The sequence below is a fragment of the Bradyrhizobium sp. USDA 4516 genome, from assembly GCF_054055915.1.
This window is the reverse complement of record NZ_JBSRXT010000001.1, coordinates 5,469,266-5,526,936: the sequence shown is the minus strand read 5'-3', so window position 1 is coordinate 5,526,936 and position 57,671 is coordinate 5,469,266. Positions and strand designations below refer to the sequence as shown.

Annotated in this window: 36 protein-coding genes and 1 riboswitch (1 of these 37 cut by a window edge); of the genes, 21 read left to right on the top strand and 15 right to left on the bottom strand. The window is 58.5% G+C overall.

All coding sequences use genetic code 11. The features are described from left to right. The 5 genes from ACVI1L_RS25270 to ACVI1L_RS25250 form a co-directional block, all read left to right on the top strand. A protein-coding gene (locus tag ACVI1L_RS25270) for a universal stress protein (RefSeq protein ID WP_253640551.1) crosses the window boundary here: on the top strand, positions 1–615 show its 3' portion. It extends 216 nt beyond the left edge of the window; only the last 615 of its 831 coding nucleotides appear in the window; the start codon falls outside the window, past its left edge; it ends in the stop codon at positions 613–615. Positions 616–1,266: 651 nt separating this feature from the next. After that, positions 1,267–1,950 carry a helix-turn-helix domain-containing protein gene (locus ACVI1L_RS25265; protein WP_253640552.1) on the top strand — a complete coding sequence of 228 codons (684 nt, stop codon included), beginning with the start codon at positions 1,267–1,269 and terminating at the stop codon, positions 1,948–1,950. Between the two features lie 106 nt (positions 1,951–2,056). Further along, positions 2,057–2,686 (top strand): hemerythrin domain-containing protein, encoded by a 630-nt coding sequence (locus ACVI1L_RS25260; protein ID WP_456784133.1) that lies wholly within the window; start codon positions 2,057–2,059, stop codon positions 2,684–2,686. A 524-nt stretch (positions 2,687–3,210) separates the two neighbouring features. Continuing rightward, positions 3,211–4,563, top strand: a complete 1,353-nt coding sequence (hemN, locus tag ACVI1L_RS25255) for an oxygen-independent coproporphyrinogen III oxidase (protein ID WP_456784132.1) — start codon at positions 3,211–3,213, stop codon at positions 4,561–4,563. A gap of 163 nt (positions 4,564–4,726) precedes the next feature. Then, positions 4,727–5,038 carry a BrnA antitoxin family protein gene (locus ACVI1L_RS25250; protein ID WP_456784131.1) on the top strand — a complete coding sequence of 104 codons (312 nt, stop codon included), beginning with the start codon at positions 4,727–4,729 and terminating at the stop codon, positions 5,036–5,038. 845 nt (positions 5,039–5,883) lie between these two features. Here the strand turns inward: ACVI1L_RS25250 and metE are convergent. Continuing rightward, positions 5,884–8,229 carry a 5-methyltetrahydropteroyltriglutamate--homocysteine S-methyltransferase gene (gene metE / locus ACVI1L_RS25245; protein ID WP_456785609.1) on the bottom strand — a complete coding sequence of 782 codons (2,346 nt, stop codon included), beginning with the start codon at positions 8,227–8,229 and terminating at the stop codon, positions 5,884–5,886. Positions 8,230–8,327: 98 nt separating this feature from the next. Further along, positions 8,328–8,529, bottom strand: a riboswitch (cobalamin riboswitch). 1,232 nt (positions 8,530–9,761) lie between these two features. Here metE and ACVI1L_RS25240 point away from each other — a divergent pair. The 3 genes from ACVI1L_RS25240 to ACVI1L_RS25230 all read left to right on the top strand — a co-directional run bounded on the left by ACVI1L_RS25240 (position 9,762) and on the right by ACVI1L_RS25230 (position 12,767). Continuing rightward, a complete protein-coding gene (locus ACVI1L_RS25240) occupies positions 9,762–10,601 on the top strand; it encodes a nodulate formation efficiency C protein (protein ID WP_456784130.1) in 840 nt (279 codons plus the stop codon). A 685-nt stretch (positions 10,602–11,286) separates the two neighbouring features. Next, positions 11,287–12,012, top strand: coding sequence for a thermonuclease family protein (locus tag ACVI1L_RS25235; protein ID WP_253640557.1), 726 nt, complete (start codon positions 11,287–11,289; stop codon positions 12,010–12,012). A gap of 11 nt (positions 12,013–12,023) precedes the next feature. Then, a complete protein-coding gene (locus tag ACVI1L_RS25230; protein ID WP_456784129.1) occupies positions 12,024–12,767 on the top strand; it encodes a carbonic anhydrase in 744 nt (247 codons plus the stop codon). A gap of 1,823 nt (positions 12,768–14,590) precedes the next feature. On the opposite strand, the gene ACVI1L_RS25225 is transcribed toward ACVI1L_RS25230, so the two are convergent. Next, on the bottom strand, positions 14,591–15,733 hold the full coding sequence (locus ACVI1L_RS25225) for an 8-amino-7-oxononanoate synthase (RefSeq protein WP_253640559.1): 1,143 nt from the start codon (positions 15,731–15,733) through the stop codon (positions 14,591–14,593). 705 nt (positions 15,734–16,438) lie between these two features. Here ACVI1L_RS25225 and ACVI1L_RS25220 point away from each other — a divergent pair. Further along, positions 16,439–16,654, top strand: coding sequence for a hypothetical protein (locus tag ACVI1L_RS25220; protein WP_456784128.1), 216 nt, complete (start codon positions 16,439–16,441; stop codon positions 16,652–16,654). A 719-nt stretch (positions 16,655–17,373) separates the two neighbouring features. Here the strand turns inward: ACVI1L_RS25220 and ACVI1L_RS25215 are convergent. Next, positions 17,374–18,117, bottom strand: a complete 744-nt coding sequence (locus ACVI1L_RS25215) for a Crp/Fnr family transcriptional regulator (RefSeq protein ID WP_253640561.1) — start codon at positions 18,115–18,117, stop codon at positions 17,374–17,376. A 1,672-nt stretch (positions 18,118–19,789) separates the two neighbouring features. Between ACVI1L_RS25215 and ACVI1L_RS25210 the strand changes: the two genes are divergently transcribed. Further along, on the top strand, positions 19,790–20,938 hold the full coding sequence (locus tag ACVI1L_RS25210; protein WP_456784127.1) for an acyl-CoA dehydrogenase family protein: 1,149 nt from the start codon (positions 19,790–19,792) through the stop codon (positions 20,936–20,938). Positions 20,939–21,141: 203 nt separating this feature from the next. On the opposite strand, the gene ACVI1L_RS25205 is transcribed toward ACVI1L_RS25210, so the two are convergent. Further along, positions 21,142–22,401 (bottom strand): Glu/Leu/Phe/Val family dehydrogenase, encoded by a 1,260-nt coding sequence (locus tag ACVI1L_RS25205; protein ID WP_253640563.1) that lies wholly within the window; start codon positions 22,399–22,401, stop codon positions 21,142–21,144. A gap of 679 nt (positions 22,402–23,080) precedes the next feature. Here ACVI1L_RS25205 and ACVI1L_RS25200 point away from each other — a divergent pair. Both ACVI1L_RS25200 and ACVI1L_RS25195 read left to right on the top strand, forming a co-directional pair. Then, complete coding sequence (locus tag ACVI1L_RS25200; protein WP_456784126.1) at positions 23,081–24,793, top strand: MFS transporter; 1,713 nt, start codon at positions 23,081–23,083, stop codon at positions 24,791–24,793. A 1,247-nt stretch (positions 24,794–26,040) separates the two neighbouring features. After that, positions 26,041–27,159 carry a branched-chain amino acid ABC transporter substrate-binding protein gene (locus ACVI1L_RS25195; protein ID WP_456784125.1) on the top strand — a complete coding sequence of 373 codons (1,119 nt, stop codon included), beginning with the start codon at positions 26,041–26,043 and terminating at the stop codon, positions 27,157–27,159. Between the two features lie 649 nt (positions 27,160–27,808). Here the strand turns inward: ACVI1L_RS25195 and ACVI1L_RS25190 are convergent. Then, positions 27,809–27,982, bottom strand: coding sequence for a hypothetical protein (locus ACVI1L_RS25190; RefSeq protein WP_253640566.1), 174 nt, complete (start codon positions 27,980–27,982; stop codon positions 27,809–27,811). A gap of 1,624 nt (positions 27,983–29,606) precedes the next feature. Between ACVI1L_RS25190 and ACVI1L_RS25185 the strand changes: the two genes are divergently transcribed. From ACVI1L_RS25185 to ACVI1L_RS25165, 5 genes are read left to right on the top strand one after another with little or no spacing between them, the layout of a single operon-like run. Then, positions 29,607–31,121 carry an FAD-dependent oxidoreductase gene (locus ACVI1L_RS25185; protein ID WP_456784124.1) on the top strand — a complete coding sequence of 505 codons (1,515 nt, stop codon included), beginning with the start codon at positions 29,607–29,609 and terminating at the stop codon, positions 31,119–31,121. A gap of 21 nt (positions 31,122–31,142) precedes the next feature. Beyond that, positions 31,143–32,450, top strand: a complete 1,308-nt coding sequence (locus tag ACVI1L_RS25180) for an aminotransferase class III-fold pyridoxal phosphate-dependent enzyme (RefSeq protein ID WP_456784123.1) — start codon at positions 31,143–31,145, stop codon at positions 32,448–32,450. A 31-nt stretch (positions 32,451–32,481) separates the two neighbouring features. Then, a complete protein-coding gene (locus ACVI1L_RS25175; RefSeq protein WP_456784122.1) occupies positions 32,482–33,423 on the top strand; it encodes a sulfotransferase family protein in 942 nt (313 codons plus the stop codon). Further along, positions 33,420–34,667 (top strand): MFS transporter, encoded by a 1,248-nt coding sequence (locus ACVI1L_RS25170; RefSeq protein ID WP_456784121.1) that lies wholly within the window; start codon positions 33,420–33,422, stop codon positions 34,665–34,667. Before ACVI1L_RS25175 ends, ACVI1L_RS25170 begins: the two co-directional genes overlap by 4 nt. 18 nt (positions 34,668–34,685) lie before the next feature. Beyond that, on the top strand, positions 34,686–36,044 hold the full coding sequence (locus ACVI1L_RS25165) for a condensation domain-containing protein (protein ID WP_456784120.1): 1,359 nt from the start codon (positions 34,686–34,688) through the stop codon (positions 36,042–36,044). A 706-nt stretch (positions 36,045–36,750) separates the two neighbouring features. On the opposite strand, the gene ACVI1L_RS25160 is transcribed toward ACVI1L_RS25165, so the two are convergent. Then, entirely contained in the window at positions 36,751–37,398 is a 648-nt protein-coding gene (locus tag ACVI1L_RS25160; protein ID WP_309143789.1) for an FkbM family methyltransferase, read from the bottom strand. A gap of 1,073 nt (positions 37,399–38,471) precedes the next feature. Between ACVI1L_RS25160 and ACVI1L_RS25155 the strand changes: the two genes are divergently transcribed. From ACVI1L_RS25155 to ACVI1L_RS25145, 3 genes are all read left to right on the top strand, one after another. Further along, positions 38,472–38,786: a co-chaperone GroES gene (locus ACVI1L_RS25155; RefSeq protein WP_253640574.1), complete on the top strand. Its 315-nt coding sequence runs from the start codon at positions 38,472–38,474 to the stop codon at positions 38,784–38,786. Between the two features lie 81 nt (positions 38,787–38,867). After that, positions 38,868–40,508 carry a chaperonin GroEL gene (groL, locus tag ACVI1L_RS25150; protein WP_456784119.1) on the top strand — a complete coding sequence of 547 codons (1,641 nt, stop codon included), beginning with the start codon at positions 38,868–38,870 and terminating at the stop codon, positions 40,506–40,508. A 2,914-nt stretch (positions 40,509–43,422) separates the two neighbouring features. Next, positions 43,423–44,973 (top strand): acyl-CoA dehydrogenase family protein, encoded by a 1,551-nt coding sequence (locus ACVI1L_RS25145; protein ID WP_456784118.1) that lies wholly within the window; start codon positions 43,423–43,425, stop codon positions 44,971–44,973. A 467-nt stretch (positions 44,974–45,440) separates the two neighbouring features. Here the strand turns inward: ACVI1L_RS25145 and ACVI1L_RS25140 are convergent, their stop codons facing one another. From ACVI1L_RS25140 to ACVI1L_RS25110, 7 genes are read right to left on the bottom strand one after another with little or no spacing between them, the layout of a single operon-like run. Next, positions 45,441–46,151: a hypothetical protein gene (locus ACVI1L_RS25140; RefSeq protein WP_456784117.1), complete on the bottom strand. Its 711-nt coding sequence runs from the start codon at positions 46,149–46,151 to the stop codon at positions 45,441–45,443. Beyond that, complete coding sequence (gene alr, locus ACVI1L_RS25135) at positions 46,148–47,323, bottom strand: alanine racemase (RefSeq protein ID WP_456784116.1); 1,176 nt, start codon at positions 47,321–47,323, stop codon at positions 46,148–46,150. Before alr ends, ACVI1L_RS25140 begins: the two co-directional genes overlap by 4 nt. A 9-nt stretch (positions 47,324–47,332) precedes the next feature. Further along, positions 47,333–48,421 carry an NAD(P)/FAD-dependent oxidoreductase gene (locus ACVI1L_RS25130; protein ID WP_456784115.1) on the bottom strand — a complete coding sequence of 363 codons (1,089 nt, stop codon included), beginning with the start codon at positions 48,419–48,421 and terminating at the stop codon, positions 47,333–47,335. After that, on the bottom strand, positions 48,421–48,759 hold the full coding sequence (locus tag ACVI1L_RS25125; protein WP_456784114.1) for a cupin domain-containing protein: 339 nt from the start codon (positions 48,757–48,759) through the stop codon (positions 48,421–48,423). The genes ACVI1L_RS25130 and ACVI1L_RS25125 overlap by 1 nt, the downstream gene beginning before the upstream one ends. A gap of 52 nt (positions 48,760–48,811) precedes the next feature. Next, positions 48,812–50,122, bottom strand: a complete 1,311-nt coding sequence (locus ACVI1L_RS25120; protein WP_456784113.1) for a lysine N(6)-hydroxylase/L-ornithine N(5)-oxygenase family protein — start codon at positions 50,120–50,122, stop codon at positions 48,812–48,814. 24 nt (positions 50,123–50,146) lie between these two features. After that, the gene (locus ACVI1L_RS25115) at positions 50,147–51,364 is read right to left on the bottom strand and encodes an MFS transporter (RefSeq protein WP_456784112.1); all 1,218 of its coding nucleotides are present in this window, start codon (positions 51,362–51,364) and stop codon (positions 50,147–50,149) included. Then, positions 51,361–53,046: a class I tRNA ligase family protein gene (locus ACVI1L_RS25110; protein ID WP_253640583.1), complete on the bottom strand. Its 1,686-nt coding sequence runs from the start codon at positions 53,044–53,046 to the stop codon at positions 51,361–51,363. Before ACVI1L_RS25110 ends, ACVI1L_RS25115 begins: the two co-directional genes overlap by 4 nt. Before the next feature lie 269 nt (positions 53,047–53,315). On the opposite strand from ACVI1L_RS25110, the gene ACVI1L_RS25105 reads away from it, so the two are divergent. Next, positions 53,316–53,477 (top strand): hypothetical protein, encoded by a 162-nt coding sequence (locus tag ACVI1L_RS25105; protein ID WP_253640584.1) that lies wholly within the window; start codon positions 53,316–53,318, stop codon positions 53,475–53,477. Positions 53,478–54,232: 755 nt separating this feature from the next. Here the strand turns inward: ACVI1L_RS25105 and ACVI1L_RS25100 are convergent. Next, positions 54,233–55,069 carry a YopT-type cysteine protease domain-containing protein gene (locus tag ACVI1L_RS25100; protein ID WP_456784111.1) on the bottom strand — a complete coding sequence of 279 codons (837 nt, stop codon included), beginning with the start codon at positions 55,067–55,069 and terminating at the stop codon, positions 54,233–54,235. Between the two features lie 506 nt (positions 55,070–55,575). Beyond that, positions 55,576–55,911 (bottom strand): DUF7694 domain-containing protein, encoded by a 336-nt coding sequence (locus ACVI1L_RS25095; protein WP_456784110.1) that lies wholly within the window; start codon positions 55,909–55,911, stop codon positions 55,576–55,578. Positions 55,912–57,671 lie beyond the last annotated feature (1,760 nt).

Below are 57,671 nucleotides of genomic sequence, written 5' to 3'. Positions count from 1 at the left end.
GCGCTTCATATCTTCGATCTGCAGGCGCGGAATGCCGGCATTTCCTATACGAGTCGTGCGCTGAGCGCGATTCCAGCAGACGCGCGCCGCATCATCTGCGCGAGCGCGCGAGTCCACGACATGACCATCGTCACACAGCCTCAGAGCGGCCACGATAGTTACGATAATATGATCCCCAGGGAGATCCTTTCCCAGGCTGGTCGACCTGTTCTGTACCTGCCACATATCTTCCACGGCGCTTTTTCGATCAGACGGGTGGGGGTTTGCTGGGACGGCAGCCGCCGTGCGGCCCGCGCGTTGCACGATGCGATGCCACTTTTGTGTAAAGCCGATGCCCTCACCATCATCGCGACCACCGCTCCGGACAAAGTCCCGGCAGAGAGTTCCACCGCGCATCTGGGAGAGTATCTTGCAAAATCAGGACTTCCTGCGAAGGTCGTGTCACTTCCGACAACGCGGGCAGCGCGGCGCCCCCTCCTGTCGCTTGCGGCCGACGAGAGCCTCGACCTGCTGGTGATGGGAGGATACGGTCGCTTTCGGCTGCAGGAGAGGCTGTTCGGCACCGCGGGGCATATGCTTCGCGGGATCAACATCCCGGTCCTGATGTCACACTGAGGGTAAGACCGTAGGGGCAGCATGTCGCCAGATCCGCCAGGATGCCATCAAAATGGTGTCGCGATCGGCGTCACCGGCATCCGACGATGCCCGAGCTCAACATCAGGCTGGATCACGATTCTCCTCCGGTTTCTAAGATTGCCGGAGTGCGGCCGAGCCGGCTGTTGAGCCAGGTCAATATGTCGCGCGAGCCTAGCTCTATGATTCAGCTTCCAACTCGGACCACATGAAGTGACGACCGGGGCCGTCGTCAGCGTCGACGATCCTAATGATCCCGCCTCGTCATCTCCGCGGCCGACCCGTGCTGAACAGGATCAGAGGCATGATTTGCGAAGGAGACCTCCTGCGGCGGGCTGAAAGTGACGGTGAACGACAGCTCTTGGAGCTCTTCACCGGTGCGGCCGCGCGCTTTGGATTGTTTCCGTGGCGGGCGGCCAAGTCAGCATACAGCTTCCGATCCAAAGCTGGCCCAATCTGATTTGAGCACGTTCGAGTGACAGGGGACCCGCCTCGCGCGTCGTTCAAGAGGAACTCATCAAGAGCTTACGTGTAAATACCTAGTGGCTTCTACTTAGGTAAAACATCGAGATTTCACAATTTGTCAGGAGCGACCAATCTGCGTCTCAACGACGTTCGCCAGCAGAGTCCGCCATGTACGCCCAGGCCGCCAGCCTTACTGAGACCAGCCGCCATCCACCCAACGTCTTGCGTGGGCAATCTGACAATCGTGGACCACTTGGTATGATTGCGACACCGATGCGGTTCACACGCAATAGCGAGATTTACGGAGAGGACGAAGCAGCCGAATACCTTTATCAGGTGGTATCGGGGGCTGTGCGAACCTACAAGATTCTAGAAGACGGACGTCGTCAGATCGGCGCGTTCTATTTGCCCGGTGACATCTTTGGCTTTGAGGCCGAAGAAAGCCATATCTCTTCGGCCGAGGCGATCTGCGAGACACACCTGCTAATGGTGAAGCGCAGCGCTGTCATCTTTCGCGCCAGCCACGAGAGGGAACTGGCAAGGCAACTCTGGGACGCGATGGCGCTCGAGCTCCGCCGTTTCCAGGCGCATTCGATGCTCCTGATCAGCAGCGCAGAAGAACGGGTCATCGCCTTCCTGCTCGACATATCTCGCCGCACTACGAAGAACGCTGCCATCGATCTGCCCATGTCACGGCAAGATGTTGCAGATTACCTTGGCTTGACCATTGAGACGGTGTCGCGCACTTTCACTCAGCTTGAGCAGAATGGCGCGATCGCCCTGCCGACCACTCGCCGAGTCGAGCTCCGCAAGGACACATTGTCCAACCGCTTTGCGCAGAACTTTGGCTAATGTGATTTGCGCCAGCTCCGGGCAGGGCGGCGCACTCCTTTCTGTGCGCCGAGCAGCGCTGGCACAAATCGCCGCTAAATTAGATTTTTCCCCATGGAGCACCGCAATGATCATCGGTCGCTTGCTTCGAGAGCATCGCAACATTGATCTGCTTCTCGTCGCCCTTCAACGCGAATTGGAGATTTTTGAGCGTGGAGATCGTCCGGACTATGAGGTGATCCGCGCAATTATCAGCTATTTCGAGGTTTACCCTGAGGTGTATCATCATCCTCAAGAGGACTTGATCTTTTCCAAGCTCAAGAGGCGCGATCCGGATGCGGCCGCAATGGTCGTTGATCTCGCGCATGAGCATCAGGAAGTCATCGACCGCTTGCACCACTTCGCTCGCGCCATTGATGGTGTCCTGGCAGATCGTGAAGTCCTTCGGCAAGACGTCGGCAACATCGTGCGCGACTTTATAGTACGCGAGCGGCACCACATGATGTGGGAAGAACGAGACTTCTTCCCCGCCGCGCTTGAGGCTTTATCGGCTCAGGATTGGGCCGAAGTCGCTTGCGCCCTCACCGATCACGGAGATCCGCTATTCAGCGAGACAGCTGAAGCGGCTTCCGATGCGCTGAGAGCGCATATTCTACAATTGGAACAAGAAGCTGAAGCCGAACGGAGCTCACTCGTATTTTCGTCCGCAATGGGCGGCAACCCGCGACACGGCACCGAGACGGATGGCCCAAATTGATCGCTGCCATTTCAGGAGGACGATGGACATCATCCTCATCCAGGCGAATGAAGATCGCCAAATGAAGATCGCAAGGGTGCCTCGCCGGCTATCAGGCTGCGCACAGCCAGAATGCTTCTGCGCCCGATGATCGCTTGCTTCGACTGCCGGTGAAAGAGCCATGGCCGAACCTCCACGGGTCTGGTTCAAACGTGATCGACGGCAAGGATCACAACAGGCTTGGCCACGCCGCATTGATATCGCGCAAAACGGTGCACCTCTCATGTCCGCCGACCGATGCTTTCGTTTCGTCCAACGCTGGCGCGATTGAATCATGACGAGCTATAGGAGGGCGCATCGCCAAGGATGCTCATTCCAGACGTGTGACCGCTTAATCGCGACCCCAAGCACGATGTATGCGCCGCCGGCATGACCTACCAATTACGTCAAGCCGCCCCCCATCAGCAGCTGCGATATTTGAGACAGCGCAAAGCTTCCTCAGCGCCCGTCCGATAATCGGGCCGGAGAGCGAGAAAGGCATCCGAATGCGACCGGAATTGGCACAATCCTACGGGCAGCACCGACTGCCGCGCTACACCAGCTATCCGACGGCCCCTCATTTCTCAGCGTCAGTTCGCGAGCTCGACTATAAAGCTTGGCTCAAGTCTTTGGGGGGCCAGCACTCCGCCTCGATCTACGTGCACGTGCCATTTTGTCGAAGCATGTGCTGGTACTGCGGCTGCCACACATCTGTCACGAAACGCGACGATCCGATCGCGATCTATACGGCTGGATTGCGCACTGAAGCCTACCTCGTTGCAGAAGCCGTTGGCCAACGACAGCCAATCTCTCATATCCACTTCGGCGGTGGCACGCCGACGATCCTGACACCTGAAGCATTCGCCGATTTGGTCGGCTCGTTGCGTTATTCGTTCGCCCTTTTGCCTGATGCCGAGATCGCCGTGGAGATCGATCCCCGCATGTTGAGCAATCCGATGGCCGAAGCCCTGGGCTATAGCGGGGTCAACCGGGCAAGCCTTGGCGTGCAGAGCTTCGACCCGGTCGTCCAGCAGGCCATCAACCGCCCGCAAAGCTTCGAACAGACCGCAGTTTCGGTCGAGCGGTTACGCCACGCCGGCATTTGCCGGATCAATTTCGACCTGTTGTATGGGCTGCCCGGGCAGACGGTCGATTCGTGCCTGGATACCGTCGGCAAATGCCTCGAATTGTATCCGGACCGGTTTTCGGCCTTTGGTTACGCGCACGTTCCGACCTTCAAGAAGCATCAACGCAAGATTGACGAATCCACTCTGCCCGACAGCGTCGAGCGCTATCTCCAATCGGAAATGGTAGCTCACACTTTGGTTGACGCTGGATACGTACGGGTCGGCATCGATCACTTCGCCCTGCCGCACGACAATCTCGCTGTGGCCGCGAAGCACGGCAGGTTGCGGCGCAATTTCCAGGGGTACACTGACGATTGCGCGGACGCCCTTATTGGTCTCGGTGCCAGCGCCATCGGCCGCCTGCAACAGGGGTTCGTGGCGAATGCCGTCTCGACCAGGGATTACCTCGCCCGCATCACCGAGGATCGGCTCGCGACGGCGAAGGGCTATTTACTGACTGATGATGATCGCTACCGGGCGGAGATCATCGAGCGGATTATGTGCGACATGACAATCGATCTGTCCGAGACGTCTCGCCGTCACGGCAGGGATCCGGAGTCGGCCGTTGTCGATCGGCCCAGACTCGACGGCCTTATCGCAGATGGCGTCGTCGTGGTTGACAATGGCCGGCTTTCACTAGTCGATGGCGCCGAGTTCCTCGTCCGGAGCGTCGCCTCGGCGTTCGACGCTCACCTTCCTCGGTGCGGGGCTACGCACAGTCTGGCGGTCTGATCCTCGAGGACAGGCGGGTTCGCCTGTCTAACAATCCCGCACTTCGGTCTTGACGAATGTATGTACAACACGCCGACAGAGGATCGTAGATCGGGTGGTGTCCGTGGGCTCGACTCGGCGCAGGACTAGGGTTCGGACACTTCAGCAGCTCGCGCGAGGAAGAATGAAGAAAGAGAGAACCATAAGGAGAAGATGGGGCGATCGCCGAAGTGGCAAGTCTGACTGGGCTCGTATCGACGCGCTCACCGACGCAGAGATCGAGACCACTATGGAGAACGATACCGATTGGCAGGACTTCAAGGATATTGATTGGTCCGATGCGGTGCTGGTCGCAAAGAAGAAGGCTATTTCCATTCGCGTCGACGTGGACGTGCTCGACTTCTTCAAGAGCGAAGGCGAAGGCTATCAACGGCGCATCAACGCCGTGCTGCGGTCCTACATGCAGCAAAAGACGAAACCGACGAAGCGCGCGTGATGCGCAATGCTTGGCCGAGCCGCAGGATATATGGACTGCGACAGTCAAGAATGCGTTCACAGGGTACCATCCCGCACAACGCTTTACTCAGCATACGCTCTGAATCGCTTGCGATGCGTCGAACAGGTCACTTCCCGAACCCGACACGGTGAGCCGGCTTATGCCTCGGGCCGGAACCGATGTCACGACTGAGAAGCCGGCCCGATTGGCATCCCGCCACTTTCACGCTTGTGTTACGCCAGCGTCGATCCGCTCCTCGAACCCAAACAGAGCCTCGAGCCGAAACTCGGCTATTGAGTGGAACCAGACACCGCCGACCCGAGCAGTGCTCGAGTCAATAACAACCAACTTGTACTGGCTGTGCTCAACGGTTCCTTCGCATCTTCCCGTATAGTCACGGCTGATCGAGCGGCCTCAAAGCGCCGCCGATTGCACATAGGTTCGGCCGAGATTCGACCGTTGGGCGTCACCACCCTCATTGCTCTAGTCGATAAACCTTGTGAAAGTGCTCATCAGCGACAAACCTTGGTGTAGTTTTCCGATACTCGATTACACCGGGCGCATACCCCGGCATAATTGAGCTACACTGAGCCGTGCTTTAGCTTGGTTTCAGATTTACGGCGAATGTCCTCGCCGGCGATCGGACCATCGGCTGTCCTCCCTCCTCCGATGGAAGTCGGCGATGCGTCAGCGTCGCTTCCTCTCAGACTTGACTTTCGCCCGGTCTGCTAACGCGGCCGGGCTTTTTTATGCTCATCCAAAGCTCCGTCCAGACGATCGAGAGCGCAGGTGAATAGAAGCGGATCAGCTTCCGCAAGGAGAGAGAGAGAGAGCCAAGTGCAGGATCAGTGGCTTGGCCGATCAGATGCTGCGCGCAGTTCGCGGGCGGCGGCGACCATGTTGACCAGCGCCGGGCGAACCTCCTCCCATTTGCGCGTCTTCAGACCACAGTCCGGATTTACCCAGAGCTGCGAATCCTGCAACCGCTGCCGAGCCAATGCGATCAGCTCCTTCATTTCCCCTGCCTCGGGAATGCGGGGAGAGTGGATGTCATATACGCCCGGCCCGATTTGATTGGGATATTTGTAGTTCCTGAACGCGTCGAGCAGCTCCATCTTCGAGCGCGACGTTTCGATCGAGATGACATCCGCGTCCATTGCAGCAATCGCATCGATGATGTCATTGAACTCCGAGTAGCACATATGCGTATGAATCTGCGTTCGATCAGCAACGCCCGATGAGCAGATGCGGAAGCTATCCCCGGCCCACTCAAGATAGGCCGCCCACTCCGATCGACGCAAGGGTAATCCTTCGCGGAGTGCAGCTTCGTCGATCTGAATCATGGTCGCCCCGGCTGTCTCGAGATCGCGCACTTCGTCTCGGATCGCGAGCGCAATCTGGCGGCAGACCTCGCCTCTTGGAATATCATCGCGAACAAACGACCAGTTCAAGATCGTTACCGGTCCGGTCAACATTGCCTTCACCGGCTTGCCGGTCAGTGACTGCGCGTAGCGCCACCAGTCGACGGTGATCGGCTTTGGCCGCAAAACATCTCCGAATAGGATCGGTGGCCTGACACAGCGCGAGCCATAGGATTGCACCCAACCATTCCTGGTAAATGCGAAGCCGGCGAGTTGCTCGCCGAAGTACTGCACCATATCATTGCGCTCAAACTCGCCATGTACGAGGACGTCCAGACCGATGTCCTCTTGCCAGCGTATAGCGCGCGCAGTCTCCTCCTTGAGGAATTTGTCATATTGCTCGTCGCTGATCGCGCCTCGCGCGTGTGCCGCACGGGCATTACGGACCTCTATAGTCTGCGGGAACGATCCGATCGTCGTGGTAGGAAAAGCCGGTAGTGCGAAGCGCTTGCGTTGGATCTCGGCACGACGGACAAATGGGCTGGCGCGCCGGCGCATGGTTTGGTCGATAGCTTTCATCCGCACAGCGAGATTGGCATCACGAATCTTCGGCGAAGTTCGGCGGGCGGTCGCGGCACGTTGCGATTCCGCAACAGCTTCCGCAACGTTCTGGTCACCTGCGAGCGCTTGCGCCAGGATCGCAAGCTCACGCATCTTCTGAACCGAGAAAGCAAGCCAGCTCTTGACATCGGAAGCGAGCCCGATCTCGAGTTCAACATCGACCGGCACATGAAGCAGCGAGCAGGATGGAGCGATCTGGACACGGTGCCTGTCTAGCTTCGCAACGGCGGGCTCCAGCTGCTGGCGGAGTACCGACAGATCCGACCGCCACACATTTCGTCCGTCGATGACACCAAGCGACATGATGAGATCGCGTCGGCGGGCAGCTATAATCCGCTCCAACAGCTTCGGCGCGCGAACTAGATCCGCATGCAGTCCGGCAACGGGCATGTTCAACGCCGTATCCAGATTGTCGCCGAGATCGCCAAAATAGCTGGCGACCATGATCTTGACGTCCGGGGCCTCCGTGGTGAGCCGGTCATAGGCGTGCAGCAAAGATTTTCGCGAATCCTCATCCAGATCAAGGGCCAGGCAGGGCTCGTCGCATTGAACCCAGTCTGCTCCCCGTTTGGCCAGTTCCTGCAGAACCTCGACATAGACCGGTATCAGGTCATCCAGGAGCGACAGGGGCCGGAACGCAGGATCCGCACTCTTGCCAAGCTTCAAGAATGTGACCGGCCCGATCAGGACAGGGCGGGTCTGGAACCCAAGGGCCTTGGCTTCCTCGTACTCCTCGACAGGCTTGCGAGAGGACAGGCGGAACGTCTGTCCCCGATGAAATTCAGGGACCATGTAGTGGTAGTTGGTGTCGAACCACTTGGTCATTTCCTGTGCGGGCGCGCCATATCCGCCCGATCCGTGGCTGCAACTCGAAGTCTGGCGGTCCCACTGTGAACCGCGGGCCATCTCGAAGTACGTCTTGAGCGAAACCGGTCCGGTTTTCGAGGCGTACATTTCCGGGATGGCACCAACCATGACGGAGGTGTCGAGCACCTGGTCGTACAACGAGAAATCGTTGGACGGAATGACGGTGACACCGAGGGATCTTTGGCGGGCCCAGTTCGCAGCACGCAGGCCAGCTGCGTCCTCGAGCAATTGCTGTTCGCTGATTGCGCCGGCCCAGTAACTTTCGAGCGCGCGTTTGAGCTCGCGCCTCGGACCGATCCGAGGCGTTCCAAGCGTAGCAACCGGAAGGGAGAGAAGAGACATAGCGCTAACCCCGTAGTTGGGGGCAAAGGCCATGGCGGACGCAAGCAGGATCGCCCGAGCGGCGGCTGCTTGGCGCACCACCGGGACACCCCGCCCGTGGACGTATATTGGTCGAGGCAGGTCTCCTGGCTCGCGGGTCATCGCCGCTGTCCGGCCTTCCCGAAGCCGCACCGGCTTCAGTGACTTTGTTGGACAGCGGCTCGCCGCTTACAGTTGCGGGGGCAGCGCCGGCCTGTTCACCGGCTTCCCTCTTAGCTCCGGATCCAGCAGGACCGGAGAACCTCTACGATTTGGATTATCGGCAACAGACCTCTTCCGTCAACCTCTCAGATGACTCTCTCACGTCAATGCTGCCATCGGTGACTCAAATGGCCATTTAACGTCGAAAGTTGACCACGACTGGAAGCTCTCTCCAATATATGTGCCGAAAGAATTGTCGAAGGCGCAAGTCGCGGCGCTTCCAGCGTGCCGGCGTCCTGCCTCTCGACAGCCAAGAACCGCCGCCAGGGGCAAAACAGCTGCACAAGCTTCATCAGCATACCCGGCGCGCATGTTGATCTACGAGCCAACCAATACTGGTAGGCGACTTGCGGCCTCCGATGCCGATAATACCCGGGCACGCACATCGAATCGCCTCAACGAACGCTGGGAGGCCCGCAATGAAGAAAATGGCTGTTTGGAGCGCGGTCGGCGTCTTTGCTGTCACCGTCTTTGCGGTCGGCCTATTCGGGTGATTGGTGAAAGCGTTCATGAATCAACCCGACAGACAGATGCTCTCGAGAATGTTGAGCAACGCGAGAGGAAATTAGCGCGACTTGATCGTTTCTCGCTTGCCGGCCGCCGCGACTGGAAACAGCGGCTCATCCGACCATGAATGCGTAGCCGAGGCCGCTGGACGATTGACAAGATCGAACCATCGTGCGCGTAGGCAGAAACGCGCGCGCCATATCATTTGCCTGCCTGACGACGCGCTTCCGAACGATTCCGCGCGCCCGGCGGTGACGAGCGACTTTTGCTTATCGTCAATTACGAGCCGATAGAGATCGGCTGATAGAGATCGCAGGGCGTTCGGGTGAGCACACCGGACCGGACGGTCCAACAGCTTTCAAAGGTGCCTCCCGATTTCTCATCCGTAAATCGGCAGCGGCCTTCGCCTGCGCCTCGAAGATCTGTGCGACAAAAGCTGAACCGGCCTACGCGGATCGGCGGAATGGAAACATAGAAACGAATGCAGGTCGGAAAGCGGACAAATACTGCACAAATCCGGCGCGATTTGCCGGCTATTTCCTGGCACGAAGGATGCAAGCTCAAGGGTGCCCAGGCTTCTCCTCTTGGGCAGGTCCAGCACAGCAAATTGAGGTTGTGGCTGGCCCACTGAAGTTAGCGGCGCGTGACATCGAGGGGACAGCGCCTGCTCGCGCGGGACATCGGCAGGCGCCCGTGTCACGTTGCCGCTAACTTCTTCCAATCGAGGATAGCATTGAAGGCTGCCCGCTTTGACGTGTGGATGAAAAACCGATGGTTCGGCCGTTATGAAGAGAATGTCTGCAAGAGGCTTGCTCTGTCTCTGTCAATCGCTGATTTTCCTTGCTGGGCTGGTTGCGACGGGCAACGCGGCGCGAGCCGGCGAAAGCGCGCTCGTCGAACGAGTCAAGTCAAACTGGCGAACGCAAGACGGTGAGACAATCGAGCACATTGTCTCCAAAGTTTCGAAAGTGGCGCAATTCGTCCCTCGAAACTGGGGAATCGCCGAAGGCATCGACCACACCGAGTATGTTTACCTTTCCTGGACCAGGCATCAGGATAACAGATCAGACGAGCATTACGTTATTACCTGGAAGGTTGGGACCGACGGAAAGATTGAAGTTGCGTCTCCCTATGCAAAGCCTATCGAACTCGGCTGGCGCGCCCTGGCGCTTTCACTCATCGCCAGTGAAGTCACCGACGGCGAAAAAGACGCAAACCTTCGTTTTCTGCATAATCCGGTCAATTTCAACTTTGTCACGACCGCGCAAGGCAAGCTCGGCGATCTGCTCCGGCACGGCCGCTGTCATATCATCGAACCTGTAGTCGTGGATTACGTTAGGGCGGCGAATGACAAGCCGACCGAGAAAGCGGACCGGTGGCGCGTTCTGCTGTTGGTGAACTGCAACATACCAGGCCCCCGCTACTTCACCCAAAATGGGGTCATCACCTTCGACAAGCGGGAAGGACACGATTGGGAGCCGCAATCTTTCCTTGCCAAAAGGATTGCGACTTTTCCTCCGGGGTCCTGGTTCCATCACATAGATCGAAATGAACGGGACGCGCTGGAGGGGGTGCGAAGGGCCTCGACAACTGATCAGGATGGCATCGCTACTCATGAGCGCTGAGCGCCTCGGCCCCACACCAGGATCCATCCGCCGGAAAATTTAGGCGTCCCAGCCATGCAAGTAGGAGGCAGGCTCCCTCCGGCCTGCAAGCCCAATGGGGAAAAGCCACGCATCAGGATGCCTCTTGCCCCAACAGATTCGCGGCGGAACTAGTGCGACGAGATACAACCGCGCTCTCGCCGGCGCGCCACGGGAGGCCGATCTTTTTTTGAGCAATCACTCTTATCGTGCGTTGTCCCGACTTCCGCTTTCCGCACCATGATGAACCTCGCGCAGTCCTGTCGAACGAGCAATCAAAAGAGGCTTAGCATCGCCGCTTCTTCCGTTCGGCGGCGAAGACTACCACCCGCCCCGCTTCTTCCGAGCCTTTGGAGAAATGGCGTGCCAGGAGCCGTATTCCTGGCTCGCGAGTGCAGCGCTGAAACATGCGGGATCTTCCTTTAGGTCCCAGGGAAGAGGGAGAGTCAGCTGGAGTGCCAGAAGCACATCGAAAAATGCTCCCAAAGAAATCTCTTGAATCTCACCCAGCGTCAGGTCGTAGGCTGAAAATATAAGCAAGCCTCCACAACAGCATCGTCGAACGATGCAGACGCGATGACATATGTCCAGTCAAGCAGTCGGCTGTGACGACACCGGATCGCTGCGATTTTGTGAGCCGATGAACCATGAGCGAAAGGATATTAGGATGAAGTACCGCGTAATGATGGCAGCATTGCTCGCTATCATCGCGTCTCCTGTTTGCGCGGCGAAACTGAGCGGTGCTCCCCAAATCCTCGACGCCAATACGATAGAGATCGAACGAACGCGAATTCGGCTCTCGGGTATCGAAGCCCCCGAGACTGATCAGATTTGCCTGGATGCTCATGGCCGGAAATGGGCCTGCGGAGTAGCGGCTCGCGACGCCCTTATCAACTACTCGAAAGGACGAATATGGGATTGTCAGACCGCAGGAGTAGACAAGTACGGCAGGTCTCTTGGCAGTTGCTTCATCGAGGGCCAGGACGTGAACGCCTGGATGGTAAGCTCCGGTTGGGCGCTGTCATCCGAGCCATCCGCCCATGTTTACGTCATCAATGAGGTGGCGGCGAGCAGTGCCTTTGCCGGTCTGTGGTCGGGGGCATTCATCACCCCCTGGGACTGGCGCCGCCGCAACAAGAGCACGATCATTGTCGGCGCGAGCTCGGTGCCGAACGATGCCCAGGAACTCCTGCTCGGATCCGCTCTGCTATCTGACCCACCGTCGCCCGACTGCCTGATAAAGGGCACCGTCGAACGTAACGGCGAGCGCACGTATCACTCTCCTGGGCAACTCAGTTACGGACAAATCGACATGACGAAGAAACCGGCTGAACGCTGGTTCTGCAGCGAAAACGAGGCCGAAGCCGTGGGGTGGCATAGAGCCGCGCGATAGAGGTCCTATCCATGCATGCAGACCGTTCACAGGATGACCCCTATCCGACCGAGCTCGCGCCTTCGCGCCGCTCGCTGTTGCTGTTCGCTATTTCGGCATTTGTCGTGCCGTTTGGCGGCAACATTGTCGAGGCGAAGCAAGCAACAGCGCCGCCGAAGCCGGATAACCAGCTCTCGCCCGACGCTGCGTTGAAGCGGCTGATGGAGGGTAACGATCGTTATGTGCAGAGCGTGTCGCGAGGGCGCGATCTGGAACGCGAGCGCCGGCTTTTAGTCGATAGTCAGAATCCATATGCGGCGATTCTGAGCTGCGCCGATTCGCGGGTAGCGCCCGAGCTTGCCTTTGACAGCGGACTTGGTGATTTATTCGTATGCCGCCTCGCCGGCAACTTCGTCAATGATGACACGCTAGCTAGCCTGGAGTATGCGGTTGCCGTACTGAATACGCCGTTGATCCTGGTACTCGGTCACGATCACTGCGGCGCGATAGACGCCACGATCAACTCGCTTGACGAAGGCAAGCCGGCGCCGGGACATATCCGCTCTCTCGTCAGCGCGCTCGCGCCTGCCGTGAGAGGGTCGGGCCACCAACCAGGTGATAGCTCCGCCGATGCGATCCGGCAGAACGTGATCGATAATGTCAATAAACTCAAATCCGCCAGCCCGATCCTGAACCCGGCTGTTGAGCAGAAAACACTAAAGATCATCGGCGGTCTATATCGGCTCGAAACCGGCAGAGTCGACGTATTGGGCTGACGCTGGTGCCTTCTCGCGATCGCCCAGGCATTTGCAGGTCCATCAGGCTGCATCAAGTACACCGGACGTGATCCGCTTCACGATTGTCATAGCTTCGGGATAATGTTTTGCGTGGTCTCCTGATACTGGTCATATTCTTCGTACGTGTGTTGGCAACGCGCGGGCCAGCACCAGGAATCACGATATCGCGGCCGATGGTGGTCATTATCGCTGTCTGCGGCAGCGTTGCGACGGCCACGCAGATTTACCCGCGGCCATCGCCGCCCGTGGAGAGGCTATCCTTCGCGTAATTGGTTTTGTGGCCTTATGGCGCGTTCGAAGAGACGGCGATTTCACGGAACTGGTCCATGCCGACGCTTCGGCGGCTCTCTGAAGCCGCGATCCGCCAGGGGCCGATGCTGTCCGCCCGCTGGCGGCACGCGACAGTCCATTGCTGAGCGATGAACAGTTGACATAGTTGGAACCGAATGACCGCAAGATTGTAGCGGCCGGCTCCGCCGGTTCTATCCCCGGCGTCTCACCCAGCCCGCCTGAGCCTAACGAATCCTCCCTCCAACAATTCTGAATTGTACGCTCGGCCATTGAGCGCAATGGTTGTTGTGTCGTTTGGACTAGGCATGAAGCCCGTTTCCAGCAGCTTCTCGAGTAGGGCTGGGCGCGCCAACTGCTCCGGAAGCGGAAAACCTCTACGCGGCGTCTCGAAGATGAATGCGCCGAAATCTGGTGCCCCGCCGGCCCTGCTCCAATATTTTGGTCCTCCGGAGGGTTATGAATAAGACGCACGCCGCTGGAGGGGTCCGTCGCGGCCGTATATCGATGCCCTTTGATTTCATAGGTCATACTCGGCTGGTCGGCATCAGGCAGGAGACCCAAGTGGTTCAGTCTCTCGACCATTTACCCTGGGGCGGATTGGGTGCCGTGGGAAAACTTGTGGGGAACGGCGAATGAGACATCGTATGCCGCCTCCTTGGCCATGGCGGACGACGATGGCCGGGTTCATTGATGATCCGACCAAATAGATCATGATCCTCTTGTGTCCAGGCGTACTCTCCTAAAGACCCTTGGGATCCGCCGCCGTTGATTTCATTGAAATCCATACAGCTGTCCTTCTGTGCAATCTCTTGCAGATCCTCCCCGCCGGTGCTGCCACGGTTCGGTCTAGACGCCTCGACATCGAGAGAGAAGGTCTAGGAGGCTTGGCTTTCGAGAAGCTGACGCGTTTCGGGGAGACTGAGCGCACCGGCACGCGCGGCGGTCGTGGATCACAGGAAAGGTGATGTCTCGGGTCCAGGCCTCGAGCTTAGGTCGATAAGCCCAGGCGAACGACCTACAATCATCGACCTTAGGCCGACACCGAGAAAGGGGCGGGGTGCCATCCTAAACCTTCCTGCAATCCCTCCCGTGGACGAGGGGGCTCCACTGCGAGATGGGTCGATCCGGCGATCGGCCGGCATGCTGTTGGACGCAATATCGAACCGGTTGAGGGAGCTATACGAGCCGGATCGTCCGACCTTGGCGATCAAGCAGGGCTGAAGATTACATAGAGGAGAATTGCGACGACGATGGCTGTCCAACCCACCGATGATAGGAAAAGCGCTACTCGCGTCGGCATGTGTCGATTTCTCATGTATCAGTCAACGAAGAGGCCGCCAGTGTTAGAAACGCAGCCTCGCCGCATTTGTGTGAGCTCACGTACGCCGCACAAAGCGGCACTATGCGTAAGGACATCGTGATCACCGATCGGAAAGGAGACAATTTACACGCACCGGCGCATCCCTCGGATATCGATCCGGATATCGGCGTCACGTCATGATTTTGCGACGTCACCGCACCTCACCCCAAGTCTCTTCGACCAACGCATCGATCATATCGGATACATCATCTTGCCCGACATTAAGGGTCAGCGAAATCCGCAACCTTGCCGTTGCCACAGGCACTGTTGGTGGCCGTATGCCGCGGATATCAAAGCCGCGCGCCTGCAGTGCAGCGGCGAGCCGCATCGCGCGGACGTTGTCACCCACGATGTAAGGAACGATCTGTGAGCTCGAACGGATCGGTCGGCCGCACATGGCGAACTGCCGATGCGTAAAATCGACAAGATCGGTCAGGCGTTTCTGTCGATCAGGCTCCTCCTGTAGGATCAAGAGCGCTTCCCGAGCAGCGACGGCCATCAGGGGCGATGGCGCGGTGGCGAAAATGAATGGACGGCACCGATTCACCATGAAGTCGCGCAATACGCCGGAAGCGGTGACAAGCGCGCCCTCCGTCCCCAACGCCTTCCCGCAGGTGTGGACCACCAGGAGATTTTCGCGCCCCTCATAGGGCGCGGTGAGCCCCCGTCCCTGGTCGCCGTAAACGCCTGTGGCATGAGCCTCGTCCACGACCAAGAACGCCTCGCAGCGCTCGGCGATTGTAACCAGATCCTTGAGGGGCGCGAAGTCTCCGTCCATACTGTAGAGGCTCTCCACCACGATCCAGACGCGTCCCTTTCCGCCCTTGGCGCGCCAGTCACCAATCGCATCGTCGACCGACTGGGGATCATTATGGTCGCTTATCCGGAACTCGGCTCGGCCCGCTCGTGCGCCTTCATGAATACTGGCGTGCACGAGCGAATCGAGAATAAGCAGATCGCCCCGCTGCGGCAGCGTTGTCAAAAGAGCGAAGTTTGCGATGTAACCGCCTCCGAAGAACAGCGCTGTCTCCGCGCGGAAGAACCGCGCCGCCTCCGCTTCGAGAGCTTCGTGCTCCTTACAATTGCCGCGCAGGAGCCGTGACCCACCAGCACCGATCGGCGTGCCTGCATCGAGCGCCGTGAGCAGAGCCTTCTTCATACGTGGCGCGCTCGCCAGCGCCAGATAATCGTTCGAAGAAAAATCACTTCCTGCGCGCGACTTCAGTCCGCGCAGCCGATCGTTTTCTTTCAAGGCTTGCAGGGCCGCGACATAGCCATTCAGCGGCGTGTTCATTGATCAATATCCTGCCGCCCCGGAGCAGGGCGCGATCAATCGAGTCTTCGTGGCACGGATCTGTGCTTGTATCAACGACATGCGACGGATTCGCAAGCAGATCAAGCCGCGCAGGCCGAAGAAGCACCGCGCCGCCACCTCGTCGGTCACGGACTGCCGTTCAGCGAAAACAAGCCTCATGAATAAGCAAGCAGGACGAGCATGCCGACGCGATTCTCGACACGCCTGCGCTTGCCGGTGATGCCGACGCTGCTCACCTTGCCAGCGTCACGCGGAGACACCTGCGCCCCCTCATTTATCCGCACCTAAAGATCCTCCCGAACGGCCGCTGAGAGAATGAACCAGTTACATGCGCGGACCATTCTGCCCTCGCCTAGCTATTTGGCAGATTGGGCACCCTCATGCGCGCGCAAACTTTGTACAGAGCGGACAAGCACGCGTGCACTCAGCGAGCGTGATCTAATTGTGTCATAAGCGCACGCTCCGTACCCCAAGCGAGTGGCGGAAATCGAATTTTCTTCCTGCGGCTTTACGTCGTGAACCACACTCCCTGGGGATGAGCTTCATCAAAAACAGGCACTCAAACGCCGGTTTCAAGCGACACGTGGGGACGAATTGCATTTAAACATCGCGCTCAGCGGAGATAATGATGCGATCAAATGCGTCTCGCTGGCTCGTTGGCGAAGATCGAGCAGGAACAGGAACATGGTCAGTCATTACTACCGACTGCTTTACCGATTCCGCATGCGCGCATATACCGAAGCACTGTTTCTGCGTAGCAGGCACGAGAAGCAGGAAAAGCTCTGGCTGCAGTGCAGCCTGATGCGCCTTGGGCGCGAACTACGGCAATCCGAGCACTGGTCCAGTGCAGCGGGTCGGCCGGTCCAGGACGCGGCCGAAGCTATCGGTTGCTCCATCTGAGGACGCGGCAACTCGTCCTGCAATAGCGCGTTACGGCGGCAACAAGCGGTGCTGATGGCCGTGCATCAACGTGCACAATAGCATGAACAAGCGCGAGAAGCACCTAAGGAGGAAGTCATCATGAGATGGTCATGCTGTTGGATGGAGCAGGCCCGCCGCGGGTATCATGGCCACTTGTCATCAACCTGCACCGCATCACCGCATGCGCTATTCCGCGCTGACCGATCCTCGCTTGGCAACACCGGTCGCGGGCCCGAGCCGTTCGGTCGGATCGCGCCCCAGCTTGGGCTTCAGCTGCGCTAGTTCAATAAAGAGGTCACGTGAGGTTATTTCAGATCACTTCATGACATGCGCTTTGATGCGCGCAACATCCCTCTTGCAGCACCGCTATTCGCACTATTCACCTATCGTCCCGCGATGATCTACAGCGGTTCGTGTTTCCGTCTGCATGCCCCGGCAACGAATGCTTTGATTCTCTTCGGCTGCGCTCCGACGAACTCAGTACGCAACGGACGAGCAACCTTCATTTTAACCCGAGCGTCTCATTAGCGCCCTTCGCCCGAAAGTTGCCATCCCGATTAGGCTTTGACGTCATGACCGAGCCTGGATCCGGCGCCCAGCTCCAGGTGCCGCCGTCGCAAATTGGCGCAGCAACCCGGGCATCAGGCGTCGCGAAAGCGGCTATTGCCCCGGAAGAAACTAAGCTCCTTGAGCGTAAATCATCCGAGCAGGCCTCGCTCAGACCCTGACTGCTCGACCAAAGAACCCACGCGTCCAAGACAATGAACCGAAGAGGCATAAGCGCTCGAGACAAGCTTATAGCAACAGCATGCCTTTTGCTCGAGGGACTTGCGATCATCAATCTGCAAAACGCCGCGCTCCTTGCGAATCAGCCCGTATCCCTCGAATCGGACGAGCGTCTCCGCGACCGCGGCAAGGCGCAATCCTAAGCCGTCGGAAAGGCAATGATGGGTAATGGGCAGCATAGGGGCATCGACAGCATCGCTTGCCAAACAGAGCCAGGAGGCGAGTCGCTGTTCGCGATCGTGCCGAACTCCGCACAATGCTGTCTGAACGCACTGAAACGTCATCGCTTGGATGTAGCCAACGAGATGCTCTCGGATCTCAGGGCGTTCCTTTATCACTCGACGCAAATCCTCGATACGGGTCCGGTGCGCGCTTCCCGCAAAGAGCACGACCGATTGATGCGTCGAAAGACGCCCTCCCCACAAGAACGCGGCGCCGAGCACGCCCCGATATCCTACGACTGCCGTTTCTAGCATGCTACCCGCCGTGAGAATTCTCAGCGAAGCGAGGCCCGACTCTATGAAGTAGACGTGCTCTACATGCTTATTCGGCTCATGCAAAGCCATACCTTTTTTCAGGGTGATCGGCTCAAGTATCTCCCCTATTGCCGTAAGATCTTGCAAAGAAAGTCGCCCCAGAATCGCATTTTTGATCAAGGGCCGCTCCTTGGGGCACACCAAGAGACGACGAAGCATCGGCAGCGTGCTGAACGCCCCTTGTGAGCCACACTTTCGGAGCAGTCGAGCGCGTCGACAACGGCGGGCACGTGGTCGGCCATGGTCCCTTTTTCTAGCGTGCTTGTGCTCCGCGCGGTAAGCGGCCCCGCCCCCACCCACTAGGGAGACGAGGGCGGAGCCCGCCCCCCTTGCCCTGAAGCGGTAAGCCACGCTGTGCCATAGACTCACGGGAGTTCTGGTCTTCCGCGCGTTTTACGACGTCGCGTAAGATAATTTCAGATAGCCACACCACCAGGCTTTGAGACGCGCAGTATCTTGCTTTGCAACGTTCCAGCTCACACTGCTCGTCTGTCATTGCCGAAGCTTTATAGAGAACTTTTTGTCATCGTTCAGTCATATTCATGTAGACCGCACGCAGTTGAGAATGCTCCGACAAATGCCGTACGTGAGGTACAAACAATCCAGTTCCTCGACAAAGTGTGTCATCTCGGCCTCAGATTTGATCGTTTCGCACGAACGCAAAAAGAGATCTCAGGACGGTTTCCTTTGGGTATGTACGAAGTAGAATATCGCCTCGTCCAAGACCTGCGTTGCGGTGGCTATATGAGCAGCGACAGTTCGCTGAAATAGAGCGGCCGGCGGCCGCGAAAGGTTGACTCACGCCAAGAATCTGCGCGAGTCCCTTGCGTTCGCTACGACAGACCACGAACGGGCGGACGGACCTGCAAAATCTTCAAAGGCTGCTGGAAGCTCTCTGTAGTCGCCTGCATGAGCTGAGGACTCTCGCAGCACCTAAGGCGGCGACTTGTGCGATGGTAGCGCCGCAAGCCGCCGTCGCATTCTACAAGCACCTTGCGTCTGCTGTCCGCTTCCAATCAACAGCTCAAGCGGCGCGGACGAGCCTCGCTTAACTTCGGTACAAGTACAGAACTGTGCCCGCGCTGCCGTGAACCTTTGCTGCGACCAGCGATACGCCCATTTGGTCCAAGCTGTGATTAACGGCAAATAGCTGAGGCCGGCTATCCGCGGTTGAGGTCTATTTCAGCTCGCTCGCTTCGCGCCATGTCCGCTTGATGACACCGTGACTGGAACCAGACACAGAGCTCGCACGCATCCTGTTGACGCAGTTCGTGCCAGGCGAGCTCGCCCCGTGCAAACACAGCTGGCGGACCATGTTTGATGGCACGTCGATTGCTGGGGAAATGGTAAGGGATCCGCGGGCTAGAGCGCGCCAAGTCGGGAATTGACGACGTGGGCTGAAGTGGCCTGCCGCCATGTGTGAAAAATCGCCGGTTTGAGAAGACATGACAAGACATGCGCTGTCCCCCCTTGCAGTCATGGTGCAGCTGAGTTGGATGGATCTCACCGCCGCATATGGTCTGATTTGCCGGTTCAGACTCAATATCGCGCCGGGCCACATCTTGGCCAGCTTTCCCGGCCCTCAAGGCCCCTTTTCTTTGGCCCGATCCGTTCGGGATGTGATTTAGAGAGGAGACCGCCTGCAATCCGATCACAATCGATATCAACGCAATCGACGATCTTCTCCGGCTGGAATCAATCCGGCCAGCCTCCGCCATGCGTGCACAATCCACATCAATCACGCCGCTGGGCGTCTCAAGACACCGAGGACAACATGAACACTCCGCCAGAGATGATCGCGCCGGAAACCGACGTTTCGGCAGCGACAAGGGATAGTCTGTCGCCGCTGCTGGCCGATATCCGCGCGCGTCGGAACGAGTTCGCCCGCGCGCAGAAGCTTCCAGACGACATCATCGACGCTTTCAAGCGCGCTGGCGTCTATCGGGCCATGGCCGCCAAGCGCTTCGGCGGCGAGGAGCGAACGCCGGCCGATTTTTGTCGCCTGATCGAGCGCATTTCCGAAGCGGACGGATCGGCAGGCTGGGTCGCCAGCTTCGGTGACGGGGCTTGCTATCTCTCCGCTCTTCCAGACGACACGCTTTGCGAAGTATACGCAAATGGACCTGACGTGGTGTACGCGGGTGCGGTTTTCCCGCTCCAGACCGCCAAGCGAAGCGCCGACGGGTTTGTCGTGAACGGCGTGTGGCCATTCGCCAGCGGCTCACCGGGGGCGGAGCTGATAGGCGTTGGGATCACTGTGGAGGATGATCCAACAGGTGGTCTTGCACGTGTAGCCGTCATGCCGGCCGAGAAGGTGACAATCCGTCCCAATTGGGACGTCATCGGCCTGCAAGGCACCGGCAGCCATGACGTCGTTGTCGACGATGTCATTGTGCCGGAGAAGTGGACCCTGATCCGCGGCGGTCCGCCGACACTCGACGGGCCGATCTACCGTTACCCGTCAGTGGCTTTCGCTGCGCAGGCGCATGCGATTGTCGGCATCGGTATTGCGCGCTCCGCGCTAGACGAGGTGATCGCCATGGCCCGAAGCCGCGCCTCGATTACTGGAGCGCCCGTGATGGCAGAGCGCGGCTATATCCAACTGGAGATGGCTAGAGCCGAAGCCATGCTGCGTTCCGCCCGCTCTTTCTTCTATGATGCAACCGAGGAGCTATGGAAGGAAGCATTGGAGGGCACGGTCCGGCCGAACACGACGACGCTGATGCGGCTCGCCGCGACCAACGCCGCCCGACAGAGCGCTGAGGTCTGCAAGATCGCGAGCGGTCTCGCCGGAACTGGCTCGCTCTATACGACGAGCAACCTGGCGCGCGCGATGTGCGATAGCTTCGTGGTTGCCCAGCACGCCGCTTTAAACGAAGGCACGCTTCAGAGCGCCGGCCGCCTCTTGCTCGGAAGTCCAGCGCCGCCGGGCTTTCCATGAAGTCGTTCAGCCACGGCAACTCCGCACGGCCCGCAACAACGGATCGTCGGACCCGCGTCATGATGCGGGAACGCACAGGATCCATCCCGCGCGCGCTTGTGCCAAATCTAGCCGCCTTTGCACTTGGCCCCTGCTATACAGATCGAAGTGGACAGAACGCCCATGCGAGCGAGTAGATACCAAATCGAAGTCACTTGAACAGGCTACGGAAACAGTCCGCGTGTCTCCTTTGCACCGCGTACCCGCTCCACACCAATGGCCATAGCGGCAGTGCGATTGGAAACCCCGTCCCGCTCACTTCGCGATAATACCCGATCAAACGCCCGGTCCAATATCTGATACTCCCGACGCATGACCTCTTCCTCCTCCCAGAACAATTGCTGAAGGTCCTGCACCCATTCGAAATAACTAACCACCACACCTCCTGCGTTGCACAGAATGTCCGGGATCACGAAGATCTCTTTCTGGCGCTTTTCGAGAACTCGATCGGCTTCCGGCGTGGTCGGACCATTGGCTCCTTCAGCTAGTATTCGGCAACGCAGGTTGCCTGCCAATTTGTCGTTGATCACCCGTTCCACCGCGGCCGGAACAAGTATGTCGCAATGCAATGCGAGCATCTCCATTGAATCGAAAGCGAGCTCACTGGAATAACCGTTCAAGCTGCCGTGCCAGGCGGCATGCCTGACCAGCTCGGGAATATCGAGACCCGAGGGCTGGTAGAGCGCGCCGGTGTGATCGCTTACCGCGATCACTTTGACTCCCATATTATGCAGCTCGAGTGCAGCGATCGAGCCGACGTTTCCGAATCCCTGTACAACCGCAGTTGCGCCATCGAGACGGATGTTGCGCTCATCTGCAGCACGACGGGCCAGATGAGCGACACCTCTGCCTGTGGCTTCCCGACGCCCCAGGGTTCCGCCGGCGCTAACAGGCTTTCCCGTCACGATTTCCGTAACCGTTCGTCCCTGATACATGGAGTATGTATCCATGAACCAGGCCATGATCTGCTCATTGGTTCCCATATCGGGCGCCATCACGTCTGTGTGGGGCCCGACGAATGGGATCATCTCCTGCATATATCGACGAGAAAGCGCCTCGAGTTCGCGCCTGGACAAGCTCGCCGGATCGACGTTGATTCCCCCCTTCGCGCCGCCATATGGCAGTCCGACCAATGCGCACTTCCAGCTCATCCAGATCGCCAGTGCCGCGACTTCGCCGAGATCAACGCTTGCTGCGAACCGTGTGCCCCCCTTCGTGGGGCCAAGCGTCAGGTGATGCTGCACGCGATAGCCTTCGAACACTGCGGTCGTGCCGTCATCGCGATGAATCGGACAGGAGATCGTGACCGCGCGCTTGGGCATCAGGATCCTGGCTCTCGCGTCCTGCGGTATGGATAGATAGTCTGCGATGACTTCGAATTGCTTTACGGCCATGTCAAAGACTGGCCCACGGTATGCCGTCACGTTCGCTTCCCTGGTTGCCGGCTAGATGCTGGATCAAGTGGTGGATTCGGTATTGCCGTTTTCTAATATTCATCCGGCCTGCGACAGACCCGCTGTCTGTGACACAGCAATTGTTCGCCCGGGCCTGGAAGGCCCATCTGTTGCTCCACATTGCGTTCTCGGTGGAAATCCTTCGCCGCAGCACCCGCCGCGCGGGATGGGAACAGACCGGACGCCCTCCATCGACAGGCAACAATTTGCCGACCGAAAGCAGGTTCCGCCAAACGCCGCATCGCTATGTGCACTATCGATAGTCCGTGACATGGACTCCCGGCGCCCCAGCAGTGAGGGAGCGCTTCACCGTATCTCGCGACGAATGATTCCGCACTCGTGGACTTCGTCAATTTGTCCGTTACGTACAAAGTTTGCGCGCCAGCCATGCATCGTCTGTCAATGTGGCAATGCAAGCGACGCACTGGCGCGAATAGGCACGAAGCGGACCTCACTCATCCGATCGACAGCGCCCCGTGAGCCAGGAACGCGTACTTACTGAAATGGAGAGATCGGAAAACAAGCCGAACACCGCTATGCGATCGGCGCGTCTCGTTCACGACCAAGCCAGGGTGTGGTCGATATTGCGCCCGGAACATCCTTGTGATCCGCATCAGAATCAAATCATGGTAGATCATCACGATCTGACATGACCGATTCAACCACAGTCCAGTCACGTAGCGCCGACGGCATCACGGCGCCTCTGCGGCACGCGACGTTTCGCCGTATCTGGCTTGCGAGCCTCCTGTCCAATATCGGCAGCTTGATTCAAGGTGTCGGTGCAGCCTGGGCGATGACGCAGATGACGTCCTCGGCTGACAAAGTCGCGCTGGTGCAGACCGCGCTATTGCTGCCAGTGATGCTGATTTCCATGCCAGCCGGCGCGATCGCCGATATGTACGATCGCCGCATCGTGGCGCTGGTTTCGCTTGGCATCGCGCTCGCCGGCGCAACCGGCCTGACTGTGGCCGCCTGGCTTGGTTTGGCCACACCGAACGTCTTGCTCGCACTCTGCTTCGTGGTCGGCAGCGGGATGGCCCTTATGGGACCGGCTTGGCAATCGTCCGTAAGCGAACAAGTGCCGTTGGAAGCGCAGCTGCCTGCGGCCATTGCGCTGAATGGCATCAGTTACAATATCGCACGGAGCGTCGGCCCGGCAATCGGCGGCGTGGTGGTAGCTAGCGCCGGTGCAGTGGCCGCATTCGCGCTCACCACGCTGCTCTATCTGCCGCTGATAGTCTCGTTGTTCCTTTGGAAGCGCGTCAGCGCCCCCTCACGCCTGCCACCTGAAAGATTGAGCCGCGCAATGGTATCCGGCGTGCGCTACATCAGCAATTCGCCATCGATCAAAGTCGTATTGCTTCGCACCCTTGTAACCGGCGTCGGAGGCGGCGCGATTACTGCGCTGATGCCTCTGGTGGTGCGGGATGTGTTGCATGGCGACGCCCAGACCTACGGCATCATGCTCGACGCCTTCGGCCTGGGTGCCGTGGTCGGCGCGTTGAACATTGCCGAGATCCGCAGCCGGATGAGCGGCGAAGCTGCGATTCGCGCCTGTGCATTGTCCATGGGCGCGGCGATGGCTGCCGTGGCGCTAAGCCGCCAACCGCTATTGACCGCGGCCGCGCTGGTCCTGGCTGGAGCCGTGTGGATGCTGACATGGGCGGTGTTCAACATCGGAGTTCAGCTGTCGGCGCCACGCTGGGTAACCGGTCGCTCGCTTGCGGCCTATCAGGCGGCGAGTTCAGGCGGGATTGCCGTCGGCAGCTGGGGTTGGGGCCATCTGACCGACGCGGCCGGCGTTGAAACCGCGCTGCTGGTATCGGCCGCCCTGATGCTCGCCTCACCAATCATCGGCCGTTGGCTGCCCATGCCCCGTGTCGGCGCGCGCGGCGAAGAGCCTGAGCCGCTCGCCGATCCCGAAATACGGCTCGCCCTGACCGGACGCAGCGGGCCGCTCGTCGTCGAGATCGAATACCGAATTGCACAAGAGAATGCCCGCGCGTTTCACAATGTCATGCAGGACGTGCAATTGTCTCGCCAGCGCAACGGCGCCTATGGCTGGTCGATCGCGCGCGACATCGCCGATCCCGAATTGTGGACCGAACGCTATCACTTTCCGACCTGGTTCGACTACTTGCGCTGGCGCAACCGCCCGACCCAGTCGGAACGTGCCCTGGAGCGGCAGGCCATTCACTTCCACATCGGTCCTGCGCCGGTACGTGTGCGCCGCATGCTGGAGAGGCCATTCGGCGCGGTACGCTGGAAGGACGACACGCCCGAGGGTGCGAGCGCAGAAATGCGGCCGGAGATGGCAAGCGCGGCAAACGCACGTAGCCGGGCGCTTCGGCCGACCAAGTAACCCGGTTTCCCGAAGCTCGGAACCTTAGCGGACGGATGTGCTCGAATATGCAGAAGGTCGAGTTTTCGGGCAGGCTGTACGACTAGTTCAACGTGCGAGCAGCCTGCCAGCGAATCCGATCTCCTGACCAAGGCCAGCCTCTCCGGCCGTGTCACCCGAGCACTGATGCACTTCTGACAGGCTTCGAATTCTGACAAGCTTCGAATTCGATCCGCTCTTGCTATGCCGCGCTTCAACGAGTTGCGGCGCAATAGCGCTACGAAGATGCAACATCACGTAGAGAAAGCAGGAATAGTGCAATCAGAATCGCCAAGAATTCAGCTTGGCGAACTGCCACTCTGTGCTTCCTTATGGGTTCAATCGAGGGCGATTCATGCGCAATCATGACCTTGTCTCGGGTAGTCTCCTCGCGCTGACCGCAACCAGCTTCGAGCTCCTCTGCTCAAACCTGCTCGTCTTTGCCTTCATTTGAAACGAGCGCCGGTTGCCTTGTCGGCCTATGAATGCCGGCCTCGCCATCAAGTATCAAGAGTTCAACGACCTGTAAGGACGACAAGGATTTCTGACCTCGGCGCGGGCTCGGCTGACGCCGAGAGCCTTCGTGCCCGCCTAGCCAGGACAGCAAAAACAACTCTGCAGTCAGTTCCGTCTGCCACCGTCGATGTCGGTGAGGCATGTGGATTGTCTTTCGAATGGCGGACGATGTGAACGATCGCCTCATCTCCCTCCCGTCCGGACCGCTTACCTCTCACGTACGCATTCCTGACGCGTCGAGCTCTGTACGTTGCGGACTGAGCTATTACTTTCCTGGCTGCAAGTTTCCGCTAGTGTCGTCCAACGTAGCGCCGTGCGTTGAACGAGCGGCGGGCGATATGAGATCGGCAACGCGTTGCGAGAATGAGACGGGACGAACGTTTGTACGTTAACGTTGCTCGTTGATATAGCTCTACCCTTGCGTACGCGCCCCGGCCCATCACTCTGCTGGAACGGCATCGGAAAATGTCTTTGTACTGCTTTCGGGCGATGAGCTGCCTGCCGATAGTTCACCGAACTTCTATATGGTTCGGCGTACGGACTGTTTCTCCACCGGCTCAAGGTGGGCTGCCGCTCCATCATGGCAGTGCACGCGGATGTTCGCTGCGCGGCCATGACTTTATCTCCGGCTGCTTTTAGGCGCTGGCCGTCGCCAGGATCGCTTTGCTTTGCTCGACTTACTCGCCGCTGTATTTACCTTGTGAGGACCATCCATGACATCACTCAAGCTGATCGGCTTTGCGTTTGGAGCACTGATTGCGCTGTCCACCGCGGCACTGGCAGAGGACATCACCATCGCCGTCGCTGGACCGATAACTGGGGGCGAGTCCGCCTTCGGGCGGCAGATGAAGAACGGCGCCGAGATGGCGGTGGAGCAGATCAACGCTTCCGGCGGCGCACTCGGCAAGAGGCTCGCCCTCGACATTGAGGACGATGCCTGCGATCCTAAGCAGGCGCGATCGGTCGCGGAGAAGATTGCTGCAGCCAAGACCCCATTCGTTGCCGGGCACTTTTGCTCTTCGTCGTCGATCCCGGCTTCGGAAGCCTATGCGGACGGCAACGTACTGCAGATTACGCCCGCCTCGACCAACCCCCTATTCACCGAGCGCAAGCTATGGAACGTGGCGCGCGTCTGCGGTCGCGACGACCAGCAGGGCCAGGTTGCTGCCGATTATATCGCCAAGCATTTCAAGGGCAAGAACATCGGCATTCTCAACGACAAGACCACCTACGGCAAGGGGCTTGCCGACGAGACGAGGAGGGCCCTCAACAAGGCCGGCGTCATCGAGAAGATTTACGAGTCCTATAACAAGGGCGACAAGGATTTCAATGCGATTGTCTCGCGTCTAAAGCGGGACAATATCGACCTCGTCTATGTCGGCGGCTATCACCAGGAAGCAGGTCTCATCCTGCGCCAGATGCGTGATCAGGGCCTGAAGACCGTACTGATGTCGGGCGACGCCTTGGCTGACAAGGAATTTGCCTCGATCACCGGCGCAGCTGGAGCGGGCACGCTCTTCACTTTCGGGCCAGACCCACGCAAGAAGCCGGCGGCGGCTGCCATCGTCAGTAAGTTCAGAGCCAGGAACATCGATCCCGAAGGGTACACCCTCTACACCTACGCTGCGGTTCAGGTCTGGACCCAGGCCGCAACCAAGGCCGGCACCACGGATCCGAGGAAGGTGATGGACGTGATCAAGGCGGGCTCTTGGGAAACGGTTATTGGCAAGCTGGAATACGACGCCAAGGGTGACATCAAGCAGCTCGACTATGTCGTTTACAGGTGGGATGACAAGGGCGGCTACAGCGAGACCAACCCGAGCGCGTTTTGACGCATCTTAGGCCGACGCATCAAAGCTGGCGTGTCTCCCGGAGCGGTGATCAATGCCGATCGATCGATTACTCCAGGGCAGTAAACTACGGCCGGAAGAAATTGAATGTCTGAGCTTGGCCTATGCACAGACACTGCGTTCGCTTTGCTTGGTTGATCGAGACGACCCTATCGCCGAAATCGTCGCAAAGAAGGTCATCGCGATCGGCGCAAGTGGGGTTAGCGATCCAGCAGAGATATCAAAGCTCGCTGTGGAGCAGCTTCGTATCCATAGATCGCGATCCGCATAAAGGGAGCACCGCGTGCATACGCCGATCGTTGGACCTTTACCCAATCGATGCTCGGCCCGCTCTCCAGGTTCAACGCCTCCACCGGGTTGGAGGCAATGGAGCTTGTTAGACCTGCCTAACGCAGATCTATGAGGGATCGACAAGATGAAAGGGCTGACCGAGAGCCTGCAGACTCACATCCTTGCGATACGTATCACTGATGTTTATCGATCCACGAAGCGGTTCGAACGCGGCCCCGCCCCATGAAGAACAAGGGCGGGGCCGCTCCCCTCCCCCGGGGGACGCCGCGCGGCGGATCATAATGGCTTTGTCTAACGTCCATCATCTGCGGATTGACCATTCGGTATACGGCCGAGCGCGTCAGTCGGATTGCGGCTTTCGGCCCTCTGCATTCTGCGTGACATTGCGCAAGACGAGTTCAGAAAGCTGCACGACTAGCTGTTTGAGACGCGCGATCTCCTGCCTGCAGCGCACCAACTCACGCTCTTCATCCGTCGTTGTCGACTCATAGCGGCTCCCAACCGCATGATTCATTTGACCCTCTACCCGACCAATAACCGCGAACGACAGTTCAAGCACACTCTATTGCCCTGTAATTTTACGGGCACATCGGCCTTTCTACGCCACTAAACATTGTACGATGCGATCCAACTGTCTCGCCGGCCCTGGCAATGTGCTATCCGCGCAACAGATTGGACCGTTTCGTACTAAACTCACTGGCATGACCGGCAAGGACGTCGAGTTTTGTCCTCTTGGAGCCGGAATGACCCAGCAGGAACGGCGATCGCCTCTCAGCCTGGGATAGGTTTCGGGTAGGCAAGACCGAGCTCCGGTTGAATTGGCTTTGAGGCGAATGCATTGCTCGTGGGCGAAATCCAGGGCAACTCGCCCGCCCGGCCAACGCCCCGCCGCGATCTTGCCGCAGCGCACGGGTGTCGTCGATCGGATCGCGCATTTGAGATCGTCGACGCCGACCGCGCCATTCGGCTGGCTAATAAGACGCTCAAATGGTGCGCTGAAGGTTCTCGGCCGCCAATCAGAAAGCACGTCAGCTTTTGGAAAGCCAACAGGCATGAGCTCACATGGAAAACATGCCGCAACGACGCCTCGATCGCGATGCGGTGCACGACCATCAAAAAACGAATGCAACACGTACGTCCACCCTTCTCGGACCACTTAGCTGCTCGTGAAAGGCGGTCAGCTTGAAATTGTATGCGGGTCAGCTCAAAGAGCTTGAATCGCACGTGGCGGCACGTTGTACCATCTCAGAGCAGCTAACGAGGATACCCGACGGGACTTACTGTTGCTGCCATGATGAGACGATGACGCCGATGCGGTCGGTATGTGTACAGCAGAGACCAACTCCACTGTTCCAACCATCGTCTGTGAGATTACGCAAAGGAGCACAATCGACACCAGATCTGTCCGACATTGGTCCTTTCGCAGTTTGAATTTGCGGTGAAAGCTTTACCGCAAATACCGCCGACAGTCCTCCCTCTGTCGACGGAAGTTGGCGCGATGCTTAGCAGCCTCGCTCCCCAGACTGACTTCCGCCCGGCCATCGATCAGGCCGGGCCTTTTTTTGTCGTCTATGAAGGGCATAGCTTGAGTCGTTCTAGCCAGCATCTGATGTGCGGAGAGTCGTGAAAGAAATTCAATTGCTGGTAGTCCATCAGACCGGCTGAGTCTCGCGCGATCAAACCGCGTACAATTCATACAATGATATATGAATGTAGCGACCGATCGATTCATTCCAGCGAGTGCGGCCCTAAAAGCTCCCCCATGGCGCCGCGAAGCGGAACTTGCGAGCGCCGTCTCGATCACGAAAATATATGTTTGGTGCGCACATCGGGAGCAGGTGGGCGGCTTGCTTCGAGAGTACTTAGATCTATCAAAAATTGCATTCCGGAAAAAGCCGCTTGCTGATATTCATGCGGTTGCTGCCTCGAAGGGCTTGAATCGCACGCCGCGTCATATTGTACGATCTCACGGCGATGATCCTTGGCAAACGAGCGAAGCCAAACCGGATAATCCGGGGCGATCGCATGGATCAGCCGCGCGTTCCGCACTCGCGATGAGACTTGTTTGATGGCACTTCCTCTCTAATGAATACGGCGCGATTGTGCATCGGCGATATCTGTTGCCAGAAGATGGGATAATGACGGCCGATATTGTTGATGTATGCGTAATCGGAAGTGGCGCCAGCGGCTCGACGGTCGCTCACGAGATCGCGCAACGCGGATTGCGAGTACTCCTTCTCGAGGAAGGTCGAACACTTCTTCCCGGCGCTTCGCTGGCGAGCGTCCAAAATGGCATGGACAGCGCGCTCGTGCAGTCTGCGGCAGGGACGTTGACGCCGTTCGGGCGTCCGTGGACCGTCTGCGCGCTCGGCGGCGGAATGACTTTGTATGCCGGAATAGCCTTCCGCTGTCGCGCGATCGATTTTGACGCACGAGCGCATGTGGCCGGGGACGCGCTCGACCCGAGCTGGCCGATCGACTACACCGAACTACGCCCATTCTATGATGAGCTGGAACGGCGCGTGGGAGTGGCCCGCCTGGCCGGAGCGGACCCGCTCGAGCCGCCAAGCGATCCCCCCGTTCTGCCGCCGCACCAGTACAGCGTGCAGGGCCAGTTGATTGCCGATGCCGGGGCACGCCTGGGCCGGCTGCCGTTCCCCACTCCATTGGCAATCAACTCGATGCCATATCGCGGCCGGCCAGCCTGCCGCTGCGAGGGACCATGCAACGAGCATTTGTGCCCGAGCGGCGCGAGGGCCGACGCACGCTCGCCGTTCACAGGTATCGCCCTGCCGCCGGACGCGCTGACGATTGCGCCCGGCAGCAAGGCCGTCCGCATCGATCTCGGCAACGTCAGTCGAGCGGATTCGGTGGAATGGGTTGACACGCTCAACCGACAACGCGCTCGGGTCCGCGCCCGCTGCGTGGTGCTCGCGGGCAACGCGGTGCAGTCTGCCGCCCTGCTCCTACGGTCGGCGCAACAGGCAGCGCCCAACGGCATCGGCAACGCATCTGGCATGGTAGGCAGTGGCATCTCGTTTAAGATCAGCGGCTACGTGTCCGGTAGGACCACGATAAATCCGCCGATCACGCCCCAGCCCGGCCGCCCCTTCTCCACCGTCGCGGTGTCCGATCACTACCTGGACGACGAGGCGCCTTCGGGGCTCGGCGGAATGATCTACGAAGCAAGTCCGCCTGAACGCACGGAATCCGACGGAGAGATAAGGCTACGGCTGCATTTTTTGGCGGCCGATCAGCCCATGCGCAACAATGCGGTCCGGCTGGCCACCAGCCGGGACGGGCTGGGTTTGCCCAAGATCATTCTCGATTACCGGACCCATCCCCTCGACAAGCGCCGACTAGGCTACTTGTCCCGACATGCGTCGAACTTGCTGGCCGAGGCTGGGGTAAAACAAGTCGATTATCAAGATTCCAACTATCAGTTCGGCAGCGGACACCTGCATGGCGGCTGTCGGGCGGGACTCGATCCGACACAATCGGTGGTTGACCGCTGGGGTCGCGTGCATGACATCGACAATCTCTATGTCGCGGATGGCGGCTTCTTCCCCTATGCCGGAGGCGTCAACCCGACCTTCACCATTCAGGCGAACGCGCTGCGGATCGCTCGAAGAATAGTCACGCAGCTGACGTAACGAGCGCAACGGAGACGGGTTTTGTCGATCAGCACGCCTACTGCCGCCGTGACCGCGACCGACGCGCATGGATCGGCACTGCGACGGGCGCTACGCGTCACCGCTTCGCAGAAGTGGGATCTCAACAGGCGTTTTCCGGTCGTGATGACGCGCGCGTCAGGCGCGCATGCATGGGACATCAATGGAAAGCAATACGTCGATTTCACTTCCTGTAGCGGTGCCGCGCCGCTCGGGGCCGGATTTGAGCCGGTCGTGGCGCACGCAGCCGCTGAGATGCGCCGCACCGGCGGGATTCTGCCCGGACCGCTGTCCGTGCACCGGGTCGAATTGGCCGAACGGCTGGCGGAGATCTTCCCCGTCGCGGAACGCTCAATGTTTTTCCGCACCGGATCTTGCGCTACCACCGCAGCCGTGCGCCTTGCCCGCGCGTTCACGGGCCTCAACCATGTACTGACCAGCGGATATCACGGCTGGCATGACTGGCAGTTGCAGGACCGCCCCGAGATGGGGCTGCCCAATCGGGACCGCGACAGCGTGGATTTCCGCTACAACCTCGACTTGCTCGACGAGCTGGCAAGTGTCCAGCGCGTCGCCGCGGTGATCGTCACCCCGGAGGTCAACTTCTTCCCGCCTGAATACCATCAGGAACTGCAGAGGCTGGTGCATCGGCACGGCGCCCTGCTTATTCTTGACGAGGTGATGACCGGATTTCGCTACGCCCTTGGCGGGTACCACATGGCGATCGGCCTCACGCCCGATCTGATTACACTGAGCAAAGGACTGGCGAACGGAATGGCACTGTCGGCAGTCGCGGGCCGGGCGGACGTACTCGCCGCGGCCGAAAAGACATACATGGGAAACACCTACCAGCGCGAAGTCACCCCGTTCGCCGCCGCATTGAGCACCCTGCACGCCCTGCGCGACGGGACCGCGCTGGCCCGGATGGGCGAGGTCGGCGAGCAATTGATCAAGGGGCTCAACGGCGTCTTCACAAGACAGCAGGTCGCGGCATGGGCGTTTGCCTGGCCCACCATGTTCGACGTCGTATTTGCTGACCCCGAACTTGGCCATGCCTTCTTCCAGGAGATGTGGGGTCGCGGCTTCCTGATGCAGTATGGCGGGCGCTTTATGCCCTCGGCGGCTGTGTCCGACGCCGATGTGCAGGCCGCCGTCGAAGCAGCTGGAGAGGCCCTTCCGGCGGCGCTGTCCCGCATGGAGAACCCGGCTCGCGACCCGGACGCAGTCGCAGCTGCAGTACGGTTCGCCAGAGATCATTTCGTTGCCACCCCGGGAGCGGTTCGGCGCTGGTTCAATGCGCCCGTCCACTGACAAGCACGCATGTCGAACAGGGAACAAGACCATGTCGCAGCCGGACCCATTTTCCACATCGCCGGTGCTGCTCGGCGGCGACAACCGCTCGGGCACCACCCTGCTGAGTGTCGTGCTCGATTCGCATCTGGATCTGGTAGCCGGGCCAGAGATCGACTTCCTCGAACCGCCCAACCTCGGGCCGCACATTCTGGGTGCCATCGATCAGCTGGCGGCCGCCGATTCGTGGGGCGTGGGCGCAAGCAAGAACACAATCGATCCGTTCTGGTATGACGGGATGCATTTTGTGGTGCAGTGCCGCCGCTTCGGTCTCGACTTCGATGACGTGCGCGAACTGGTCGGCAAGGTCATGGTCGTCACGGGCAATGACATTGTCTCGTTCGCCGATCGATGCCATCTCATCAACGAGATCGGTGAGTTGCGCCGGGTGCGCAGCGGAGCGCAACGCTGGGGATTGAAACTGCAGCGGAAGATCACCCGGATCGACGACTTCGCCCGCCTGTGGCCGCGTGCACATTTCGTGCATATCGTGCGGGACGGCCGCGACGTTGCCGCCTCTCATCTGAGGACAGTTCCTGATTGGGGGTACCGAACAATTGCCGATGCCGCGCAGGGCTGGCTTGAAGTGGTGTCCCGGCCGCACAGAATTGCGCCGCCTGGCCGTTACCTCGAGGTGCGTTACGAGGACCTTGTAGGCAGTCCCCGCACTACTCTGGCGACGATTTTGGATTACCTCGGCTTGCCTTGGAACGAGGCCGTGCTGCGTCACGCTGAATATGAACACGCATTGTTCGAACAACCGCACGACCACCCGGCAGCCGAGGCTGCGGGAAAGCCGCTGCATCAGGGGCGGATCGGTCGCCACGTCCAGGATTTGACGCCAGCTCAGATTTCGGAGTTCGAGGAGATCGCCGGAAGTGAACTGGCCCGACTAGGCTATCTGTCCGCCTCAACGCCGTCTGGCAACGCGTGAGCCGCCGGCGCCGATCTGGTGCACCTCACCGGCTGCCAAGCAGCTACCTTGCGCTGCTCGTCGGCCAGACCATTTCCTTGCTGGGCTCCAACGTAACCATGCTGGCGCTGCCGCTGACTGCAATTACCCTGCTGGATGCCGGACCGGCGCAGGCGGGGCTCTTGCTGGCCTGCGGTCGGGCACCGTGCCTTTTCGTGAGCCTGTTCGCCGGGGTCATCGTCGACCGTCTCCCGCACCGACAAATCCTTCTGACGGCCAATGTGGTGATGGCGGTAACGCTCGCCACCATTCCGTTGTGCGCCAGCCTTGGACATCTGGGAATGGTTCAGCTGTACGTGACAACCGTGCTGGTTGGGGTAGCCGCGGTGATCGCCGACGTGGCTTATCTGGCGTGCATACCCACAGTCCTGGATCGATCTCAGCTGGTTCGGGCGCAGAGCTCATTGGAGTTCAGCCAAGCGACCGCGATGGCCGCAGGTCCGTTCCTGGCCGGCTGGCTCATCAACGCCTTCTCCGCTCCAACCGCAATCCTGGCCGACTCCGTCTCATTTCTGCTTGCCGCCGCGTTGCTCTCGCTGGTGCCGATGCGTGCCACCTCATGGTCAGCGGCCCCCTCGAGCACTGTGCTCGTCCAAATGGCAGAAGGGTTGGCGAGTGTGTTCGGCAATCCAGTTTTAAGGGCCGTTACCCTAGCCACCGGCACATTCATCTTTTGGCACAACGCGTATTCTGCAGCTTTTCTCCTGCATCTGACCAGGACTCTCGAGTTCGACAGCCGAATCGTCGGCATGGTGCTCGGTATCGGTGCCCTCGGCGGTGTGGTGGGCGCGGCGGGCTCACCGTGGGCGGGCCGGACAATTGGGCTTGGTCCCATATTAATGACCGGTTTGGCGGTGAGCGCGGCAGGCATGAGCCTTGCCAGCCTGTTCACCGGGCCCTGGTGGGCAGCAGTGGCATGCGTGGCGCTCTCCCAATTCATTCTGTGGATCGGCCAGGGACTCTACCACGTGCAGCAAGTTCCAATTCGATATGCGTTGGTCCCACAGCACCTGCAAGGCCGGGTCAATGCGAGCATCCGCAGCGTCGTGTGGGGACTGGGCTCGTTGGGCGCACTGGTCGGCGGCGCGATCGCTGCTGCAACGAGCCTGCGCACCATCTTGCTGGCGAGCAGTGTGCTTGGCACCGCCTCGATAGTCTGGATCTGGCGCTCGCCGCTGCGCCGCATGCGTAGCTTGCATCTGTAACCATCGTGACGCCGCTTCATGGACATCAAGCAATTTTGCGATACTGATCGGCAGCCGGGTCGGCTGATGGTGTGGCGGGTCAGCGTTCCCGACCCGGTCAGCTGGCGGACCGACCCGCGCCGTCCGTCCCATGTTCAGGAGGATCATCTTCGCTTTGCACACGATGGCCTGCCCGGCTGGCTCGGCACCGCCTTCGACTTGCCGGGTGAGTTCAACAGCGCTGCGCTGACCAAATCGATCCTTGGCTGGGTCGACCGGCACGAGGCGCTACGCAGCCGGTTGGTCAAGGATGGATCGGCAATTCGTCGTGTCACGATTGATCCAGGCGCGGCAGCGCTTGAAAATACCGTGGTGGATGACTGCGCCGATCCCGATGAAATAGCTCAATTACTGGAAGAGCTGTTTGACGCAGAGACCAAGCCGCTGACCTGGCCGGCATATGTCTTCGTGACGATCACCCGGCCGACATCGACAAGCCTCATCTTGGCCTGCGACCACTCCGTCAGCGATGCCTACTCCATCGCTTTGGTGCCATACGAAATCCGCGAGCTGTACACAGCCGCAATCCTGGGAGTGGCGCCCGAGCTGGCACCGGTGAGCAGCTATCTCGACCACGCTGAATCCGAACGAGAGCGACTGAGCGATTTGACCGATGATCATCCTGCTATCGCTCACTGGCGCGCGCTGATCGACGCAAACGGCGGTCAATTGCCGGATTTTCCGCTACCACTCGGTGCGCCGGAGGGGACCTTACAACGCACAGGACGAATGTGGCTGCTCGATGCGGCACAAGCATCTGAGTTCGATCGCGGCTGCAGGTCCCAGGGCGGAAACGCTACGACGGGATTATTCGCCTGTCTGGCGCTCGCCGGAAAGACGCTGGCAGACCAACAAGAATTCCTCGCCGTTGCCCCCTTTCACACGCGGTACGATCTGCGCTCGATGCGTTCGGTTGGATGGTATGTCGGGATGAGCCCGGTGAGTTTCCGCCTGGCTGGCACGTTGCCGCAACTCCTGCGCGCCGCGCGGCTCGAGCTCAAGCGAGCCAAGAAAACCGCTCAGGTGCCATTTCCAAAAGCGATGGAGTTGCTCGGCACCGCGCTGCGCGACCGTTTCATGGTCTCTTATATGGACAATCGCACTGTGCCCGGGTCAGACCTGTGGCCGCAGTGGCGGACACGATTTCTGATCAGTCGTAGTTCTGATGCTTGCGAGACGTACCTGTGGATCAGTCGCTGGCAGGACGGAATTTCCGTGCACTTCCGTCACCCCGGCAGCGCCCTCGCGCGAACCGCGGTGGATGACTATCTCGCTGAAGTGGCGGCGCAGGCTCATTTCATCAGTCGCGCTGGTCCACTGCCGCGACTTTCGAACTGACCAAAAGGCAAACAGCATCCTCACATGGCTTTTTGCACAGGGCTGGCGATGGCACGGTCCTTGCCAAGCCCTGGCCGTGAGATTAATTCGTCCCGGAACGACCGAGGAGACCCAGCGGGATGATCGGCTGCTGCGGTTATGCTCGCATGGATAAAGGGAGTTTCAAATGACGCCTGCGACGACCAAGTTGTCCCCAGATGCTGACCATTCGAAGAATGGAAGAGGCCAGGGACGGCGTGAGCATCAACTCACGGCATGCAACACAATAGCGGCGCCTAGTGCGTGATGAAATCCGACCAACTCAAGGAGCTACGCGAACTCATGCAATTGCTTTGGCATTTGTTCGAACGAGTGCACCAGCTTCCAAGAGGCCCAGAACATACAGCAGCCGTTCAGACGCTTAAACGCTTGGAGCGCCGGCTGGTAGTGCTGATTCAAGCATCTGAAACGGCTCGGGCGACTGACCGCAAAATCGCCGGTCGTGCCGGCTCGCTAAGCCGGTGATTGTCAGACACTCACCAAAGCCTCGACGTGGCCGCCATCGGCGGGATCTGCAACAGTAGCCGCGAACAAAAAGGACGCTCGTAAGCTTGTCCGACCAGCTATATCTGTTCGTCCTATTGATCACTGGTTGTGCAGCTTTGGGCGGCATAAACTGCGCAAATCAGTCTTCCAGCAACGAACGAGCGCCGTATTCAAGTAGCCGCTAGAAGCGCGTATTTTTAAGCAATACATCGCCTTCCACGTCGTGCGGATAGTGCGCCGCCACTTCGAACGATGGCAACAGGCCAAGAATGGCCTGGAGGGACAGCTGCCCTTCGTAGAGCTCGCGGTCGCTGTATTCCGTGTAGATGAAGCGCGTGTTGCTGACGGTCTGCATGCCGCCGGCGATGACGTCGGCTTCGGCTCCCTGGACATCCATCCAGATGAAATCGACCCTGTTCAGCCCGGCTTCGTTGCACCAATCGTCAAGCCTGCGCGTTTGAACCGGGACGGGACGATCGAAACGAACCCAATCATACTCAGTCAGATGATTTTTCGGGCGGCGTATCGAGCCGGAAAGGTCCCATTCCTTCGCATCGCCATCTGCATTGCTTGGATGGAATTCGATCATCCCGTTTCGATCACTGATCGCGATTTCGAGCAACTTCACCTTGTCGAGAGATGGGCCCAACTTCTTCTTGAACCTCACGATCGCTCTGGGGTCAGGCTCGAAGCAGTAGAGCTGCGCTTGCGGGCACAGGTTGAGAAAGTGTTGTGTGTCGGTCCCGTCGTTGCATCCGATATCCAGAATCACCGGATCCGACTTCTGAAGAAGGGAAACAATGTGCTGATGTATTTCCACAGAAGACACCGGTCTTTCCCCCGATAGTTGAAATTTCCTGCTCGAAGCCGCAATCACATGCCAGACGCCCCCGCACAACGTATATCAACGTATATAATTCATATGCCCGGCCTTCCTTATCCATCGCCATCTGGACGCTGATACCAAACGGCAGTCCGTCGCGGCGAAAGCCGCAGCAATTGTCCTGGGGCGACAGAGCTATCCGGAAGGACGTAAATCGGAAAGCGTGCACGAGAAGCGAAAGGCCATGCCGGTGTGCGGTCCCTCGCCCTAGAGACTAAAGATCGTCTTCCTGTAAACATCGTCGTGCCGGCGCATTACCCGTCGGCGGCTCTCGATGGAGCGGTCGAGGACAGAGTGACCGCTCCTGCGCAACGATGACCAATCACCGTCGATCGCAGTTGCAGCCCAGCCAATGTCGCCCTGCCATCTGATAGTCGGCGTTCCAGATTCGCGCACTCACGATCCTTCGGCTCACGACTTTTAGGCTGTTTGGCCTGAAGGAGCGCGATCACGCCGGGCGATCCTGAGAGCGCGCCCAGGCCACGCTGACCGCCGCTGAATGATGGTCGCAGAACTCACCGCAACGTTCGCCGATCCATGTACTCCGGCGCTCGGAGAAAACAGCATTGGTGCGGCGCGAACTCTAAGGAGCATCGATCACGGCCACTCCGACGGGGCACGCGGCCTCCCAGGTGGTCGGGTCCCAGCAGTCCATAGGTCGCTCCCGACGAATCGGCTCGGTTCCGGAAGGCTACGCCAATTCGGGCCGTCGACCGCGGGTCACGCTACGTTCCGCTACCCTTCACTTCGCGGACCCGCGGCGTGCATCCAGAGACCGCAAGATAAGGGTATAGGGGGAATGTGGTTGTGTTGACGAAACGCAATGTCATTTTCGCAACAGCTTGGCTGTCTCTAGACATGATGACGTCTGCTTCCGACCTAGGACACGCGCAGTCCAGGCGCGCGATTCAGCCGAACTGCAGGCAAGGGGCGCTCCTCATCGTTGGCCTGGCTCTTGCTATCACCGATACTGTTGCAATGGTGAAACGCCAACTCGTTCAAATGCTCAGGAGGTCCGTATGAATTTCCGTCCGCTTCACGACCGCGTCGTGGTCAGGCGCATCGACGCTGAAGAGAAGACCGCTGGCGGTATCATCATTCCCGACACAGCCAAGGAGAAGCCCTCGCAAGGCGAAGTCATCGCCGTCGGCCCGGGCGGCCGCGATGAGACCGGCAAGCTGATTCCGATCGACGTCCAGGTCGGCGATCGTGTCCTGTTCGGCAAGTGGTCGGGCACCGAGGTCAAGGTCGACAGCCAGGAGCTGTTGATCATGAAGGAAAGCGACATCATGGGCGTTCTCACCGATGTGTTTTCCAAGAAGAAGGCCGCCTGACCCGGCTACTCGCACACCTTACCCCGACGCGCGTCTGCCCGGCGCGCCGAAGGATGAGAGAATAAACCGAAGGAATTGTTTATGTCAGCCAAAGAAGTCAAATTCGGAGTAGACGCGCGCGACCGCATGCTGCGTGGTGTCGACATCCTCGCCAACGCGGTGCAGGTCACGCTCGGTCCGAAGGGCCGCAACGTGGTGCTTGACAAGTCGTTCGGCGCTCCCCGCATCACCAAGGACGGCGTCGCCGTCGCCAAGGAGGTCGAGCTGGAGGAGAAGTTCGAGAACATGGGCGCCCAGATGGTGCGCGAGGTCGCCTCCAAGGCTGCCGACGCGGCCGGCGACGGCACCACCACGGCGACCGTGCTTGCGGCCGCAATCGTGCGCGAAGGCGCCAAGTCGGTCGCCGCCGGCATGAACCCGATGGACCTGAAGCGCGGTATCGACCTTGCGGTCGAAGCCGTCGTTGCGGACCTCCAGAAGAACTCGAAGAAGGTCACCTCGAACGAGGAAATCGCCCAGGTCGGCACCATTTCGGCCAACGGCGATGCCGAGATCGGCAAGTTCCTCGCCGACGCCATGAAGAAGGTCGGCAACGAGGGCGTGATCACGGTCGAGGAAGCCAAGTCGCTCGAGACCGAGCTCGACGTCGTCGAGGGTATGCAGTTCGACCGCGGCTACATCTCGCCCTACTTCGTCACCAACGCCGACAAGATGCGCGTCGAGATGGACGACGCCTACATCCTCATCAACGAGAAGAAGCTCTCCTCGCTGAACGAGCTGCTGCCGCTGCTCGAGGCCGTGGTGCAGACCGGCAAGCCGCTGGTCATCGTCGCCGAAGACGTCGAAGGCGAAGCGCTCGCCACCCTCGTCGTCAACCGCCTGCGTGGCGGCCTGAAGGTCGCGGCCGTCAAGGCTCCGGGCTTCGGCGATCGCCGCAAGGCCATGCTGCAGGACATCGCGATCCTGACCGGCGGCCAGGCCATCTCGGAAGACCTCGGCATCAAGCTCGAGAACGTCACGCTGCAGATGCTCGGTCGCGCCAAGAAGGTGATGATCGACAAGGAGAACACCACGATCGTCAACGGCGCCGGCAAGAAGGCCGACATCGACGCCCGCGTTGCCCAGATCAAGGCGCAGATCGAGGAGACCACCTCGGACTATGACCGTGAGAAGCTGCAGGAGCGTCTCGCCAAGCTCGCGGGCGGCGTCGCGGTGATCCGCGTCGGCGGCGCGACTGAGGTCGAGGTGAAGGAGCGCAAGGATCGCGTTGACGACGCGATGCATGCGACCCGTGCGGCTGTCGAGGAAGGTATCCTGCCGGGCGGCGGCGTCGCCCTGCTCCGTGCCTCCGAGCAGCTCAAGGGCCTGCGTACCAAGAACGACGACCAGAAGACCGGCGTCGAGATCGTGCGCAAGGCGCTGTCCTGGCCGGCCCGCCAGATCGCGATCAACGCCGGCGAAGACGGCTCGATCGTAGTCGGCAAAGTCCTCGAGAACGAGCAATATTCTTTCGGCTTCGATGCCCAGACGGGCGAGTACAGCAATCTCGTCTCCAAGGGCATTATCGACCCGACCAAAGTCGTGCGCATCGCGGTCCAGAACGCGTCCTCCGTGGCAGCTCTGCTGATCACCACGGAAGCGATGGTCGCCGAACTGCCGAAGAAGGCCGCGGCGGGTCCCGCAATCCCTCCTGGCGCCGGCATGGGCGGTATGGATTTCTGACGCCGTCCATCAAAGGGTCGACACATGCGGAGCCCTGGCAGGAATGCCAGGGTTTTCAGCTTCGGGCGAACCATCTAGACACCATTTGAGCTGGAACGGCAGGTGGTGTCGAAAGCCGCATCGGTCATCCATGTCAGGAGCGGTTGGCCCGACCAAGCCGTCTGGTCTGACGCTCCGCACCTCGGCAGGGCAAAAAAGGGAGCCCAGCTTGTGACGGAACCCTGGCTTGCGGGCCATTCGGCCTGACGAAGCTGCCACTGTTCATTCGAGTTTTTCGAAGAACCTCATCTGAGCAGACGCATATCCAATGCCAAGCTACGGCTTTCACCTTCCTACATTTACAATTCTGATGCGCAGTCCGAAGCGCCAGATACCATTCCTGGCTTCGGTCTGACATCTCCTCGCCATCGGGCCGCGAAGTGTGTTCAAGAGGACGGACCCTTCAATTTCACAGCGCATCTTCCTGATATCGACATATCGATTCTGGAGCGACGTAACAGCAGGACATGTAATTGATGCTGTTGAGTGTTCGATCAGGCAGATCGCGGGACTCTGGCGAAGGAACAACTTGCTCAAGAGGCTGCAAAGATACTCCACTGCTGCGAGCCGTTCGCTTGATCAAAGATCAAGCGGCGCGGCGAGTTTGTCCGGGCTGTAAAAGCAACGGTCAAAGCCCATAGAGCCAACCGAGCACTGAACGCAGCCGCAAGACTGCCAATCTGATGAATCGGTTTCACAAATGAAGAGACCCCAGCGGGGAATCCCCGCTGAGGCCAGATTGAGGTCGCCGAACCGCTGGTCGCCGAAATCAGCAGCCGTGCGTTGGGCTGAAAAAACACGAAATGAAAATTACCTGCCCATAGCAGCAAGATCTGAAAAAATTTGGGTTCCGAAAATAACAGGTGTGAATCCTCTCGAGAATTGCCACATCAATAATGGCGGTATTATAGTCCCAACCTTCCAATTTCGCTTATCGGCTCCGTTTCCAAGGGCAAGCACCAAAACTCCAGCCCCGCGCATCCAGTTCGTGAGTGGGACACGTCAATCCGCTATGGAAATGCGCGCAAGGTCGGCCGACTTGGAAGCAAAGCAGTTAGCCGCCCGGTCAGCGGTCTCGTGTTGTCCAGTGCACCCAACTCGTCCTTGCAACCCGAGCTGAGCCGAAGGCCCGGCGTCGGCGAGCCATCGCGCTCGCCGACCGCTGGCGACACTCGGTCAGCCACTTCTCGACCCGGCCAGCTCATTCTTGTTGAGTCCCAGACTGCTGATTGCTTGACGCGCCCGTGTTCTGATTTATTGAATCGTTTGGCTTGGCTTCTGGCGACGCATGACCTGAACCAGCCCCTGCTGTTCCTTCACTGCTTTCCGTCCCGTTCATTGCTTCAAACACAGACATTCCATGCGGACAATGCTCATAACGACAGGTTTGCCGTCCCGTGACTTCGCCTGTACAACGAACGACCTCGCAACGACTTTGACGTCTGTAAAGCCGGCGTTCTGGAGGTCTTGTCGAATATGGCGGCTTCATCCCACGCCGACCTGGCGCACCGAGAGCCTCGACTCTCCATCAGGGCAGAGGTTCGCAAATGAAGCCTATGACCGCCTGCACCTAAGATGCGGATGAACTTTTCTTTTGTAGATCAAGCCACCTTGTCAGCTAGCGTTTTCAGCGCGTGGCTGAGAGGACGCGCAAGCTCTCCGAATACGCGGCTTGGCTGTAACATTTCGCCGATGGTAGCCGTGCGTCCGGATGTCCTCGCGGATTTGCTCGCTCACCGACCGTACGACGCGTTTCTTCCGCCAGTTCCTGTTGAAATGGAGCGGAATGGAATCGCCCCGAGGAACGACGAGAAGGTCGTTCCGTTCGTTCACGTAGATATCGTACATGGATCCTCGCTCCCGACGAACATAGGCCGACGCTCAAGCGGTTTGGTGACTTTGACGACACAGTCGCGAGAAAGCCACATGAGCCGCTTTGCTCCTCGAGAGGGTCACGCTCAAGCCGCCGCCTCCACGGCAACGCGGCGCCGAGCGTGAACTAACCAAAGTCGCCGGGAGAATCCCGCACGCGGACATCGAAAGACGCCTCGGCGTCTTCCTCAAGTTCAATTTCCACGCCGGTCTTCAAATTACTCCGCATGCTGCGGCAATAACCTGCAACGTGGTGAGCGAGAGGAAGGCCTCGGGGTCTACAAGCAGCTTGCCGACCAACCTTTTGACGTCCGCTGTAAAACGGCCCCAGCACCTCTGGTGGCCAAGGGCCGGTACTGGGGCTGCCATCTTGCCTGACTCAGGGATAAGAGACGGGCGGCTTGAAAATAAAGAGCGGGCCAAACTGGGCAATTAGCAAATGTAAATCTCGGCCACGTTTTCCAACGAGAAGCGATCGTAGCAGAACTTGCACCCCCGCCTGAACTGGATGCGCGCCAATATTCTTTCCACCAAAGCGGCGGTTGACTCGCTTCTGAACGTTAGGCCCCCCTCTGTCGCGAGGTCGGCGCATCGTCTCGGTTCGAAATCGCTCTGACATCGATCGGGCCGGACTTCGTAAGGCTCGATGTGGGGAATCGCCGGTGCCAGTCGGCGGGACGGTCCGGGTCGCCGTGTGGCAGACCGTCAATCTGATCAAGACTCTTCCGCTTCGCAGAACTCTGCTGAGAGACCGGTGCCACGAGCCTGCTGCACGTCGTTCGCTCATCGAGGAAGCGGACAACGTCAGGCGCCACGTTCTAATGCGGAGTAAAGGGGCCCTCAGAACCGGTGGTGCGCTCTGACCGGCAATTCCGCGGCGTCCTGTTGCCTAGCGTCCCCCGCACAAATTCTGGGAGCTCTGGCGAGCGAGCTATACCAATGTGTATTCGGGCCAGCCGCAGGGATAATTGGCATAAAGCGCAGGGGCCCTCATTCTGGCGGTATGGCTATGTCCTCTCAAGTTTGCGCCCTTTTCGAGGAGGCGCCGGAACGCTCAGCCGGAGTTCGTGCTTCCAGCCTATACTCCAGTCTGATCGATGACCTCAGTCAGTTAAATTTCGCAGACGCGGATGACCGTCGAGCATTCCCTCCGACCCTACATAGCATGCTGGCAAGGCATGGACTGTTCGGGCTCACCATACCGGCCGATCGCGGCGGATTGGCTCTTTCCTTGCAAAAGGCCATCGAGCTCATCTCTGCCACTGCATCTTTCGATGTCTCCGCTGCCTCTACCCTCGTCATCCATAACTTCCTGGCCTTGCCCTGCATCGAAGCGGCACCGCATCTCCCCAACCAAGAGCAGGTCATACGGGGTGCAACACGCGGCGATCTTTGCGCTTTCGCTTTGACGGAGCCTGGAGCAGGTTCTGCCCCGAGGCACATAGAAGCTTCGGCTTTCATGCATGAAGATAAGGTTCGCATCTGCGGCCGTAAAATTTGGATTGGCCTCGCTGACTGGGCCCGGTGGATCGTTTGTTTTGCGCGAGCTTCCGGTCATGATGCCAAAGGTCGCCTCGTTGGTGTACTGGTTGATAGGCAGGCTCCCGGCCTTAAAGTCACGCACGAGCATCGCACCCTCGGTTTGCGTGGAATTATACAGAATACTCTCGAGTTCCAGGATGTCGAGGTGCCACGTGCTTACGTGCTTTCTCGCGACCAAGACGGTTGGGGCGCAGCGGCATCCAGTATGAACCGCGGCCGAATAGGTGTGGCTGCGATGGGCCTTGGCGCCCTTGAGCGCGCGATCCAGGTCGCGGCTTCATATGCAAATCATCGTCGCCTAGGTAAGCTGCGCATGATTGAGAACAGCTATATAGAGCAGCTGTTTGGGCAGATGGTACTTCGCCGCGAAGTCGTAAAGGCGATGCTTACGGCATCCTGCAGACTCGTCTCTGGGCAGGGCTCTCCCAATATCCACCTTGCATCGGCAACGAAGGTACTGTCGTCCGAATGGTGCGGCCTTGTCACCGATCAATGCGTCCAACTGTTGGGTGGCCGAGGGTACGACGAGGGGACGCCCTTAGCTAAAATCTATCGTGACGCTCGTATTCTCCGCATCTTCGAAGGTCCGACGGAGACGCTTTTATCCCATCTTGGCCGCTGTCTTCTTTCCAGAGCCACACGCGACGAAATAGCCGATCTTTTTGTCTCTCTGGGTGCGGCGTCAGTCCATGCGGACGTCGTTGAGGAGCTCCGCGGCCTCAATGAGACAGATGGTGCCGTGCTAATCTATGCAGGTTGGCTCACCACATTGGGATTAGCACAAGCTGTCATGACCGCTGGCACTTTCACTGCCTCGGACTGTGCCACAGCGGCGGCTGATCTGGTCAGCACCGAACTAGCTGCTGTGCGTTCTCGCGCGCCGACACGCCTAAGTATCGAACGCCGCACTCGTGCCAGCCAGACGCTGGCCAATTTTCTTCAAGACGCGGCCTGCTCCATCCGTTCCCCTGTTCTCACAGACGATTACCTTAAATTGGTACAATATGTCTAACGTCCAGCCACGAGGTGGAGCGAAGGCGATCTGCCACACAGGCATTTCGGATGCGCCGAGTCTCACCTCGACCATGACCTGACCTTGTCAGCGACAACAAGCCGCCGACCACGCAACGCTGCCAGTTCATGATGGCGCATCGCGTCAGCCTTGAGCACGCTCCATAGCCGCCCCCCCCGGAGGAAGGATCCACGATCGCGCGGCGCGGGACCTTGCGTTGAAAACGATCGGGTGGCCCCTGCAGCATTTTCGCTCTGGACCGTTGCTTGCTCTCGGTGTCCGCATTTGAGACGACATTGAACGGCATACGCTTGCTAAGGCTCGCATCCGCGTAACAATCCCTGCTTCACTGAATCGATGCTCAAAACTGACTTGCATTTCATCTTTTCTGCTGATGCCTACGACGAAGCAAGCGTCGCCCCCCTCTCCCCCCTCAGCATGTCTCGTAAGACGAACGCGAATAACCTTCACACCCGCTCGTTACTGAAATGAAGGAAGTTACAGACGTCAAAGTACTTTGCCTCATTCAAGCGAAATCCAAATGCCGATATTCGGCTCGTCAGAACACATGGATCGAAAGCAAACGCCTGGAAGCCGTTCGAGCAATCTAATCGGACGTAGTCATCTGTCCGCACGACAGCCTGAACGTTTATCCCGCAAAGATCATAGTATTCTAGCCGCGCCGCGGTCGCTGTCTCACTGATTGAAAAGAGCGACAACGCGAGATCAAAGGGCGTCTGGCACATTAGCGTGAGAAATTCCATTGGACGATCCATGGTGCCAAGAAAATTGAACGGCAGAATGCAAAGCACTCTTCCGTCGTATCGCCGCATGATCTCAACGACCAGACGCGTCCTTTTAAAGAATTTGTTGGCCTCACAGCGGACAACAGCCCCGTTGTCCTCCTTCAATCTTCGTGCACGAGGTGGATTGATATCGATACCAAGGTAATGACTGTCATCGTTCTTGATACCGATAAGGCGGTAGCAACTGCAACCTACCTCAATAATTAGCCGGTATGTGGTCGAACGCAGGAGCTCAAGACAGAAGGCTCTCTCACGTTCATGGAACTGACGCACCCGAGCGGTGAAGTAGCCCGGACGCATGAGACGTATGCCTTCGTCGCCCAGATAGATCGCTCGATTCACTTGGCGAGATCGGAATGCAGAGGAGTTCACTGGCGCCTCATCTGATTCCGCTTGCCCGAAACATAAAGTCTGCGACATCGGCGTCCGATCGCTGTAGTCAGTTCATCGCTCAGCATGTTCGCGGCCAAAGCCACATCTGCGACCGTCTGCTCGGGGCAGATCAGGTCGACCATTGTACCCGGCGCAGTCGAACTCTCGGGCAGATCCGTCACGTCGATGCTGATGAGATCCATCGAAACGAAGCCGACGATTGGCGCGCGAGCACCATATATGAAGACATGACCTCGATTGCCGAGGCTGCGGGGGAACCCATCTGCATAACCAATAGAGGCGGTCGCGACACGCATCCGTCTCTTCACTGGGTATGACCTGTGGTATCCGATCGCTTCCCCGACCTTTACCCTGCGACATTGAATGATTCGCGTTCGCAGGCGGACGACTTGCGATGGCCTGAAGTCGGGATCACCGGATATGGAAAGGCCGAGAATTCCTCCACCCGACCGTATGAGGTCGAAATGAAATTCACATCCGGCAAATAGTCCCGCGGAGTTCGATAGCGAAAGGATGGCTTTGGGAAACAGATAGGTGAGTTTACGGAACTGATGCAATTGTTGCCGACTGATTTCGTCGCGCCACTCCGCGCAGGCGAGTTGGCTCATGAACAAGACGACAGGCAGATCCGACAGTATCCTTTCATTCTCGGCGGCTTTTTGCAGCTCATCTATGGGAAACCCCAGTCGAGACAAGCCCGTGTCGACATGGATACCTGCGGGCAACAGCCGGTTGCGAAGGCGGCAATGCCGAAGCCATGCATCCAGCTGTTCCCTGCTGTTCAGGATCGGCAGCAAATCATGGTGCTCAATGGCCGCCTCCAAACCGGGCATAGCTCCGTGAAGCAGGTAGATCTTCGCAGATAGTGGCAGTACCTCGCGCAAGGCCGCGCCTTCTTCCACATCGGCCACGAAGAAATGCCCGCAGCCAAGCCGCGCAAGAAAGGGCGCTATGCGCAGCGCGCCAAGGCCGTAGGCGTCTGCCTTGAGAACTGCGCCGCAAGCGCTTTGGGGCGCCAGCATCCGAAACTTCCGGTAGTTAGATTCTATCGCGCCGAGATCAACAACCATGGTCGATCTCGATGTGTTGGCATAACCGGCATCTGACGGATTATCAGAGAGATTGGAATTGAGACCAATCACATCCGGCATATGCCACCCTCATGTCGCCGTACTGGCGTGTTTATCCGCACAATATAGGGATCGTACCGCCTCTTGCGCACATGCTGGCCCAAAGCGAAACCCATTACCCGAACCACCGCCGATCACATGCAAACCTGCGATATCTTTCGCAGGACGGGAAAACGGGACACCATCCGCCGAATAGCAGTCGCAGAACACACGTGCTGACGCCACCGCTGGCACCTCGGAGGAGAACCACTTGGCCAGAATTGCGTTGGCACGCGCGAGATCATCCGAACTGAGCCGCAGTTCATTGGTGACCGGCTTTACATCCCATTCCTGCGAGGTAAAGCTGAACAGCCAGTATCCTTGCTCGATCATGGGAATGAGGAACGCGTAGTCATCGAACAGCCCGATCATTGGACAGTTCGGCGTGGGCCGTGCGGCCAAATGGAGCGCGACGACCTTCTTAACTCGCAACCCCGGTTCGTCTGTTAGGTGCTGACGCAACGGTGACTCCGGTAACCATGGCCCGATTGCGAGAATGGCCCGCTTCGCCGCGAGTTCGCTGTTATCAGCGATCTGGAGAAGAATATTGCGCGGCCCCTTCCGTATTCTTGTAATCGATGTACGCTCGCTTATTGAAACCCCTTCGATCTTGAGCCTTTGAGTCAGATCCTGAACAATGGAATCGACTTGACAATACGAACCACGATCTAACATGACGGCCACATCGCCGGGGACCGAGAACTGCGGCAGCGATAATAGCCTCTCGACAAGAACGAAGGGTGTTGATGGGGTCAGGTGGCCCACGCTGCTCTGTCGCGCGAGTTCGCCGGGATTGCGCGTCAACCAAAACACATCACAGTCTCGTCCCTTGGGCCATTGTCCGTCGGGATAGATCCCGCGCCAGAATTTCGAACCACAGTCGATGAGGCTCCTTTCCTTCTGGTTACGACAGATGTTGATCTGGATCCCAGGCGCAAACCGGCTCGTACCAGATCCAACGATATCTCGTTCGGCGATGACTATTCTTTTTTCCGGGCGATCGCTCGCTGCGATGAAGGCAGCACTGAGGCCCATAACGCCAGCCCCGATGACTGCGAGGTCATAGATATTGTCAGTCATTAAGCTTGTTTCCAGGATATGGAGAAGGCGCTCAGAACTTCGCTGCCACTATTCCGCAAATGATGGCTCTGATTTGGTCGCAGAAACACCAGATCGCCGGCCTTCACGGCCAACTCACCATCGTCGGTCACTACGTGACCGCGCCCGCTCGTGATTCGCCAGATCTCGGTGGAAGGATGAGAATCAGGCTTCGACACCGCAAGTGGATCGAGGTGGAATTCGATGAATTCGACCGGAACGGTGATCTCCGGATCATCTATCCCTTTGACGTCCTGTACCAGTACGCCGGGGCTATAGACCGTTACGTCCCCCAAAGTCATCAGCTGAGCATTCTTCATGGTGTATCTCCGATCATGCAGCTGGATCGCGGCATGCTACCCATTGTGATCCTCAACGGGCGCTCTCGGGCACCGCACCATTCCACTTGAGAGCCCCTGTTGCAGGTCCGCAATCGTAAGCCACCCGACCAATGATCGAGTTGAGCACCGTTGAGGCCCGCCAAGGAACCAAACTCAGATTTGTGTCGGCGATGCCATGTTGAAATCGTGCGCCATTCTGGACGTATAAGCGGCAGCTTTCGGGGCCATCAAACCGGGCCCTGAACTCCTTGCCGACCACGATCTCCCGAGAGCCACCAGGCGCACTCACAATCGAAAGCCGGTTTGCGACCGGCTCCAGAAAGAAAGGGATCTCGGTACGATAGCCCGTGGCCAGCACAATAATGTCAGCGACATGTTCTGCGCGAACGCCGGTGGCCTGCTGACGCACCCCCAGGCGAAATGGAGATATGGCACGCAGCTCCTCAGCCATTGTGTCGACGCGTATTTCGACCCGAGCGGGATACGAACCTCGACAAACTTCGCGATCGTAAAGTGCGTTGTAGATCGCGCGCAGTGTCGATGGGTTGACGCCATCGCTCGCCAAAGCTTGCTGTTCAAGGGTTTGCCTTCTGGCGGCTTCGCTTTGCTCAAGGAACCATCCCCCATACTGTGGAAAGAACCACTCATTGACGAAGGGACTATCTTCCAGGGCAAATATGCTTGCGCGGCGCGTGACCCAGACCAGAGCTTCCAGCGCGCCGCATGCACCAGTTAGCAGATGAAGAAATATTTCTGCTCCGCTTTGGCCACCACCTACCACAACAACGCGCTTGCTGGAGAACTCGCGGCGCCGCAGGAGGAAGGTACTCGCGTGAAACACCTGATTCTCCGGTGCATTTCTGCTCCAGTCAGGAACAGAGGGCACCCGGCCTACGCCGACCACTGTCGTACGGCTCTGATAATTGCGGCGATTGGTAGCGATACTGAACGCCTCGCCGCGCAGTTCGACTGAAATAACCTGTTCGCCGAATTGAACGTTCGCTAACTTTTCTGCTGCCCATTTCAAATAATCTTCAAATTCATCCCGGCCAACCGAAGCGATTCCTCGAACAATGGCTTGATAAAGTCGTCTTTTCTCGTGCAGATAGGCGAGAAAACTATATCTACTGGTCGGATCTGCCGGTGTTACCAGGTCCTTTAAGGGGCTGGTTTGCATGAAAGCCCCATCTAGAAGCAAACCTGGATGCCAATTTAGCGTCTCCGATCTTTCCAGGATGTGTAAGGAAATTTCCGGGATCGGGGCCGCGAGCGCTGCCAGGCTCAGATTCGCCGGGCCTGCGCCGATTGCCGTTACCTGATGGCCGCCGCTCTGCTTTGACATCACGCTATCCGCAAGATGAGCCACTTAACGCTCCCGGCTGGTCGAAAACACTTGAATTGCGAGAACGATTCCATTGCCACCGACAAGCATCATCATGCTCTTCAGCAAATCATCGAAGCTGTGGGCGCTCACGATCTGCCCGGCGATATATGGAAATCCGAATAGGCCAACGAAGTAGGAAAGCGTGAAGACCTGAGACGCAACCGCCAATGATGTCCCGTCTGTACCTGCAATGAGCACAACCATACCGTTCAGAGTCGAATAGCTAAGTCCGTATCCAAGGGCGAACATCGCTGTACCGAGGATGTAGATGTCCGCACTCCTTGCATTCATCAAAAGCAAGAATAGTCCCGCCATAGTGCACACGATGAGAAACGCAGCGACCCACTCAAGCCGGACCTTTCCGATGACCGGCGCCACCGCGAAGCGCAAGAAAACGGCTGTCAACGTGAAGACTAGAAAGAATGTATCGGCGGATTGCCCCCGCGATGAAGCGTAAAGCGTCTGGAACGTGGACAGACCGGAAAACACGCATGCGCCGATTCCGATCATAACGATCGGATAACGAGTGTTCGACTTGAAAGCCTCCCGCACGCCCACAACCGTGAGTCGAACAGCCGCCATTTTGATCTGAGGAGCCTGCGCCAGTGCCCTGCCGGCCAACTCCAGCAGCATCGCGCCAACGAGACATGCAGCCGCGAATAGAGAGTACGCTGCGATATAGGATCCGAAAATCTCCACGACGGTGCGCGCCAGGGGAACAGCAAGTCCGATCCCCAGCATCTGGGATCCGGAAAGCAAGGTGAGATACTTGACACGAGCAGCAGGCCGTACGCGTTCCAGGATTTGAAGCGGCGCCAGCATATAGAAGATTGACCATCCAATGCCGAGCGAGAGCCCACCGAAATAAGCGAGGAACATAAAAATTGGAGCCGCTGCAAAACAGATCATTGCAATTGCCATCACCACGGCAGCAAGGACGATCGTTCGCATCACCCCACATAGATCGGCGATCCGGCCAGCCACAAGCGAACATAGTATTGTCGCGACCGTACCGGTCGAAATAACTGTTCCTGCTATGGATGCGCTCTGTGGTGCCGAGCGCAGAGCATCCACGAGAAAGAAGCTCGCCCCATAGGACGCGGCCACATTGATGCTACCAAGCATGAATGGAATCGAGACCTCGAGCGGCACTTCATCGGGCAATTTCTCGGCGGCGACGATGTTCCCTGCGGCTCTCATTGTGCAACTTTTCCCGGAAGGCACCGATCAATGTCTGCGGCCGTCAAGCTAGGCCCATCGATTCTTGGTGCGCTTCCGCTTCGTTCGGACGAGGGTCGCGTAGCGCAGGCTGCGATGGGATGTCCTTGATGGCCGAGCCAGTGCCACAGAGCTTCTGTTATCCTGGGCATCAGCGGCCAACCCAGTATACTGAAGCCCATCAGCCATGAGTAAGCGATTTGATGGTTCGGATTGGAATCAAGACAATCGAGCCATTCGGTCACCGATCTGGACGCGTGCGACACGCGCAGATGATCTAGCGAGAGAGCTGAGCTCTGTTGGTTGTACAGCCGGTTCAGCGCGATCATCATCGCATCATCTACGTGACACGCGGCAGAAGCCGGCATCGCGTTGATGATGTCCGTACAACGATTGATGACCACAGCGCTCTTGTCGAGAATCGCATTATAGCGATCAATCAATTGATTCGGGATCAGATCGGTCTCCGCTTCTTCGGGGCAGATTTCCGACAGACACACTCTGAGAATATCGATACATATATCCGGCACTTGAGCGATTTCACCTGCCCAAATCACGTGGCCGCGACTGGTAGAGAACTTCGATCCGTTCAACCGAAGGAAATGATTAAAGAAAATTCGGTCAAATTGGCGAAATGACTCCTGACCCAATGCACATCCGGTAACGCCCACGAGCATCGGGATCGTATTGTCGATGCCGGTCGCGCCGATCAAGAAAGTATCGGAATTGCGCGCAAAGGCACTTGGCGTTCCGGATGCCTCCGCATCTTTATGCCCACAATAGAGGGAATGAGCGTAGAGCAACGAGGAGTAGCTAAACAGGATCTGACGTGTGTTGAACTGCTGCGAATTCCAGGCCAATCCATGCAGGCCAGGAACGGTCAACCGCATTCGCTGCCCTTTGCGTGCGATATAGCGCCTCCCTATCTCCACAAAGCCAGGTTCGATAGCCGCATCGTCCCACGCCCGAACGAGTTGGTCGTTTCGTGTGATTGAGAGAAAGGCAGAGATGTTATCTGTCCATTCTAGGATCCGTCCTCGCCTCGACACCGGATTTCGCACTTCATCTGGCTCGAAATGATCTCCACACTGTTCGCAGAAGAAGCTCCCTGCAGATGCTTCGCATACGGGGCAGGTTGCGCCAAACCAGCCTCCAATGCAGAAACGCTCTTCCGTTGGCGTCAGAGCAGAGCCCGCATCGTCGACGGGTAGCCGCGCTGCGCGAAACTCCAGCGATCCTGCTGCAGATAACGCATCCATGAGCGCGTTGCTGACATTGGAAAACCGCCGAAGATTTTTGCCATGGGCTGGATCATCGAAATGATCGAAAACGATCCCTAGTGAGGCGAGATCATGAGCAATCCCGACATGGAAGCCATGAGCCAAGTCCGACGGGTCGATGTTCTCGCGCGCTGCTCGGACTAGAACATGGTTCTCGAAACCATCGGTCGTCAGACCGGAGCGAACATGATGCCCTGCCCTCTTCAGGTGCCTTTGTACGACGTCCATTCTGAGAAATGGCCCGGCAGCATGGCCAAGATGTGCTCTGCCATTAGCCGTCAAGTTGACGGGCGAGATATATACGTCGGCGGGATTCGTGTTCGCTACGTTTAGCGGCGTGATGATTGGGCTTCTTCTCATATCTGCACAAATGACATCCAGCAACAGATCCTGAAAACACCCGAATAGACATCCAGACAACTCGCCACGACAACGGGAATACGCGCGCGGCTTGACAGGTTATGGATCCCATCGGGTTGCGGATTTCGAGCCAGGATGTTCAAAGCGTGTCACATACTCTTTGAGTACCTCTAAACCCTCTCCTAGCTGGACGCTTCACGTATCGGTTCACCTCAGCTCGCAACCTGCACCAACCTCTCCACCTCTGCTTAGTCAATCGAACTGATCGCCCCTGGAGCGATCGAGATGTCGCCGTGAAGAAGCAAGCGGCGGGCCAATTCACAATCGTTGATTTTGCCGGTGCCGCGGCCTGCATTTATGTCGACTACCGACATCTGGTCACGAACCTGACAGGCGGGCTCGGCGCGGGCCGGCAGGAGTCCGCCACAGGATCTTTTCCCTTCACTCCCTCATGAGCAACGGCGACTCGTGGGGTAACCGGCCCCGGCCAGGGCGACTGCGAGCTCACGATCTACACCGGGCAACCATTCCGGCCATTGCAAGGTTTCAGATGATGCCGCCCAAGCGGACGACCGCGCAGCGATCAAATAGGCCCGCGCGAAAGGGATGCATGCGCTCTCATTGGACGAGATCCGATAGCTTGCTGCGAAACACGGACCTTACCGACCACCCGATTGCGCTACGGAGCAGGTCGTTTCCGCGCGTCGCTGAGAACTGGCCGGCGAACATGCCGACCTCCGCAGGTCGACAAGGCCATTGAACCAACACCAGGAGCTTAACCCTGTTTTTAGAAGGTTGAGACGGCTTCAATCTTGCGCCTCAAGGAGTCGAGTGGTCGCCCCAACTCAACCGAGACCATTCAACAGACACCGTTATTACGCCTTCCCGCGGCGCACAATCCTGGCGTACGGCGACTCAGCCCCCTTAAGTTTGAGGCAGGCGTCCTCTGTCGCGCGTGAGCTGTCGGTCTCTTCCAAGCAAGCAAGGCATTCTCGCGAACGTACAGCACCTCATGCGCAACCATCGTGACTCTCGGCGCCAAGCTGCGATACCTTCAGAGCACTGCCGGGGCGTGGGCAGCAAATTCGATCTTCGATGGCTTCGGAGTTGGCACCTCAAACCAATGCGGTTTCCGATCTCGATCGTTGCCGTCAGGCACAACAATTCGCGCGAGGACGTCGTACCGACCTCCGGAGCCCAGATATGTTGCTCACGTCATTCTTTGCGTGACGACCGTGGATATTCGAAGCCTGTTCGGGGGGGTCCTATATCGGTCGCCGAGGCTTTTGAACAACTCGCCCATCTGGTCTGACCGAACGGTAAATTCTCCATAATTTGGATCAAACAGGGTCGTCATTCCATTCGATGTCGAGGTCGCAATTGTATGCGCGCCACGCGGCTCAAAACGCAGGCTGATCAGATGGACCGATGGATAGTGGGTAACTTCATTCACTATCCGGGCAATTTCGGAGGACGTTCCAAACTCATATTGAGTCTGATTGTTCGCAGGCTCTAATCCCGCCTCACGCAACATTGCGGTTTTTGCCTGAAGGTTGGTAGACTCCACCGCCCTGTCACTTCGCAACAAGGCCTTGAGATCTTCATACCGTTGCTGCCGCACTGCCGCCGAGGCATGGTTTTCAGCGCCCGGTGCCAGCGCGCTCATTCGAGACGATGGACTACCGGCGAGATTGAGGAGCCACTCAGCTGCCAAGCCCACGCAGATGCCATCGACATTGGCGCCAGATAATTCTGCAGTTCTGTATCGGAACAAAGGCTGGCTCGGCTCCGCCGGAGAGGCTGAACTTGAACCGGAAGACAGAGAAGAGGTGGTGAGGTCCAAAGAGACCGAGGTGTGAATGTTCGCATCCGAGGTATGAGGCCTGCTGCAGCAGAGCCCCATTTTATCCGACAGCTCTTCGGGAGGCAGGCCGTCTTCCTGCGCGAGATCCGTAAGCACTTGCTCGAAGTTGCTGTTGTCCGCCGACTGACTCAGTTCATCAGCTTGATCGGCGCGCGTGGCTTGGCCAATTACCGGATTGAACATGGCGCTCCCGTGCCTCCAGCGTATGCTTGCCAGGACCGAGTGGGGCTGGCTGGGCGAGCTCTACCTGCGAATCGTATTGCGGCAAGCTGACGACGAGCTGACGAGCAAGAACAGGTCGAGAAGCCGCCGCATGGCGTCTCTTGGATGGCCACCTTTTCCGCTTACCCAATCCCGGCCGAAATGCCGGCGCCCTGGTCGACGACTTCAAGGATATGGAGTGGTCGGGCACAATCGTCGGAGGATGCAATTTTATCCCGAGCTCGAGTTTGGCGCGGCTCTCCACGCAGATTTGACGCGGAGATGGCCCGATTCTGACGCTGTCGTTCCGTCAATTCGCCAGCACGGGATTCGTCGGGCCGGTGCGTTGTCATCACCTCCTGCTTCGCTGGGCTGGCAAGCCCGCGATGTCAGGCAAACGGAAGAGCCGCCCCCTTCCGTTGCGGTGTGGGCTGACAACAGCGCCGAACCACTGCTTTTGATCGGCCACGCAGACAACTTAGGCTACCTCATAATGCGGTCGCGCTCATGCGGGCAAACCACACTGCCGCCTCCGATGGGCCGAGCCCAACGACGCCTACAAAGCAAGGTGGCGGCATTGGGATGTCCCGATGAGTTGGCCTCCACAGATGCAGGCAATACCGACTGTTATTTACATATTGCGAATGTGGGGGATGCAGCTGCATCACGCATTCCTCTTCATCCCAGAACAGGTCTTTGACGAAGCACATCTCTTCCCAATTCGGACAACGTCGCGGCGTTGAGACAGCGACATGCTCCCAGCCAGGACGAATTAATCCGCTGATCCTCAGTTCACAGCCGCAAGGTCCCTGTACAACGAACATGCCGCAAGGACCTGATCCTGGAAGGCTGGCAAACTGGCCATATTGTACGCGACCGGCCTCCAGCCTCTCTATTACTTGCGTCCGCACGTTTCCTCCTTTGCTTCGTGGACCGCCTTGAAGTCGATGTAGATGACGTTGTTGTTTTGCAACTCACAACTTGGCGCATGCTCCGTCCTCTTTGGGACGGCGCTCCAATACCATTCTTCAGCGAACCACCTGCTGAGAAAGCCGCAGATGTCCATTACTTGTTCTCCTGTCTTTTTGGACGCTGACGCCCTGCCCAGGCGCTTGCCAGTCCTTGCGGGGCCTTTGTTGCCCGAATGCAAACCGTGCAAGATCCACTCGATAATGACCCGGCGCATAGGTTGAGCATTGCTACCCTGGGAAGCTCGGCGGCTATGGGAGCCGACATCTCGATCACCGCACGAGGCCCATGCAGAGCGCCTTGCTCATTGACTGCAGCGTACACCGCTGAACAACGTGCGCATCAGCATACGATGTGGCCTTGAGCTCTCGCGGTTAGCGCACAATGTTTCGTTGCGTGCGCCGCGTTGATGTTACGCGGAGATGCGCTTGATCCTACGGAGGCGTCCAGGGCCGCCACGTCATCGCCGGCGGATCGACCACCATGCTTGGTATGCACTCCGAAATGGCCTGACATCTACATTCCATCATCGCTCGCAATACCACAGCACAATTCGCCTATTCTCGCTCAATGCTTCGCAAGGGCGATTGCTGCCTCACCAACTGTCCTGCGATCATTCGCCGCTTTCTGCTCGCCGACTCTGAAACAGGGCCAATGCGTCATCTATGTGACCATGATTGATTCGTCCGGGAGCAAAATCGAAACGGGCTAGCCTCACGCCGCAATGGTTAGGCATAACGTGTCCCTAGACCGATAACATCCATGGGTTGATGAGGTCTCGTAAGCTAATGGTCAGAGAAGCTGATTAGTCTATCTTGAGGGACTGCAATCGCGCTGCCATTGGCGGCCCCTTTGCCGCGTCCCTACAATGCAACTCCCGACCCCTGTTTGCCAAATGTCGCTAGCGAGCTCTTGCCTTCTTTCGATGCCGATGTCGCCTTCCGGACACCAAGGTCGCAACTCCGCCCAAGTGCAGCGAGTTCGTGTCGCCAAACCGAGCGGGTGGCTTGCTTCGCATCAAGGCTGCGCCGGCACTATTCCGCTCGTGGCATGTTGATTGCTGCAGTGAGTCCAGACGTCACTCATCTGGCTATTTCTTTAGTTCCGAGCGATGCACTGCCCGGTGCCCCTCAGCTTTGGTAGCACCTCGTCTAACCGCCCACTGCATGAGAAGGCCATCACGTGGATGCATGCCGGTCGCACCGCAAACAAGAATCCGATAACCCGTGCCATGAAGGAAGACTGTGAGCTTATGAACGATACGATGCATCCGGAGACCAGCCGTTTCCCGCGGACCAGTGCGGCACGTGGTCAATGACTCACTGGCGCGCACCAAAGGACCCGACTGTCAGGCCTTACGACGCCGATTGCCGTTGTTTGCAGGCGCAACGGCGATGGAATCTATGGCCGCTGGCCGCGCTCCTCCTGGGTGCGCTGCTCTGGGCCAGCATTTACTGGATCGTCGCAGCGGTCTTCTTATGAGCCAAAGAAGCTCGCGGAACTGACAAATCACAAGTAAAGCTACGTCGGATGGCACGCGCGTGCACCTCCCGACCTCCGCGATCCGATTGTAGGCCAGGAATATCCCTACCGTCAGTTGGAAGCGGACACTTCT

Coding starts and splice junctions, on each gene's coding strand:
- ACVI1L_RS25240 (WP_456784130.1), top strand. CDS start 9,762: ATGAAGAGAATGTCTGCAAGAGGCTTGCTCTGTCTCTGTCAATCGCTG.
- ACVI1L_RS25225 (WP_253640559.1), bottom strand. CDS start 15,733: ATGAACACGCCGCTGAATGGCTATGTCGCGGCCCTGCAAGCCTTGAAA.
- ACVI1L_RS25095 (WP_456784110.1), bottom strand. CDS start 55,911: ATGTTCGTTGTACAGGGACCTTGCGGCTGTGAACTGAGGATCAGCGGA.
- ACVI1L_RS25115 (WP_456784112.1), bottom strand. CDS start 51,364: ATGAGAGCCGCAGGGAACATCGTCGCCGCCGAGAAATTGCCCGATGAA.
- ACVI1L_RS25250 (WP_456784131.1), top strand. CDS start 4,727: ATGAAGAAAGAGAGAACCATAAGGAGAAGATGGGGCGATCGCCGAAGT.
- ACVI1L_RS25100 (WP_456784111.1), bottom strand. CDS start 55,069: ATGTTCAATCCGGTAATTGGCCAAGCCACGCGCGCCGATCAAGCTGAT.
- ACVI1L_RS25210 (WP_456784127.1), top strand. CDS start 19,790: ATGATCGCGCCGGAAACCGACGTTTCGGCAGCGACAAGGGATAGTCTG.
- ACVI1L_RS25165 (WP_456784120.1), top strand. CDS start 34,686: ATGGACATCAAGCAATTTTGCGATACTGATCGGCAGCCGGGTCGGCTG.
- ACVI1L_RS25195 (WP_456784125.1), top strand. CDS start 26,041: ATGACATCACTCAAGCTGATCGGCTTTGCGTTTGGAGCACTGATTGCG.
- ACVI1L_RS25130 (WP_456784115.1), bottom strand. CDS start 48,421: ATGACTGACAATATCTATGACCTCGCAGTCATCGGGGCTGGCGTTATG.
- alr (WP_456784116.1), bottom strand. CDS start 47,323: ATGCCGGATGTGATTGGTCTCAATTCCAATCTCTCTGATAATCCGTCA.
- ACVI1L_RS25200 (WP_456784126.1), top strand. CDS start 23,081: ATGACCGATTCAACCACAGTCCAGTCACGTAGCGCCGACGGCATCACG.
- hemN (WP_456784132.1), top strand. CDS start 3,211: ATGCGACCGGAATTGGCACAATCCTACGGGCAGCACCGACTGCCGCGC.
- ACVI1L_RS25230 (WP_456784129.1), top strand. CDS start 12,024: ATGCATGCAGACCGTTCACAGGATGACCCCTATCCGACCGAGCTCGCG.
- ACVI1L_RS25260 (WP_456784133.1), top strand. CDS start 2,057: ATGATCATCGGTCGCTTGCTTCGAGAGCATCGCAACATTGATCTGCTT.
- ACVI1L_RS25125 (WP_456784114.1), bottom strand. CDS start 48,759: ATGAAGAATGCTCAGCTGATGACTTTGGGGGACGTAACGGTCTATAGC.
- ACVI1L_RS25175 (WP_456784122.1), top strand. CDS start 32,482: ATGTCGCAGCCGGACCCATTTTCCACATCGCCGGTGCTGCTCGGCGGC.
- ACVI1L_RS25155 (WP_253640574.1), top strand. CDS start 38,472: ATGAATTTCCGTCCGCTTCACGACCGCGTCGTGGTCAGGCGCATCGAC.
- ACVI1L_RS25235 (WP_253640557.1), top strand. CDS start 11,287: ATGAAGTACCGCGTAATGATGGCAGCATTGCTCGCTATCATCGCGTCT.
- ACVI1L_RS25220 (WP_456784128.1), top strand. CDS start 16,439: ATGGTCAGTCATTACTACCGACTGCTTTACCGATTCCGCATGCGCGCA.
- ACVI1L_RS25265 (WP_253640552.1), top strand. CDS start 1,267: ATGTACGCCCAGGCCGCCAGCCTTACTGAGACCAGCCGCCATCCACCC.
- groL (WP_456784119.1), top strand. CDS start 38,868: ATGTCAGCCAAAGAAGTCAAATTCGGAGTAGACGCGCGCGACCGCATG.
- metE (WP_456785609.1), bottom strand. CDS start 8,229: ATGTCTCTTCTCTCCCTTCCGGTTGCTACGCTTGGAACGCCTCGGATC.
- ACVI1L_RS25185 (WP_456784124.1), top strand. CDS start 29,607: ATGACGGCCGATATTGTTGATGTATGCGTAATCGGAAGTGGCGCCAGC.
- ACVI1L_RS25190 (WP_253640566.1), bottom strand. CDS start 27,982: ATGAATCATGCGGTTGGGAGCCGCTATGAGTCGACAACGACGGATGAA.
- ACVI1L_RS25145 (WP_456784118.1), top strand. CDS start 43,423: ATGGCTATGTCCTCTCAAGTTTGCGCCCTTTTCGAGGAGGCGCCGGAA.
- ACVI1L_RS25120 (WP_456784113.1), bottom strand. CDS start 50,122: ATGTCAAAGCAGAGCGGCGGCCATCAGGTAACGGCAATCGGCGCAGGC.